Annotated in this window: 53 protein-coding genes, 6 tRNA genes and 1 pseudogene (2 of these 60 cut by a window edge); 27 read left to right on the plus strand and 33 right to left on the minus strand. The window is 26.1% G+C overall.

Annotation, left to right across the window (positions count from 1 at the left end; translation table 11 throughout):
• Positions 1-1,642 carry the 5' portion of a valine--tRNA ligase gene (locus tag BAKON_RS01865; protein ID WP_014499512.1) on the minus strand. The gene continues 1,226 nt to the left of window position 1, outside the view, so the window shows 1,642 of its 2,868 coding nt (coding positions 1-1,642); it begins with the start codon at positions 1,640-1,642; its stop codon lies off the left edge, out of view.
• Positions 1,643-1,735: 93 nt separating this feature from the next.
• Complete coding sequence (locus BAKON_RS01870; RefSeq protein ID WP_014499513.1) at positions 1,736-3,244, minus strand: leucyl aminopeptidase; 1,509 nt, start codon at positions 3,242-3,244, stop codon at positions 1,736-1,738.
• A 259-nt stretch (positions 3,245-3,503) separates the two neighbouring features.
• Between BAKON_RS01870 and argF the strand changes: the two genes are divergently transcribed.
• The 4 genes from argF to BAKON_RS01890 all read left to right on the plus strand — a co-directional run bounded on the left by argF (position 3,504) and on the right by BAKON_RS01890 (position 6,475).
• The gene (gene argF / locus BAKON_RS01875; RefSeq protein WP_014499514.1) at positions 3,504-4,520 is read left to right on the plus strand and encodes an ornithine carbamoyltransferase; all 1,017 of its coding nucleotides are present in this window, start codon (positions 3,504-3,506) and stop codon (positions 4,518-4,520) included.
• Between the two features lie 118 nt (positions 4,521-4,638).
• Positions 4,639-5,574: an aspartate carbamoyltransferase gene (gene pyrB / locus BAKON_RS01880; protein WP_014499515.1), complete on the plus strand. Its 936-nt coding sequence runs from the start codon at positions 4,639-4,641 to the stop codon at positions 5,572-5,574.
• Positions 5,575-5,578: 4 nt separating this feature from the next.
• A complete protein-coding gene (gene pyrI, locus BAKON_RS01885) occupies positions 5,579-6,043 on the plus strand; it encodes an aspartate carbamoyltransferase regulatory subunit (RefSeq protein ID WP_014499516.1) in 465 nt (154 codons plus the stop codon).
• A 45-nt stretch (positions 6,044-6,088) separates the two neighbouring features.
• A complete protein-coding gene (locus BAKON_RS01890; protein ID WP_014499517.1) occupies positions 6,089-6,475 on the plus strand; it encodes a Rid family detoxifying hydrolase in 387 nt (128 codons plus the stop codon).
• Positions 6,476-6,560: 85 nt separating this feature from the next.
• Here the strand turns inward: BAKON_RS01890 and BAKON_RS01895 are convergent, their stop codons facing one another.
• The 13 genes from BAKON_RS01895 to greA form a co-directional block, all read right to left on the minus strand.
• The gene (locus tag BAKON_RS01895) at positions 6,561-8,363 is read right to left on the minus strand and encodes a DEAD/DEAH family ATP-dependent RNA helicase (RefSeq protein WP_014499518.1); all 1,803 of its coding nucleotides are present in this window, start codon (positions 8,361-8,363) and stop codon (positions 6,561-6,563) included.
• Between the two features lie 374 nt (positions 8,364-8,737).
• The gene (pnp, locus tag BAKON_RS01900; protein WP_014499519.1) at positions 8,738-10,861 is read right to left on the minus strand and encodes a polyribonucleotide nucleotidyltransferase; all 2,124 of its coding nucleotides are present in this window, start codon (positions 10,859-10,861) and stop codon (positions 8,738-8,740) included.
• 188 nt (positions 10,862-11,049) lie between these two features.
• Positions 11,050-11,319 (minus strand): 30S ribosomal protein S15, encoded by a 270-nt coding sequence (gene rpsO, locus BAKON_RS01905; RefSeq protein WP_014499520.1) that lies wholly within the window; start codon positions 11,317-11,319, stop codon positions 11,050-11,052.
• Positions 11,320-11,422: 103 nt separating this feature from the next.
• Entirely contained in the window at positions 11,423-12,361 is a 939-nt protein-coding gene (truB, locus tag BAKON_RS01910; RefSeq protein ID WP_014499521.1) for a tRNA pseudouridine(55) synthase TruB, read from the minus strand.
• Between the two features lie 40 nt (positions 12,362-12,401).
• A complete protein-coding gene (rbfA, locus tag BAKON_RS01915; RefSeq protein ID WP_014499522.1) occupies positions 12,402-12,761 on the minus strand; it encodes a 30S ribosome-binding factor RbfA in 360 nt (119 codons plus the stop codon).
• A 46-nt stretch (positions 12,762-12,807) separates the two neighbouring features.
• The gene (gene infB / locus BAKON_RS01920) at positions 12,808-15,444 is read right to left on the minus strand and encodes a translation initiation factor IF-2 (RefSeq protein ID WP_014499523.1); all 2,637 of its coding nucleotides are present in this window, start codon (positions 15,442-15,444) and stop codon (positions 12,808-12,810) included.
• A gap of 16 nt (positions 15,445-15,460) precedes the next feature.
• Positions 15,461-16,951 (minus strand): transcription termination factor NusA, encoded by a 1,491-nt coding sequence (gene nusA / locus BAKON_RS01925; protein ID WP_014499524.1) that lies wholly within the window; start codon positions 16,949-16,951, stop codon positions 15,461-15,463.
• Positions 16,952-17,296: 345 nt separating this feature from the next.
• Positions 17,297-17,379 (minus strand) — tRNA-Leu (locus BAKON_RS01930).
• A gap of 47 nt (positions 17,380-17,426) precedes the next feature.
• Positions 17,427-17,756, minus strand: coding sequence for a preprotein translocase subunit SecG (secG, locus tag BAKON_RS01935; RefSeq protein WP_014499525.1), 330 nt, complete (start codon positions 17,754-17,756; stop codon positions 17,427-17,429).
• A 261-nt stretch (positions 17,757-18,017) separates the two neighbouring features.
• A complete protein-coding gene (gene glmM / locus BAKON_RS01940; RefSeq protein ID WP_014499526.1) occupies positions 18,018-19,352 on the minus strand; it encodes a phosphoglucosamine mutase in 1,335 nt (444 codons plus the stop codon).
• 226 nt (positions 19,353-19,578) lie between these two features.
• Entirely contained in the window at positions 19,579-21,414 is a 1,836-nt protein-coding gene (gene ftsH, locus BAKON_RS01945) for an ATP-dependent zinc metalloprotease FtsH (protein ID WP_014499527.1), read from the minus strand.
• 65 nt (positions 21,415-21,479) lie between these two features.
• The gene (gene rlmE / locus BAKON_RS01950; protein WP_014499528.1) at positions 21,480-22,100 is read right to left on the minus strand and encodes a 23S rRNA (uridine(2552)-2'-O)-methyltransferase RlmE; all 621 of its coding nucleotides are present in this window, start codon (positions 22,098-22,100) and stop codon (positions 21,480-21,482) included.
• Between the two features lie 74 nt (positions 22,101-22,174).
• Positions 22,175-22,651, minus strand: a complete 477-nt coding sequence (gene greA / locus BAKON_RS01955; RefSeq protein WP_226989531.1) for a transcription elongation factor GreA — start codon at positions 22,649-22,651, stop codon at positions 22,175-22,177.
• 532 nt (positions 22,652-23,183) lie between these two features.
• Between greA and BAKON_RS01960 the strand changes: the two genes are divergently transcribed.
• The 5 genes and pseudogenes from BAKON_RS01960 (at position 23,184) to cgtA (ending at position 26,503) form a co-directional block, all read left to right on the plus strand.
• Positions 23,184-23,432: a BolA family protein gene (locus BAKON_RS01960; RefSeq protein WP_014499530.1), complete on the plus strand. Its 249-nt coding sequence runs from the start codon at positions 23,184-23,186 to the stop codon at positions 23,430-23,432.
• A 22-nt stretch (positions 23,433-23,454) separates the two neighbouring features.
• Positions 23,455-24,710 (plus strand): annotated as a pseudogene (gene murA / locus BAKON_RS01965) (UDP-N-acetylglucosamine 1-carboxyvinyltransferase).
• Positions 24,711-24,758: 48 nt separating this feature from the next.
• Positions 24,759-25,085: a 50S ribosomal protein L21 gene (rplU, locus tag BAKON_RS01970; RefSeq protein ID WP_014499531.1), complete on the plus strand. Its 327-nt coding sequence runs from the start codon at positions 24,759-24,761 to the stop codon at positions 25,083-25,085.
• A gap of 4 nt (positions 25,086-25,089) precedes the next feature.
• On the plus strand, positions 25,090-25,344 hold the full coding sequence (rpmA, locus tag BAKON_RS01975; RefSeq protein WP_014499532.1) for a 50S ribosomal protein L27: 255 nt from the start codon (positions 25,090-25,092) through the stop codon (positions 25,342-25,344).
• A gap of 154 nt (positions 25,345-25,498) precedes the next feature.
• The gene (gene cgtA / locus BAKON_RS01980) at positions 25,499-26,503 is read left to right on the plus strand and encodes an Obg family GTPase CgtA (RefSeq protein ID WP_014499533.1); all 1,005 of its coding nucleotides are present in this window, start codon (positions 25,499-25,501) and stop codon (positions 26,501-26,503) included.
• A 67-nt stretch (positions 26,504-26,570) separates the two neighbouring features.
• Here the strand turns inward: cgtA and rpsI are convergent, their stop codons facing one another.
• On the minus strand, positions 26,571-26,963 hold the full coding sequence (gene rpsI, locus BAKON_RS01985) for a 30S ribosomal protein S9 (RefSeq protein WP_014499534.1): 393 nt from the start codon (positions 26,961-26,963) through the stop codon (positions 26,571-26,573).
• A gap of 21 nt (positions 26,964-26,984) precedes the next feature.
• Entirely contained in the window at positions 26,985-27,413 is a 429-nt protein-coding gene (rplM, locus tag BAKON_RS01990; RefSeq protein ID WP_014499535.1) for a 50S ribosomal protein L13, read from the minus strand.
• 254 nt (positions 27,414-27,667) lie between these two features.
• Between rplM and BAKON_RS01995 the strand changes: the two genes are divergently transcribed.
• The 6 genes from BAKON_RS01995 (at position 27,668) to rplS (ending at position 32,452) form a co-directional block, all read left to right on the plus strand.
• Positions 27,668-28,825 carry a chorismate mutase gene (locus BAKON_RS01995; RefSeq protein WP_014499536.1) on the plus strand — a complete coding sequence of 386 codons (1,158 nt, stop codon included), beginning with the start codon at positions 27,668-27,670 and terminating at the stop codon, positions 28,823-28,825.
• Positions 28,826-29,018: 193 nt separating this feature from the next.
• Positions 29,019-30,374, plus strand: a complete 1,356-nt coding sequence (gene ffh / locus BAKON_RS02000) for a signal recognition particle protein (protein WP_014499537.1) — start codon at positions 29,019-29,021, stop codon at positions 30,372-30,374.
• Positions 30,375-30,502: 128 nt separating this feature from the next.
• Complete coding sequence (gene rpsP, locus BAKON_RS02010; protein WP_014499538.1) at positions 30,503-30,760, plus strand: 30S ribosomal protein S16; 258 nt, start codon at positions 30,503-30,505, stop codon at positions 30,758-30,760.
• Entirely contained in the window at positions 30,754-31,284 is a 531-nt protein-coding gene (gene rimM, locus BAKON_RS02015; protein ID WP_014499539.1) for a ribosome maturation factor RimM, read from the plus strand. Before rpsP ends, rimM begins: the two co-directional genes overlap by 7 nt.
• A gap of 14 nt (positions 31,285-31,298) precedes the next feature.
• Entirely contained in the window at positions 31,299-32,009 is a 711-nt protein-coding gene (gene trmD, locus BAKON_RS02020) for a tRNA (guanosine(37)-N1)-methyltransferase TrmD (RefSeq protein ID WP_014499540.1), read from the plus strand.
• A 95-nt stretch (positions 32,010-32,104) separates the two neighbouring features.
• A complete protein-coding gene (gene rplS / locus BAKON_RS02025) occupies positions 32,105-32,452 on the plus strand; it encodes a 50S ribosomal protein L19 (RefSeq protein WP_014499541.1) in 348 nt (115 codons plus the stop codon).
• 83 nt (positions 32,453-32,535) lie between these two features.
• Here rplS and tldD read toward each other — a convergent pair whose 3' ends face one another.
• Positions 32,536-33,987, minus strand: a complete 1,452-nt coding sequence (tldD, locus tag BAKON_RS02030; protein WP_014499542.1) for a metalloprotease TldD — start codon at positions 33,985-33,987, stop codon at positions 32,536-32,538.
• A 125-nt stretch (positions 33,988-34,112) separates the two neighbouring features.
• Here tldD and aroQ point away from each other — a divergent pair, with 125 nt between their 5' ends.
• Positions 34,113-34,565 carry a type II 3-dehydroquinate dehydratase gene (gene aroQ / locus BAKON_RS02035; RefSeq protein ID WP_014499543.1) on the plus strand — a complete coding sequence of 151 codons (453 nt, stop codon included), beginning with the start codon at positions 34,113-34,115 and terminating at the stop codon, positions 34,563-34,565.
• A 144-nt stretch (positions 34,566-34,709) separates the two neighbouring features.
• Here the strand turns inward: aroQ and fis are convergent, their stop codons facing one another.
• Both fis and rluD read right to left on the minus strand, forming a co-directional pair.
• A complete protein-coding gene (gene fis, locus BAKON_RS02040) occupies positions 34,710-35,006 on the minus strand; it encodes a DNA-binding transcriptional regulator Fis (protein ID WP_014499544.1) in 297 nt (98 codons plus the stop codon).
• 164 nt (positions 35,007-35,170) lie between these two features.
• Positions 35,171-36,112 carry a 23S rRNA pseudouridine(1911/1915/1917) synthase RluD gene (gene rluD / locus BAKON_RS02045; RefSeq protein ID WP_050793195.1) on the minus strand — a complete coding sequence of 314 codons (942 nt, stop codon included), beginning with the start codon at positions 36,110-36,112 and terminating at the stop codon, positions 35,171-35,173.
• A 139-nt stretch (positions 36,113-36,251) separates the two neighbouring features.
• Between rluD and BAKON_RS02050 the strand changes: the two genes are divergently transcribed.
• From BAKON_RS02050 to gshA, 6 genes are all read left to right on the plus strand, one after another.
• A complete protein-coding gene (locus BAKON_RS02050; protein ID WP_014499546.1) occupies positions 36,252-36,995 on the plus strand; it encodes an outer membrane protein assembly factor BamD in 744 nt (247 codons plus the stop codon).
• 171 nt (positions 36,996-37,166) lie between these two features.
• Entirely contained in the window at positions 37,167-39,803 is a 2,637-nt protein-coding gene (gene alaS, locus BAKON_RS02055; protein ID WP_014499547.1) for an alanine--tRNA ligase, read from the plus strand.
• Between the two features lie 183 nt (positions 39,804-39,986).
• Entirely contained in the window at positions 39,987-40,172 is a 186-nt protein-coding gene (csrA, locus tag BAKON_RS02060) for a carbon storage regulator CsrA (RefSeq protein ID WP_014499548.1), read from the plus strand.
• Between the two features lie 157 nt (positions 40,173-40,329).
• Positions 40,330-40,418: transfer RNA gene (locus BAKON_RS02065), tRNA-Ser, on the plus strand.
• A 21-nt stretch (positions 40,419-40,439) separates the two neighbouring features.
• Positions 40,440-40,513, plus strand: a tRNA-Arg gene (locus tag BAKON_RS02070).
• Positions 40,514-40,628: 115 nt separating this feature from the next.
• A complete protein-coding gene (gene gshA / locus BAKON_RS02075; protein ID WP_014499549.1) occupies positions 40,629-42,185 on the plus strand; it encodes a glutamate--cysteine ligase in 1,557 nt (518 codons plus the stop codon).
• Positions 42,186-42,319: 134 nt separating this feature from the next.
• Here gshA and metK read toward each other — a convergent pair whose 3' ends face one another.
• Positions 42,320-43,459 (minus strand): methionine adenosyltransferase, encoded by a 1,140-nt coding sequence (metK, locus tag BAKON_RS02080; RefSeq protein WP_014499550.1) that lies wholly within the window; start codon positions 43,457-43,459, stop codon positions 42,320-42,322.
• 375 nt (positions 43,460-43,834) lie between these two features.
• Between metK and BAKON_RS02085 the strand changes: the two genes are divergently transcribed.
• Together BAKON_RS02085 and BAKON_RS02090 are read left to right on the plus strand one after the other, a co-directional pair.
• On the plus strand, positions 43,835-44,464 hold the full coding sequence (locus tag BAKON_RS02085; protein ID WP_079172772.1) for an endonuclease: 630 nt from the start codon (positions 43,835-43,837) through the stop codon (positions 44,462-44,464).
• Between the two features lie 12 nt (positions 44,465-44,476).
• Complete coding sequence (locus BAKON_RS02090; RefSeq protein WP_014499551.1) at positions 44,477-45,220, plus strand: 16S rRNA (uracil(1498)-N(3))-methyltransferase; 744 nt, start codon at positions 44,477-44,479, stop codon at positions 45,218-45,220.
• A gap of 57 nt (positions 45,221-45,277) precedes the next feature.
• Here the strand turns inward: BAKON_RS02090 and rpiA are convergent, their stop codons facing one another.
• The 4 genes from rpiA to BAKON_RS02110 form a co-directional block, all read right to left on the minus strand.
• On the minus strand, positions 45,278-45,946 hold the full coding sequence (gene rpiA, locus BAKON_RS02095) for a ribose-5-phosphate isomerase RpiA (protein ID WP_014499552.1): 669 nt from the start codon (positions 45,944-45,946) through the stop codon (positions 45,278-45,280).
• A gap of 191 nt (positions 45,947-46,137) precedes the next feature.
• A tRNA-Gln gene (locus tag BAKON_RS02100) sits at positions 46,138-46,212 on the minus strand.
• A 93-nt stretch (positions 46,213-46,305) separates the two neighbouring features.
• Positions 46,306-46,387 (minus strand) — tRNA-Leu (locus BAKON_RS02105).
• Positions 46,388-46,404: 17 nt separating this feature from the next.
• A tRNA-Met gene (locus BAKON_RS02110) sits at positions 46,405-46,481 on the minus strand.
• A gap of 100 nt (positions 46,482-46,581) precedes the next feature.
• On the opposite strand from BAKON_RS02110, the gene glnS reads away from it, so the two are divergent.
• The 3 genes from glnS to eno all read left to right on the plus strand — a co-directional run bounded on the left by glnS (position 46,582) and on the right by eno (position 51,441).
• Entirely contained in the window at positions 46,582-48,282 is a 1,701-nt protein-coding gene (gene glnS, locus BAKON_RS02115) for a glutamine--tRNA ligase (protein ID WP_014499553.1), read from the plus strand.
• A gap of 176 nt (positions 48,283-48,458) precedes the next feature.
• Positions 48,459-50,099 carry a CTP synthase gene (locus BAKON_RS02120; protein ID WP_014499554.1) on the plus strand — a complete coding sequence of 547 codons (1,641 nt, stop codon included), beginning with the start codon at positions 48,459-48,461 and terminating at the stop codon, positions 50,097-50,099.
• Positions 50,100-50,118: 19 nt separating this feature from the next.
• Complete coding sequence (gene eno, locus BAKON_RS02125; protein WP_014499555.1) at positions 50,119-51,441, plus strand: phosphopyruvate hydratase; 1,323 nt, start codon at positions 50,119-50,121, stop codon at positions 51,439-51,441.
• Positions 51,442-51,856: 415 nt separating this feature from the next.
• On the opposite strand, the gene BAKON_RS02130 is transcribed toward eno, so the two are convergent.
• From BAKON_RS02130 to cysG, 8 genes are all read right to left on the minus strand, one after another.
• Positions 51,857-52,717 carry a peptidoglycan DD-metalloendopeptidase family protein gene (locus tag BAKON_RS02130; protein ID WP_226989522.1) on the minus strand — a complete coding sequence of 287 codons (861 nt, stop codon included), beginning with the start codon at positions 52,715-52,717 and terminating at the stop codon, positions 51,857-51,859.
• A 235-nt stretch (positions 52,718-52,952) separates the two neighbouring features.
• Complete coding sequence (gene ispF / locus BAKON_RS02135) at positions 52,953-53,438, minus strand: 2-C-methyl-D-erythritol 2,4-cyclodiphosphate synthase (RefSeq protein ID WP_014499557.1); 486 nt, start codon at positions 53,436-53,438, stop codon at positions 52,953-52,955.
• Positions 53,439-53,461: 23 nt separating this feature from the next.
• Positions 53,462-54,169, minus strand: coding sequence for a 2-C-methyl-D-erythritol 4-phosphate cytidylyltransferase (ispD, locus tag BAKON_RS02140; RefSeq protein WP_014499558.1), 708 nt, complete (start codon positions 54,167-54,169; stop codon positions 53,462-53,464).
• Between the two features lie 32 nt (positions 54,170-54,201).
• Positions 54,202-54,441, minus strand: a complete 240-nt coding sequence (locus BAKON_RS02145) for a septum formation initiator family protein (RefSeq protein WP_014499559.1) — start codon at positions 54,439-54,441, stop codon at positions 54,202-54,204.
• Between the two features lie 62 nt (positions 54,442-54,503).
• Positions 54,504-55,124, minus strand: a complete 621-nt coding sequence (gene cysC, locus BAKON_RS02150; RefSeq protein ID WP_014499560.1) for an adenylyl-sulfate kinase — start codon at positions 55,122-55,124, stop codon at positions 54,504-54,506.
• A 1-nt stretch (position 55,125) separates the two neighbouring features.
• The gene (gene cysN, locus BAKON_RS02155) at positions 55,126-56,547 is read right to left on the minus strand and encodes a sulfate adenylyltransferase subunit CysN (RefSeq protein ID WP_014499561.1); all 1,422 of its coding nucleotides are present in this window, start codon (positions 56,545-56,547) and stop codon (positions 55,126-55,128) included.
• Between the two features lie 18 nt (positions 56,548-56,565).
• Positions 56,566-57,474: a sulfate adenylyltransferase subunit CysD gene (gene cysD / locus BAKON_RS02160; RefSeq protein ID WP_014499562.1), complete on the minus strand. Its 909-nt coding sequence runs from the start codon at positions 57,472-57,474 to the stop codon at positions 56,566-56,568.
• Between the two features lie 9 nt (positions 57,475-57,483).
• Positions 57,484-57,671, minus strand: partial view of a siroheme synthase CysG gene (gene cysG / locus BAKON_RS02165; RefSeq protein ID WP_014499563.1) — the 3' end only. 1,234 nt of this gene lie beyond the right edge of the window; 188 of the gene's 1,422 nt are visible here — the last part of the coding sequence; its start codon lies off the right edge, out of view; the stop codon is at positions 57,484-57,486.

Raw genomic sequence — 57,671 nt, forward strand, 5'->3', positions numbered from 1 at the left:
GAATTAATCCTGTAATATAAATATTTCTAAAAGGTACTTGAGGATTATTATCTACATCTTTAACAAAATACATTGTTAACATAATCATTCTAGCAATCCAAAAAAAAATAATATCAAAACCGCTTACTAAAACATTAGTAGGATGAAATAGTTTTAGAAATGTAGTTTTTTTAGGCCATCCTAATGAAGAAAAAGTCCATAATCCAGAAGAAAACCAAGTATCTAAAACATCATTTTCCTGTGTTAATGATATATTTTCTGATATAGAATATTTTTGACGTATTTCTTTTTCATTGTGTCCAACATAGACATTTTTTTTATTATCATACCATACTGGAATACGGTGTCCCCACCATAATTGACGAGAAATACACCAATCTTCGATATTGTTCATCCAAGATGAATACATACTTTCATACTGCTCAGGTATGAATTTAATTTTTTTATCTTTTACAGCATTTAGAGCTACTTTAGCTAATTTTGATGTCTTTAAATACCATTGATTTGTAAGTATTGGTTCAATAATAACACCACTTCTATCATTATAAGGAACAAGAATATTACAATCTTCAAACTTTTCTAAAAATCCTAATCTTTCAATTTCCTTAACAATTTCAATTCGTGCAGAAGAAATATCTAAATTTTGAAATTGGAGTGGAATAGATGTATTGTATTTATCAGATTTTTCACCTTGATAATCATAAACTTCAGAAATAGATTTAATTCGTCCATCAAAAGTAAAAATATTGATCATTGGTAATTTATGACGGATTGCTACTTTATAATCATTAAAATCATGTGCTGGAGTTATTTTTACACAACCAGTTCCTTTTTCTAAATCTGCGTATTTATCCCCGATAATAGGAATTATCCTATTAGTTAAAGGACACATAACAAATTTTCCAATACATTGATTATAATTATGATCTTCAGGATTTATAGCGATAGCTGTATCGCCTAATAAAGTTTCAGGTCTAGTTGTTGAAACTGTTAAATATTTTATTGTATTTTTTATAAAAACATCATTTTGAACAATTGGATATCGAATAAACCATTTTTTCCCCTTGATTAAACGATGCTCAACTTCTAAGTCTGAAATTACAGTTTCTAATTTTGAATCCCAGTGTACTAATCTTTTCTTCTGATAAATTAAATTATTTTTATAAAATAAAATAAAAGCTTCTCTAACGGCAATAGAAATATCAGGATCTAAAGTAAATTTTTCGTGTTCCCAATCAACAGATATACCTAAACGTCGCATTTGTTTTGTAATAATATTATTAGATTTATTTTTCCATATCCAAATTTTCTTGATAAAATCATCTCGATTATAATCTTTTTTAGTTTTTTTTTCTTCTAAAAATATTTGTCGTTCAACTAAAATTTGTGTTGCTATTCCTGCATGATCTGTACCCACTTGCCAAAAGGTATTCTTTCCCTGCATTCTGTGGTAACGAATTAATATATCCATGATTGTTTGTTGAAATGCATGTCCCATATGCAAACTTCCTGTAATATTAGGCGGCGGCATCATGATACAAAAAGTTGATTGTCTTAAATTATCAGGTTTAAAATACCCATTTTTTTCCCAAAAACTATATAGAGATTCTTCAATATTTTTAGGATTATAAGTTTTTTCCATTATATTTTGACTGTATTTTGATAAAAAGGCGATATTGCCATATTCTAGCGATAGTATTTCAATTAAAAATAAAATTATATTGATTTAATAGATTTAAGAATAAATGTAATTTGACTGATTTAATAAAAATTGACATAATAGTTCAACAGGACGCCCTGTCGCTTCTGCATTTTTTTCATGTTTCCAAGCAGTTCCAGCAATATCTAAATGTGCCCAATTATACTTTTTTGTAAAATTAGAAAGAAAACAAGCTGCAGTTATAGCACCTGCTTTACTTTTTCCTATATTAGATAAATCAGCAATATTAGAACTTAATTCTTTTGTATGTTCTGATAATAATGGTAAAGACCATATTTTATCATCTGTTTCTTGTGATGCGTGATGCAATTGATTAGCAAGATCTTTATTATTAGTAAAAAGACCACTGAATGACTCTCCTAATGCTGTGACACAAGCTCCAGTCAATGTAGCAATATCAATTACTATGTTTGGAGAAAAACGTTCTAAATATGTTAGTGAATCACATAAAACTAAACGACCTTCAGCATCAGTATTTAATATTTCGACTGTTTGACCTGACATTGTAGTCAAAACATCTCCAGGTCTAAAAGAATTACTGCCTAGCATATTTTCGCAACCAGATAAAATTCCAATTATTGTTAAAGGTAACTGTAATTCGGCAGCCATAATTAAAATACCATATACTGCTGCAGCACCACACATATCATACTTCATTTCATGCATACGACATGCGGGTTTGATAGATATCCCTCCAGAATCAAAAGTCAAACCTTTTCCTACAAAAGCGATTGTTTTATTATGAAGAACATTATTTCCAGAATATTTTATTACAGACATGAATGGTTTATTTTTTGCTCCGTCTCCAACTGCTATATAGGCATTCATTCCTAATTCTTTCATTTTTTTCATATCAATTACTTCTACTACAATATTATCTTTATATTTCTTAGCAAGTTTTTGAGCCTGATAAGATAAATATAGAGGATTGCAAACATTAGGTGGTAAATTACTTAAATTCTTTGAAGATGTGATTCCATAATCAATTGCTAATGCATGTTTTAAAGATGTTTTTGCTATAAATAAATCATTTTTTTTTGAAATATTTAATATAATAGAATCTATCTTTACATTTTTTATGTTTTTTGTATTTAAATTATTTATCTTAATAATTTCGTATAAAGATTCTTTTATAGAAAGAACCATTAATCTCACTATCCAATATATATTATTAATGTTTACTTCAGAAAAAGCATAAATAACATTTTTTATAGAAAGTTTTTTTAATATTTTTGTAGTGTTTTTTAAGATTTCTTTAAAATTTGATTTATTTATTTCATTCTTTTTTCCACAACCTACTAGTAATATTCTTTTTGAAGAGATTTCAGGGATTTTATACAACATAAGTGTTTCTCCTATTTTTCCCTGAATATCACCTAATTTTATTAAAGAAGTTATATAACCATTACTACATTTATCTAAATAAACAGCAGAATCAGAAAGTTCACATAGATCAAAAATAGAAACTACTATACAATCAGTTTTTTCTTGATCTAAAATACAATTTTTTATAAAAAAATCCATGATATATTCTCTATTTTAAATAGAATTAATTAATTTAATAAATGATAATTGATATTATTATGTTGATATAAATATAATAACGTTGTTTTTTATTCGTATTTCTATATATTAGAAAAAAGATTATTAAAAGTATAATATTTAGTTAATAAATAATTATGATATTTTTAAATATAATATAAAATATTATATACTATATAAACACTTTTTCTTCAATTTCTACTAATTAAAAATATATTTTATCTTACAATGAGACTTTAATATGAATAATCTTTATCAACGTGATTTTTTAAGACTATTAGATTTTACTTATTTAGAATTAAAAAATATCATTATATTAGCGCAAAAATTAAAAAAAAATAAGAAAAATAAAAAAGAAATCGCTCTTCTTAAGAAAAAAAATATCGCTTTAATTTTTGAAAAAGAATCGACTCGGACAAGATGCGCTTTTGAAGTCGCTGCATTTGATCAAGGAGCTAATGTTACATATCTTGGACCTGGTAGCACACATCTTGGAACAAAAGAGTCTATTGAAGATACTGCAAAAATACTCGGACGTTTATATGATGGTATTCAATATCGAGGGCATAATCATAGCACAATAGAAATATTAGCTAAACATTCAAAAGTGCCAGTATGGAATGGTTTAACTGAAAAATTTCATCCTACACAGCTACTTGCTGATCTTCTTACTATAAAAGAAATTTTTCCAGAAAAAAAATTTCATCAAATTAAATGTGCTTATGTTGGTGATGCACATAATAACATGGGAAATAGTTTATTAGAAGCTGCATTACTAGTTGGATTAGATTTACGTTTAGTTGCTCCTAAAGAGTGTTGGCCAGAAAAAGATCTATTTCATTTTTGTCAGGAACAAATAAAACAGAAAAAAGGAAGTATAACATGTACTGAAAATATTCATAAGGGAGTAAAGAATGTAGATTTTATCTATACTGATGTCTGGGTGTCTATGGGAGAACCCCAAGAAGCATGGGAAAAAAGGATTAAGTTATTAAGGTCTTATCAAGTAAATAGTTCTATGTTAGAAATGACTCATAATCCAAAAGTAAAAGTGTTACATTGTCTACCAGCTCTACATGATCAAAAAACCTATATGGGCAAATCTATATTAAAAAAATATAATTTTAAAAATGGTATGGAAATAACAGATGATATTTTTCAAAAATACCAAGAAGTTATTTTTGAACAAGCAGAAAATCGATTGCATACTATAAAAGCTATTCTTATATCTAGTTTATTAAATAAAATTACATTTTAAAAATGATTGTAATACATAACATAGCTATTTATAAAAAAACTCAAGATTTTTTAGTTTCTTTATACTGTTGAAAAGCATTTCATATTATCTTTTCTGCAAAAATCAAGGAAAATAAAATTTGAGAAATTCTCTATATCAAAAAAACATTATTTCAATTAATGATCTTCGACGTAACGAATTAGAATTAGTTTTAAATAAATCTGCAATGCTTAAAAAAAAACCACAACCTGATTTGTTAAAAAATAAAGTTATTGCTAGTTGTTTCTTCGAAGCATCAACTCGCACTCGCTTATCATTTGAAACTGCTATTTATCGATTAGGAGCTTCTATAGTAGGATTTTCTGATGGAAATAATATTTCTTTAGAAAAAAAAGGAGAAACTTTAGCAGATACTATTTCAGTAATCAGTTCTTATGTAGATGCAATTATTATCCGACATCCTCAAGAAGGATCTGCGCGTTTAGCAGTAGAATTTTCTAATAAAATACCAATATTCAACGCTGGAGATGGAGCAAATCAACATCCTACACAGACGCTTTTAGATTTATTCACTATACAAGAAACTCAAGACAGACTTACTCATTTAAATATAGCTATAGTCGGAGATCTTAAATATGGAAGAACAGTACATTCGTTAACACAAGCATTGGCTAAATTTAAAAATAATAAATTTTATTTTATTTCACCTGATGCTTTAAAAATGCCAAATTATATTAATAACATGCTTGATAAAAAAGAAATCTCCTGGAACAGACATAAAAATATTGAAGAAATAATTTCTGAAATAGATATTCTTTATATGACTCGTATTCAAAAAGAAAGATTAGATTCTACTGAATATGCAAATGCAAAATCAAAGCTTGTATTACATGCTAAAATTTTAAAACATGCACGTAGTAATCTTAAAATACTACATCCTCTTCCTCGTATAGATGAAATAGATCGAGATGTTGACTATACACCTTATGCCTGGTATTTTAAACAAGCAGCAAACGGAATCTATGCACGTCAGGCAATCTTATCTTTAGTATTAATAGAAAAACACACTATATAAAAATATGGAAATAAACAAACTTCAAGTAGAAGCCATTAAATCAGGTAGTGTCATTGATCATATTCCTGCACATATTGGTTTTAAATTATTATCTCTATTTAGATTTACTGAAACAGAAAAACGTATTACTATAGGTTTAAATTTACCTTCTAAAAAATTAGGAAAAAAAGATATTATAAAAATTGAAAATACTTTTTTAAGTGATGATCAAATTAATCAATTAGCAATTTACGCACCTCATGCTACCGTAAATTATATTGATGAATATAATCTAGTAGGAAAAGTTTTTCCAAATTTACCTGAAAAAATCGATAGAATTTTAATCTGTCCGAATAATAGTTGTGTTAGCAATCATAATCTTGTAACTTCTAGTTTTATTTTTAAACAAGATCAATTTTTTAATATGAACTTGAAATGTAAATATTGTGAAAAAGAATTTTCTAAAAATACAGTTTTATCATGCCAATAATTTTGGTAATATACATTAAGCTATTAAAAATATAAGCGATATTCTATGAATTACATAATAAATACTAAAGAAGCACCAAAACCTATCGGACCTTATTCACAAGCTATTGAAATCAATAACTTTATTATATTGTCAGGACAAATACCTATTGATGTCATGTCTAATCATATACCAGAAAATATTGCTGAACAAACATATCTTGTATTAAAAAATATAAAGTCAATTTTAATTCATGCTAAATTTCAAGTATCAAATATCATTAAAACTACAATTTTTACTACTAATCTAAAAAAAATTAATATTATCAATGAAATTTATACAAAATTTTTTATAGATAATAAATCAGAGTTCCCAACTAGATCCTGTGTTGAAGTTCAGGCACTACCTAAAAATGTAAAAATAGAAATTGAAGCAATAGCATTTAAAAAATGATATGATAAAGCAAATTAAGCTATTAAAGTATTTGTGCTAAATAAAATATATTTAATATGCCGCAAAGCGGCATAAAAACTAAAAATTAAACATTTCTACGACGGGAAAAAGACGGTTTAAGTTCATTTTTTTTAGACGTATGCGATTTATTTAAACTATTTTCAGAAATACGACGATTGCTATTTTTATCTCTATTAAACGTAGATCGATTCAATGTCTTAGTCTCATAATTTCTTGAATCTCTTAATAATTTCATATTAATTGGTTTATTTAAAATTCTAGTACGAATAAAGCTTTGTAATAAATCTTTAGATATTCCTTTAGGTAATTCAATTGTAGAATAAGAAGAAAAAAGTTTAATATTACCGATATTACGACTATGCATATTTCCTTCGTTAGCAATTGCTCCAACTATATGACGCACTTCAACTCCATCATTACGACCCACCTCAATACGATATAAATCAATATCTTTGTTATCACGACGTTCACGACGTGTCCGGATATTTCGAATATCTTCACGTCGACGATTATCTTTAAATGATAAATCTCGAGGTTGATGTTTTATTAAATCTGGTTTAATAATTAAAGAGCGTTCACCTTGAGCCATTTTTAATAGAGCAGCTGCTAAAGTTTTTATATCTAAATCATCTGTAGAATATAATTTATCTAATAAAGCACTATATTCATCTAAATCTCGACTTTCTAACTGTTGTTGTACTTTTTTTGCGAATTGTTCAAGACGTCTTTGACATAATAATTCTATTTTAGGCAATTGAACTTCTGGAATAGACTGTTTGATAGTACGCTCTATATTTCGTAATAAACGACGTTCACGATTTTCAACAAATAATAATGCCCGACCTGCCCGACCTGCCCGACCTGTTCGACCTATACGATGAACATAAGATTCTGAATCCATAGGAATATCATAATTAATAACGAAACTAATACGATCAACATCTAAACCACGTGCTGCAACATCTGTAGCAATTAAAATATCTAATCTACCATTTTTTAATCTTTCTAAAGTTTGTTCTCGTAATGCTTGATTCATATCTCCATTTAATGCTGCGCTATTATATCCATTACGCTCTAATGCTTCAGAAACTTCTAAAGTTGCATTTTTAGTTCTAACAAAAATAATTGTCGCAGAAAAATCTTCCACTTCTAAAAAACGAATTAATGCATCAGTTTTCCGACCATAAACCATCCAATAACTTTGTTTAATATCTGGACGTGTCGTTATATTAGACTGTATTTTTATCTCTTGTGGATTTTTCATGAATCGTTTAGAAATACGACGAATTGCTTCTGGCATTGTAGCTGAAAACAATGCAGTTTGATGTTCTTTAGGAATTTGTGCCATGATTGTTTCGACATCTTCTATAAATCCCATTCGTAACATTTCATCTGCTTCATCTAAAACTAATCCATGTAAATTGGATAGATTAAGTGTCCCTCTTTTTAGATGATCTAATAACCGACCTGGAGTTCCTACAACAATTTGAGGTCCTTGTCGCAATGCACGCAATTGAAGTTCATATCTTTGACCGCCATATAAGGGTAATACATGTATTCCAATCATATATTTAGAAAAATCTGAAAACGCTTCAGCTACTTGAACCGCTAATTCTCTTGTAGGAGCTAATACCAATATTTGAGGAGCTTTCAAATTAATGTTAAGATTATGTAATAGTGGTAAAGAAAAAGCAGCTGTTTTACCACTCCCAGTTTGTGCCATTCCTAATACATCACGTCCTTCTAAAAGTAAGGGAATACAAGATGCTTGAATAGGAGAAGGTTTAACATATCCCATTTCATTTAAAGATTGAATAATAAAAGGATTTAAACCAAGAAAAGAAAATGTGCTTTCAATATGAGTCATGCAGTAGATATGCCTTTTAAGTTACAACGGCCAGTCTACATAGCTCATTATGAAAATATGTATTTATTCTCATTGAAAAGTGTGAACCGGCTCAAATTAAATGATCTAAAAAATAGAATCATTGAATTTTTTAAGAATCAATAATAATATTTATTAGTTATTGCCAATGATTTTTTAAATATCAAAAAAACAACATTAGCAACTTATTGAAGTTTATTTTTTAAAAAATTATATATCTGTAATTATATAATCATTATATCAAAATAAAATGAATTAAGTTTTATACTATTTTTATTTATATGGTACTATTTGAAAAGATATAAATCTATATTTTATTTAAAAAATATAAATAATATTAAACTAAAATAATTATATCAGATAATGGTATTGTTTATTGATTTATTAGAAATAATAGAACTTTCTATTTCTTTAATACTTAATCTTAAACGACCTTGACGATCTATTTCCAAGACTTTTACAGATATCATTTGATCAATTTTTAAATGATTAGATACTTTATCTACTCTTTTATCAGAAATTTGCGAAATATGCACTAAGCCTTCTTTACCTAAACCAATTGAGACAAAAGCACCAAAATCGACAATACGAGTAACTTTTCCAGAATAAATACGACCTACTTCAATTTCGGCTGTAATTTCTTCAATTCTACGAATGGCATTCTTTGCTTTTTCTTCAATAGTAGATGATATTTTTACTGTTCCATCATCTTCAATTTCAATTATAGTTCCAGTTTCTTCAGTTAGCATACGAATAACAGAACCTCCTTTACCTATAACATCTTTAATTTTTTCAGGATTTATTTTTATGGTATGAATACGAGGCGCAAATTCAGAAATTTCGCTTCTAGATTTATTTAATGCTTGGTTCATTACATTTAAAATATGCAATCTAGCTAATCTTGCCTCATTTAAAGCTGCATGTATAATTTCATTGGTAATACCTTCTATTTTCATATCCATCTGCAAAGCTGTAATTCCTTCTTCTGTACCAGAAACTTTAAAATCCATATCGCCTAAATGATCTTCATCACCTAAAATATCTGAAAGCAAGACGTATTTATTTCCTTCTTTAACCAAACCCATTGCTATTCCAGCAACAGCAGATTTAATAGGTACTCCGGCATCCATTAAGGCTAAAGAAGCACCACAAACAGAAGCCATAGAAGAAGAACCATTAGATTCAGTAATTTCAGATACTACTCGAATAGTATAAGGAAAATTATCTAATGTAGGCATTACTGCTAAAAGACTTCTTTTAGCAAGACGACCATGACCTATTTCTCGTCTTTTCGGTGATCCAACCATTCCTATTTCCCCAACAGAATAAGGTGGAAAATTATAATGAAATAAAAAATTGTCTATTCTATCTCCTAACAATTCATCTAAGTTTTGTGCATCTCGAGATGTTCCTAATGTTACAGAAACTAAAGACTGAGTTTCGCCTCGGGTAAACAAAGCAGAACCATGTGTTCGAGGTAAAATACCAGTGCGAATATCTAAAGCACGAATCATATCTTTTTCACGTCCATCAATACGTATTTGATGGCTTAATATACGTTCACGCACAATTTTTTTTTCAATCGCTTGAAAAATATCTTCTATTTCTAATATATCTATATTTGAATTTTCTTCTAAAAATAATTTGATAATGTTTTCTTTAATATTATTTAATTTTTCAATTCTCTCCTGTTTATTAAAAATAAAATAAGCGTTACTTATATCTTTTTCAGACAAATTAATTATTTTTGATTCCAATGTTTTATTTGTTTCTGGATAAGATATTACCCAAGGTAACTTACTGGCTTCATTTGATAAAGAACGAATATTGTTAATTACTACTTGTTGTTGTTGATGACCAAATATTATAGCTCCAAGAATTTGTTCTTCACTTAGTATTTTAGACTCTGCTTCTACCATAAGAATAGCATTTTGTGTTCCTGAAACTACGAGATCTAAAGAACTATTTTTCATGTCATCACTAATGGGATTTAACATATATTGATTGTTAATATAACCCACTCTAGCAGCACCTACTGGACCATAAAATGGAATTCCTGATAAACTAAGTGCAGCAGATGCACCTATAATAGAAATTATATCAGGATTAATCTGTGGATTAACTGATACGACTGTAGCAATTATTTGAATTTCATTAAGAAAATTTTTTGGAAATAATGGTCGAATAGGTCTATCGATTAATCGAGCTGTTAATATTTCATTTTCACTTGGCCGACCTTCTCTTCTAAAAAAACCACCAGGTATACGACCTGCTGCATATGTTCGTTCTTGATAATTAATAGTAAGTGGAAAGAATTTCTGTCCTCCATGTATTTTTTTTTGTCCAACAACAGTTACAAAGACAGCAGTATCATCCATACTAGCCATAATAGCAGCCGTAGCCTGTCGAGCCATTACACCCGTTTCTAAAGTGATTGTATGTTGCCCATATTGAAATTTACGTACAATTGGATTCAGCAAAATAATATCCTTAACATGTAACTAATTTTTTAATAAAAATAAATTGCATTTTTGAAATTTTTAGTTAATAAAAAATAAATATTTAAATAAAATTGTAAAAAAAGGGCTAAAAAAGCCCTTTGGAAAAATATATTTTTTATTTTATATGAATATAAAATGTTTAATTATATAATTTTTATAAAAACTATTTATCGTCTTAAATGGAGATCTTCAATTAAAAAAGTATAACGAGATATATTTTTTTTCTTTAAATAATCTAATAATTTGCGACGTTTTGATACCATATTCAACAGACCTCTACGACTACAATGATCTTTTTTATGTTGAGAAAAATGTGTTTGAAGATGATTGATTTGATTCGTCAACAATACAACTTGTACTTCTGTTATTCCACTATTTTTTTCAGATTTACCATACTTTAAAATGATTTTTTTTGTATCTGTTAGAGATAAAGACATATAATTATACTCCATATATTTAAAACTATATTACATTAGTCCTAACTTAATTAAGTTTTTTTAAAATAATATCATGCTAATCTTAAATTTAATAGTGAATAACTTAATTAGTAAATCTAGAAACTAATCGATATGGAATTAATATTTTTTCTGCACTAATTTTTCCTAATCCAATAAATTTATCATTTTCTTTTTCTATTACACGTACTAAATTATTTTTTATATTAGAATGAAAATTCACTCTTTGTCCTAATTGAAAATTATATGATTTTTCAGGAGAAAGATATACCTTAGGCAAAAAAGATACAGGACTATCTATGGGCATTAATAAATTATCAATATTTTTAAAAAAATTAATATTATGAATATTTTTCATACTTAATAATTTATATAAATCAGAAATTTTTACTAATTGATCACAAAAATATGAGGCTACTTGTAAACGTCGTAAGAAAATAACATGAGCTCCACAGCCTAATTTTTCTCCTAAATCGTCAATAAGTGTGCGAATATATGTTCCCTTGGAACAGAGTATTTTAAATTCAATTAAATTTTTTTCTTGATGAATAGAATATATATCATATATTATTACTTTTCTTGTACTGCGTGTAACGTTAAATCCTTGGCGTGCATATTTATACAAGGGTATACCGTTGTATTTAATTGCAGAATACATTGAAGGAATTTGTTCAATTGAACCAGTCAATTCCTTTATAGACAAATCAAGTTTATAAGAAGTAAATAAAATAGGACGTTTTTTTATAATGATTCCATCAGAATCAGATGTAGATGTCTTTTCACCCAATTTAGCAATAACATGATATCGTTTATTAGATTCTGTTAAATAATGAGAAAATTTTGTACATTCTCCAAAACAAATCGGCAATATGCCTGTTGCTAACGGATCTAGAGTACCAACATAGCCTGCTTTTTTTGCATTAAAAATAATTTTAACTTTCTGTAAAGCATTATTGGAAGATATACCTTGCGGCTTGTCTAATAAAAGCAGTCCATGAATATTGCGTTTTTTGTAAAAAAACATCTATTTTTTCCTTTATTTTATTAATAAAAAATGTATCCCATTATTTTTTTGATAAACCTTCTAAAATAAAAGAAATTTTATTACCTTTGAAAAAAGAATCATCATGATAAAAAATAATATTAGGAATAATTCGCAACCTCATTATTTTACATAATAATTTACGAATATAACTAGCAGATTTATTTAAAATAATTAAATCTTTTTTTATATTTAATTGATTTTCACTTTCTAAAAAACTGACAAATACTTGAGCATGAGATAAATCTTTGGAAACTTGCACCTCAGAAACTGTTATTATTTTTTTAATACGTGGATCTTTGAGTCTATACTGTATAATTACAGCTATTTTTTTTTGTAATTCTTGAGCAATACGAATAGACCGATTAAATAATTTTTCCATAATTATATTACCAAATTAAATATTTTATAAAAATATATTTTATATTTTATAATATTCTCTTAATTTCTTTAACTTCAAAAACCTCTATAATATCTCCAATACGTATATCATTATAATTTTTTATACCAATACCACATTCTAATCCATTACGTATTTCATTTACATCTTCTTTAAAACGACGTAGTGACTCTAATTCACCTTCATATATCACTATATTATCTCTGAGTATATGAATAGGATTGCTGCGTTTAATTATTCCTTCTACAATCATACAACCAGCAATCAGACCGAATTTAGGAGATTTAAATATATTTCTTACTTCAGCTAAGCCAATAATATTTTCTTTATATTCAGGTGATAAAAGACCTGTCATAGCTGATTTGACTTCATCAAGTAAATCATAAATCACGGAATAATATCGAAGATCTACATGTTCTGAATTAATTATTTTTTTAGCAGAAGAATCTGCACGAACATTAAATCCTAAAATAATAGCGTTTGAAGCTACCGCTAAAGAAGCATCTGTTTCTGTAATACCTCCGATACCTGATCCTATTATTTTTATTTTTACCTCGTTAGTAGATAATTTAAATAAGGCTCCAGAAATAGCTTCTAAAGAACCTTGTATATCAGATTTAAGAATAATTTTTAATTCAGAAATATTATCTTTATTTATATTATCAAACATATTTTCTAAATTTGTTCTATTCTGATTAGATAATTTTATTTCACGTGATTTTTCTTTTCTATAAGATGCTACTTCTCTTGCCTTTTTTTCATCACGAACTACAGTGACTACATCACCTGAAAAAGGAACTTTGGACAGTCCTAAAATTTCTACTGGAACAGATGGCTCTGCACTTGAAACTTCTTGTCCGCTTGCATCACGCAAAGCTTTAATACGACCATATTCGAACCCACATAATATTATATCTCCCTTATTTAGTTTGCCTTTTTTTACTAATACAGTAGCTATTGGTCCTCGTCCCTTATCAAGAAAAGATTCTATAACAATGCCCTCTGCCATACCAGTAGGAACTGCTTTTAATTCTAACATTTCTGCTTGTAGTAAAATTGCATTCAATAATTTGCTGACACCTTTTCCTGTTTTTGCGGAAACAGATACAAATATATTCTCGCCACCCCATTCTTCTGAAAGAATGTTATATTTCATTAAATCATTTTTTACCTTATCAACATCAGAATCTATTTTATCAATTTTATTAATTGCTACTATTACTGGAACATTAGCTTCTTTTGCGTGCTGAATAGCTTCAATTGTTTGTGGCATAACTCCATCATCTGCTGCTACAACTAAAATAACAATATCAGTTACTTGAACTCCACGAGACCTCATTGCAGTAAAAGCTGAATGTCCAGGTGTGTCTAAAAAAGTAATGGAACCTAAATCAGTTTTTACGTGATAAGCACCAATGTTTTGTGTAATTCCACCAGCTTCACAAAAAGCTACTTTTGTCGAACGAATGTAATCTAACAATGATGTTTTTCCATGATCAACATGTCCCATAATAGTCACTATTGGGGCTCTAACGATAGCGATATCATTTCCTATATCACGATCTTTCATAATCATTTCTTCTAATGCATTTTCTCGATGTATAATAACTTTATGACCCATTTCTTCTGCAATTAATTGAGCTGTATCTTGATCAAGAACATGATTGATTGTTCCTATAATTCCCATATTCATCATATTTTTAATAACTTCGGAACTTTTAATAGCCATTTTGTTTGCTAAATCAGATACAGAAATTGTATTACTAATAATAACATCTCTATTGATAATAGACTCGGGTTTTTGAAAAACTTGTTGTAATAAAATAGGTTTATTTTTGTGTTTTCCATTTTTCTTATTACGATTAGAAATACGCATTTCTTCTTTATGATGTTTTCCATTATAGTAGTTTTTATTATTTTTCTTTTGACGATAATTATTTAAAACTCGACCATGATTTCTTTTATCTGTCTCTACTTCTCTATCATTATCATCTTCAGCCTGACGAGCGTGTAAAAATGTAGTTAAATGATAATCTTTCTTTTCTTCTTTATAAGACAGCCAATTTTCTGTGTTTTCTTTAGTTCTTTTTTTATCTTTTAAATCAAAAGAGTTAGATTCTATATGTTTCTTAAGTTTTTTATTTTTTTCATCTTTATTTAAAGTTTTTAGTTTATTTAATTTTTTTAAGTTTAAAGATTTAAGATTATTTTTTTCTGATCCTGATTTTTCAAAATTTTTTATATGTTTTTTTTCTATGTCATTAATTATTATCGTTTTTTTAAAATTTTTTTTATCTTTATTTTTTAAAGATAATGTTTTTTTTGTATTAGGTGTAACTGTTCTTGTAGTGTTTAATAAAACTTCATTTTCAATTTTATTCGTTTTTAAATAAGTTCTTTTTTTTCTAACTTCAACTTGTATAGATTTATTTTTTCCCCCAATAGTTGAAATACTTAAAGTACTGCGTACCTTTCTTTGCAAAATTAAAGTATCTAAAGGATATTTTTTTTTAGATTCTAACTGTTTTAACAACATATTTTTTTCAATTATATTAATATAACTATCTTTATTTTTTTTTATACCAATATCAGATAATGTTTTTATTAATTCATCAATTGATATTTTTATTTCATTAGATAAAAATTTTAAATTTATATCTGGCATACTATTTTTCCTATTATCAGACTTTACTACCAAACCAACAGATATTACGAGCAGTCATAATCAATAAACCTGCTTGTTCAGAATTTAAGTTTTTAATATCAGTTAAATCATCTATTCCTTGATCAGCTAATTCTTCTAAAGTAAATATATTTTTTTCAGCTAATTGTAAAGCTAGAAGTCTATTCATACCATTAATTTTTAATAAATCTTCTGTTGTTTTTCTTTCTTTAATTAAACTGCTTTTTTTATCTGATTCTATTAATAGTAATTTTCTTTTTGCACCTTCTCGTACTAATTTAGCTTCATCTTCAGTTAAATTATTAATTGCTAACAATTCATTAAATGGTATATAAGCTAATTCTTCGAGAGAAGAAAAACCTTCTTTTACTAAAATTTTAATAATCTTTTCATTTACGTTTAAATTTTTTTTAAAAGTATTAAAAGCAGCATGGGCTTCTTCTTGATGTTTAGAACGAAGATCTTCTATAGTCATTACATTCAATTCCCAACCGCTTATTTGAGATGCTAAACGAACATTTTGACCATTTCGACCAATAGCTTGTGCTAAATTATTTATATCAACTGCTATATCCATGGTATGACGGTCTTCATCTACTACAATAGAAGCTACATCAGCCGGCGCCATAGCATTTATAACAAATTGAGCAGGATTGTCATCCCATAAAATAATATCAATACGTTCTCCACACAATTCACTTGATACTGCTTGTACCCGAGCACCTCTCATACCCACACAAGCTCCTACAGGATCAATGCGTTTATCATTAGTCTTTACTGCAATTTTAGCTCGAGAACCTGGATCACGTGCTGCAGCTTTTATTTCAATAATTTCTTCTCCAATCTCAGGCACCTCTATTCGAAATAATTCAATAAGCATTTCAGTTTTTGAACGGCTGATAAACAATTGAGCACCACGAGCTTCTGGATACACCCCATATAAAATACCACGAATACGATCACCAGGACGAAAGTTTTCTCTGGGCAGCATACCTTCACGTAAAATTAATGCTTCAGCATTATTGCCCAAATCTAGCATTATATTATCTCGATTAATTTTTTTCACTATACCAGTAATTATTTGACCAATATATTTACGAAATTGTTCAACTAACATAGCACGTTCTGCTTCACGTACTTTCTGAACAATCACTTGTTTAGCAGTTTGTGTTGTTATTCTGTCAAAATTAACAGATTTAATTTTTTCTTCTATATAATCGTTAAGATAAACTTTTTCACTTTCAAAACATGCTGCTTCTAAAGTAATTTCTCTAGTGGGTTGAGTTACTATTTCTACCACCATCCAGCGTCGAAAAGTAGTAAAAATACCAGTTTTTCTATTGATACTTACTCTTATATCAATTTCTTGTTCATACTTCTTCTTAGTTGCTGTTGCTAACGCAATTTCTAAAGCTTCAAAAATTTTTTCGCGGGGGAGAGATTTTTCATTAGAAACAGCCTCAACAACAGCTAAGATTTCTTTATTCATCTTGGAGAACCTCAAAATAAAAATTTTTAAAATAAGTCATTACAACTTATTTTACATGTATTAATTACAAAAAAATTTAATTATGAAATTAGATAATTAATACACTAATCTTTATTAATCAAGAGTTTATATAATTAATTATGACTTAATATTTAAAGATCGATTAAGCTATATAATTTAAAATAAATATTCTAATAAAAAACCCCGAAAATTCGGGGTTTCAGGTGCTATCACCCTATGTATAAAGTTATTATTAACAATTTTTTGTATCTTCAATACTTTAATATATTATTAATTTCAAAATGAATAAAATTCGTTTTAAAATACTATTTAGTAATACTGTAATACCGAGAATGGGACTTGAACCCATACGCCTATTCGGCACTATCCCCTCAAGATAGCGTGTCTACCAATTTCACCATCTCGGCAAAAATTTACTATAACTATATATACATTTATAATAAAAATACGATAATTAATCTGGTATATCAGAATTTAATATTTTTTTATCTGAAGCATGTGTTTGTGTTATAATTTTTTTATTGTTATCTTCCCAAAAAATATCTGAATCAACTTTTCTATTATTAATATTACATAAAATAACGCTTATTACTAAAAAAAAACAAGAAAAAATTCTAATAATGTTTGTAATAAAACTATTCGTTCCAGGTCCATTAAAAAATTTAATATTATTGTTTGTATTTAAATGAACTGTATTATTTAGTCCCTTGCCTGGCTGTAATAAGATCAAAACAACTAAAGAAAAAGAAACAAAAATAAAAAAACATAGAAAAAAAAAATACATAAAATATTATTTCCTTTTTTATAAAATATTACTATTCATAATACGTTCGATTTATGGCTAGATATAATCTAAATTATTAAAATATTAAAAAGTTTTATTTTTTATAAATAATTTATATATAAACTTTTACATATAAATTATCTATTTGATTTAAAAATATGTTAGCAATATTCTATATATCATTACTATTTAATAATTCAAATAAATAAAATTCAGTTTTTAAAAACTTATCATAACTATCACATTTGTGAAATATATAAATTAAAGTGATTTAATAGTTTCTCTAATATCATGAGCTAATTTATAAACTTTTATATAATTTTTACCTTCAACCATGATTCTTAAACATTTTTCTGTACCAGATTTACGAATTAAAATACGACTATTTTTATCTAAAAAATCTTGATATTGAGAAATAATATTTTTTATTTTTAGATCTTGTTCTGAATTATTATACTCTTTTAAAAAAACATTAAGTAAGACTTGAGGAAACAATGTTATTTGATTTGATAAATTATATAAAGTCATATTATTATTAATCATAATTAATAAAACTTGCAAACTTGCTATAATTCCATCACCAGTAGAATGCTTATCTAATAAAATAATATGACCTGATTTTTCAGCTCCTAACATCCATTGATTTTCTTTGATTTTTTTACATACATTACGATCTCCTACATCCGCAGCATAAAAAGGAATGCCAAGTTTTTTTAAACCTAAAATCACACCCATATTAGTCATTTCAGTACCTACAACACCACCTTTTAATTTTTTTTCTTTTAAATATTCTTTTGCAATAATATAAATAATCTGATCTCCATCTACTTTATTTCCTAAATGATCTACCATAATAACACGATCTCCATCGCCATCAAATGCTAGACCAACATCAGCTTTTTCTAATAAAACCATTTTTTTTAATTTTAGAATATCAGTAGATCCTGAATTTTCATTTATATTTACTCCATTAGGATTAATAGATACTGCAATTACTTTTGCACCTAAATCTTGAAAAATTTTAGGAGCTATATTAAAAGTCGAACCATTAGCACAATCTAAAATAATAGTAAGTTTTGATAAATCTATATTTTTAGGGATAGTATTTTTACAAAAATTAATATATTGACTTTCTGGATCTATAATATTACTAGAACGACCAAAATTCATATAGTTTGAATAAGAAAAAATATGATTAGTTTGTTGTTCAATGGAAAATTCTATTTTTTTAGTTAATTTGCTTCCATTTTTATAAAAAATTTTTATTCCATTGTCATAAAAAAGATTATGAGAACCTGAAACAACAATTCCTGCAGAAGCATTTAAAGATTTAGTAAAATATGCAATTGCTGAAGTTGGTATACAATTAGCTAATAAAGTAGATACTCCTGTAGATAAAATACCAAATTCTAAAGCAGACTGTAACATAGATCCAGAAATACGTGTATCTCTCCCAATAATAATTTTTTTTGTTTTATTCTTTCCTAAAACTGTCCCAATAGACCATCCTAATTTTAATAAAAAATTTGGTGTAATTGGATTATCTCCTACTTTTCCACGTATACCATCTGTTCTAAAGTATTGCAAAAAAGTCATAATAATTTTATTCCTATATTATTTAAAAATAATTATATTTTGCAATAAATGATAATAAATTTGATTTTTTATTAAAAACAAGATGAAGTTATAGTAATTTTATCACTTCATCTTATTTTAAGATACATTAAATAAAGGAATGTTAAGCATTATAAAATTAATATTTTTTTAAAATAAAATTTTTGTAAAATAGATAAAAATACATTTATTTTCTAAATTAAAGAAATTATTTATTTATATCTGTCTCAATCCATCCCTTTGGTTTTCGTACTTCTTTTCTTTTCATTAAATCATCAATTTGAAATGCATCAATAGTCTCATATTTTATTAATGCATCTTTCATAGCATGCAGTATATCAATATTTTCATTTAAAATGTCTCGAGCTCGGCTATAATTAATTTCAATTAATAGTTTGACTTCTTCGTCAATAATTCTAGCTGTTTCATCAGACATATGTTTTGCTTTAGCTACTGAACGTCCTAAAAACACTTCTCCTTCTTCTTCAGCGTACAACAAAGGACCAAGTTTCTCTGAAAACCCCCATTGAGTTACCATATTTCGCGCTAAACTTGTAGCTATTTTAATATCATTACAAGCACCAGTGGAAACATTTTTAGAACCATAAATAATTTCTTCTGCTAAACGACCACCATACAAAGTAGATATTTGACTTTCTAACTTTTGACGACTCATACTGAGAGTATCTGATTCAGGTAAAAAAATAGTAACCCCCAGTGCTCGTCCCCTAGGAATAATAGTTACTTTATGCGCAGGATCATGTTCAGGTACCAATCTTCCAATAATAACATGACCAGCTTCATGATATGCTGTAGATTCTTTTTGGTAATCACTCATAACCATCGATCTTCGTTCAGAACCCATCATCATTTTATCTTTAGCTCTTTCAAATTCTAACATAGAGACTACACGATTATCTAATCTAGCTGCAAAAAGAGCAGCTTCATTAACTAAATTAGCTAAATCAGCACCCGAAAATCCTGGTGTACCGCGTGCAATAATCATAGGATCTACATCTTTAGATAAAGGAACTTTTCTCATATGTACTTGTAAAATTTGTTCTCGTCCACGAATATCTGGAAGTGCTACAATAACTTGACGATCAAAACGACCAGGACGTAAGAGAGCAGGGTCTAAAACATCAGGTCTATTAGTAGCAGCAATTAAAATAATACCTTCATTTCCGTCAAAACCATCCATTTCTACTAACATTTGATTAAGTGTTTGTTCTCTTTCATCATGTCCGCCACCTAATCCTGCACCTCTTTGACGTCCTACTGCATCAATTTCGTCAATAAAAATTATACATGGTGCAGATTTTCTTGAATGCTCAAACATATCTCTTACTCTAGAAGCACCTACTCCAACAAACATTTCAACAAAATCAGATCCAGAAATAGTAAAAAAGGGGACTTTAGCCTCTCCAGCAATTGCTTTTGCAAGTAATGTTTTTCCTGTTCCTGGTGGACCAACCATTAATATACCCTTAGGAATTTTACCTCCTAATTTTTGAAAACGACCAGGTTCTTTAAGATATTCTACCAATTCACTAACTTCTTCTTTTGCTTCATCACATCCTGCAACATCTGAAAAAGTGGTTTGAATTTGATCTTCTGATAGCATACGTGCTTTACTTTTACCAAATGACATTGCGCCTTTTCCACCACCCATTTGCATTTGACGCATAAAAAAAATCCAAACACCAATAAGTAATAACATTGGAAACCAAGATATAAGAATTGAAACAAGAAGACTCGGTTCTTCAGGCATTGATCCAATAATTTTAACTCTTTTTGTTAAAAGATTATCTAACAGTTTAGGGTCATTAATAGGAATATAGGTAGTATATTTGCTACTATCTTTTTTAGTAACACTAATCACACGTCCGTTAATATATGCTTCACGCACCTGATCTTGATTTACTTCTGATAAAAAAGTCGAGTAATCAACTCTATGATTATTTATATCATTAGTGTTGAAGTTTTGAAAAATAGACATTAATACAACTGTGATAACTAACCAGAAGATCAGGTTTTTAACCATGTCACTCAAAGGAACAACCTCTCATTGAATCTATATTTTAAAAACAACACAGACTATTATAATTTTTATCTGGTTGCTAGAATGAATATCTCTCGAGATCTTGTTCGAGAAGTTTTAGGTTTGCAAATTTTAATTTTTTTAAAAAATATTTTAATTTCTTCATACAATTCATTAAAACCCTCTCCCTGAAATGATTTTAACAAAAAAATACCATTATTAGATAAAATATGATTTGATATTTTTAACGCTAACTTAGATAAATTAATAATACGTGGCATATCGATAGAAAAATGTCCTGTTATATTCGGAGCCATATCTGACATCAATAAATGAAATTTAGTATTTTTTACAGAATTTAGCATTAAATTCAATATTTTTTTATCACGAAAATCTCCTTGAAAAATCTCTACGCCTGTTATTGGTCTAATAGGCAATACATCACAAGCTATGACACGTCCTTTTTTTCCTATTCTTTTAATCGCATATTGCGACCAACTTCCAGGAGCAGCACCTAAATCCATAACATTCATGCCAATTTTAAATAATTTGTTACTTTTATCTAATTGTTCTAACTTAAACCAAGCTCTTGAGCGTATATTGTTTGTTTGTGCTTCCTTGACATATGGATCTTTAAAATGTTCTAATAACCAACGATTAGAACTCTTTGTTTTTTTTTTATAAATCATATTTTCACTGCTTTAAAATCAATTTTTCAAGAAATATTTGATCAAATACCAATTAGATTAAATCATTTTTTAAACTACATATAATCTATTTTTAAAATCTTATATTCAACATCACCACCTGGTGTACATATAATTACAACATCGTTATTTTTTTTTCCAATAAGACCTCTTGCTATTGGAGAATTAATAGAAATTAAATTTTTTTTAAAATCAGATTCATCATCACCGACAATTTGATAAGTAAATTCTTCATTATTTTTTATATTTAGAATACTAACAGTAGCACCAAAAATTACTCGGTTATTATTAGATATTTTCGTTATATCTATAACTTGAGAGTTAGATAACTTTGACTCAATTTCTTTTATGCGTCCTTCACAAAAACTTTGCTCTTCACGAGCAGAATGGTATTCAGCATTTTCTTTTAAATCACCGTGTTCTCTAGCGTCTGCTATTGCAGAAATAATACGAGGACGTTCTATGCTTTTTAATTTTTCAAGTTCTTGACGAAGTTTTTCTGCTCCTCTTACAGTCATTGGAATCAGATTAATCATATGAACACTCCACTGTTTTTTTGTTTAATATTTTCAAAATAATTTTTAAAAAAATAAAAAATATTTTTTAAAATTAAAAAAAATGTTAAATTATAATTTTATATTTCATAATATTATATCTTTATAAAATTATTTAACTATTAAGATTGTTTTCCTATATTTCTTAAAGAAATTTTAAATATAAGATCATAAAACAGAATTTCATATTGATAAAATTTAATCAACTTTTATATATTAAAAAATATATTTAAAATATATAAAAAAAATTTAAACATTACATTTATATAATAAATTGTTTAAGAATATTTTTATTTAATATTTTTTTTAAAAAATATATATTTCAAGATGAAAATATATTCATCTATTTTAAAGTAAAAAATAAAATTTATCAAAATTTTAAATATTTAGTTATATATTTATATATTGATAATTAACTGATTCGCTATTTTTTTTAATTAATAAAATGGTATTGATTATTTTTTAAAATTTTAACAATACATCAAATATTCAATCAAAAGTACAATATAAAATGAACAATCAAGATATAACATCTTTGCTTATCAACAAATTAAATCTAGAAAAAGCTTATGTTACAGGGGACACTAATCATATTAAGATAATTGTCATAGGAAACCTTTTTAAAGATATGAGTCAAGTAAAAAGACAGCAAATAGTTTATACACCTTTAATAAAAATGATCACAGAAAAACATATTCACGCAGTATCTATCATGTCTTATACACCTGAAGAATGGAAAAAAAATAAAAAATTATATTAATACAATAGAGATTTGTTAATAAATGGATAAACTATACGTACAAGGAAATAAAAATTTAAATGGTAATGTTGTTATTTCAGGTTCTAAAAATGCAGCATTACCAATTTTATTTATGACTATATTAACAGGAGAAAAAATTCAAATTAGTAATATTCCTGATTTAACTGACATTAACATAGCCCTTAAATTACTAGTATATTTAGGAGTAAAAATAAAAAAAAAAAAGTATTGTATATTGATGCAAGCTCGATAAATGTTTTTTGTGCTCCATATCATTTAATCAAAAAAATTAGAGCATCTATCTGGATATTAGGTCCTCTTTTAGCACGTTTTGGTAAAGCTAAAATATTTTTACCCGGAGGATGTAAGATTGGAACAAGACCTGTAGATCTACATTTAAATGGTTTAATTCAATTAGGTGCGAAAATTAATTTAAAAGATGATTGTATTGATGCTTACGTTAAAGGTCGTCTACAGGGAAAATATATTTTGATGGAGAAAATTAGTGTTGGTGCCACTATCACTATTATGAGTGCTGCTACTTTAGCTAAAGGTTCCACAGTAATTGATAATGCAGCCTGCGAGCCAGAAATTGTTGATATTGCAAAATTTCTAAATGCTTTAGGTGCTAATATTATTGGTGCAGGCAGCAATAAAATATATATTAAAGGTGTGTTAAAATTAACCGGTGGTGAACATCGAGTGATTCCAGATAGAATTGAAACAGGAACTTTTTTGGTTGCTGCAGCAGCCTCGCAAGGCCATATTATTTGCCATAAAACTGAACCTAAACACTTAAAAAGTGTGTTGTTAAAACTAACTGAAGCTGGAGCTGAAGTTAAAACAGGAAAAGATTGGATTAAATTAGATATGAGAGGGAAAAGACCTAAATCTTTAAATATTTGCACTGCTCCTTATCCAGGTTTTCCAACGGATATGCAAGCTCAATTTGCTTTGTTAAATACTGTTGCTAAAGGCATAGGTACTATAACTGAAACTATCTTTGAAAATCGTTTTATTTACACATCCGAACTAATAAATATGGGTGCTAAAATAAAAATAAAAAATAATACTATTATATGTCATGGAATACCTAAATTAACATCTTCTAATGTTTTTTGTAGTGATTTAAGAGCTTCTGCAACATTAATATTAGCAGGTTGTATTGCTGTAGGTTTAACAATAGTAAATCATACTTATCATCTTACTAGAGGATACGAGTCATTTCCTAAAAAATTAAATCAATTAGGAGCAGACATTAAAAGTATATGGATATAATGAATTTTTTCAGAATCACAATAAATATTTAACAACTGGAGTTTTTTTATGTATGCAGTTTTTATAAGTGGTGGAAAACAATATCGAGCAATTAAAAACCAAGTTATTAGATTAGAAAAATTAAATGGTCCACTTGGTACAACTATAGAATTCAATAAAATTTTAATGATTTCAAATAAAGATTCTATAAGAGTTGGAACTCCTTTTATAACAGGAGGAATAATAAAAGCTCATATTCAAAATCACGGTCGTCTTAAAAAAATTAAAATTATTAAATTTAATCGCCGTAAACATTATAAAAAACAACAAGGTCACCGTCAGCATTTCACTGATGTAAAAATCATAGATATTAATAATATTGAAGGAGAAATATAAAGAAATGGCACATAAAAAAGCTGGTGGATCCACTAGAAATGGACGAGATTCTAATGCACAAAGGCTGGGTGTAAAATGTTTTGGTGGTCAATTAATTTCAGCAGGTAGTATAATTGTAAAACAACGTGGAACTAAATTTCATCCTGGTAAAAATGTAGGTTGTGGTAAAGATCATACAATTTTCGCTACTGTCAAAGGGAAGGTTGAATTTAAAAAAAAAGGATTAAAAAAAAGAACATACATAAATGTTATTAATTAAAAAATAAATCATTTATATATTCAAAACCCCTTTCTAGGGGTTCTATATTTTTATAAAAAATATGAATTATTAAAAAATTAATTAATAAAATAAACAGAATTATTAAATGTTAAAATATTTATTAATAAAAAAAATATTAAGAGTAATTAAAAAAATGAAATTCATTGATCAAACTATAATACAAGTTATCGCTGGTAATGGTGGAAATGGTTGTGTTAATTTTAGAAGAGAAAAATATATTCCTAAAGGAGGGCCTGATGGAGGAGATGGTGGTGATGGTGGAAATGTTTGGTTAGAAGCTGATAATAATTTAAATACTCTTATAGACCTCAGATTCAAAAAAAAATTTCAAGCTCAAAACGGACAGCATGGTTCAAGTAAAAAATGTTCTGGGAAAAAAGGAGATGATATTAAAATACATGTACCTATAGGAACAAAAGCAATAAACTATCAAACACGTGAAATAATAGGTGATTTAATTCAACATAAACAAAAAATACTAATTGCTAAGGGAGGTTGGCATGGACTAGGTAATGTTAGATTTAAATCTTCAACGAATCGCACTCCTAGACAAAGCACATTAGGTACTATCGGAGAAAAAAGAGACATACAATTAGAACTGATGTTAATTGCTGATGTAGGAACATTAGGAATGCCTAATGTTGGAAAGTCTACTTTTGTTACAAGTATATCTGGTGCTAAAACAAAAATTGCAGACTATCCATTTACAACATTAAATCCAATTTTAGGAAGTGTAAATATTCTAAATAACAAAAAATTTATTATAGCAGATATTCCAGGTATAATAAAAGGAGCTTCTAATGGTTCTGGATTAGGCATTCGTTTTCTAAAACATTTAGAAAGATGCAAACTATTACTTCATATCGTTGATTTAGTTCCTCAGAACAATTTTCATCCAGAACAAAATATAGCTATAGTATTAAATGAACTAAAAAAATATAGTTTAAAACTATATAACAAACCAAGATGGTTAATCTTCAATAAAATAGATTTACTAAATACAGAACAAACAAATCAAATAATTAATAAAATTAAACATAAATTTAAAATAAATGAAAAATACTACTTTATTTCTTCAATTAACAAAACTGGTATAAAAAAATTATGTTTTGATATAATTGAATATTTAAAAAAATAAAAAAGAACTCGGTTTATTAAAAAACCAAGTTCTTTTAAATTCAAAACGAATAATATCTTTTTTGGCTTTAACGTTTAGAAAATTGTGGGCGTTTTCTAGCTTTTCGAAAACCAACTTTTTTACGTTCAACTTGACGTGAATCACGTGTTACAAATCCCGCTTTTCTTAAATCTAAACGTAAAAATTGATTATATTTAATTAAAGCACGAGTAATACCTTGACGAATTGCACCTGCTTGACCAGAAATACCTCCGCCTTTCACTGTTATATAAATATTAAACTTATCTACCATATTAACTAATTCTAATGGTTGACGAACAATCATACAAGCAGTTTCACGACCAAAATATTCATTTAAAGAACGTTTATTTACAACGATTTCTCCATTACCAGATCTAAGAAACACTCTAGCAGAAGAGCTTTTACGACGACCAGTACCATAATTTTGAATTTTAATCATCTATTTTTGTATACCTTTATATCAAATATTCAATAATTTAGGACATTGTGCCATATGTTCATGATGTTCATCAGAAAAAACTTTTAATTTTTTAAACATAGAACGTCCTAAAGGACCTTTTGGCAACATACCTTTCACTGCAATTTCTATGACTCTTTCTGGATGACGAGAAATCATTTCTTCAAATCTAGATTGTTTTATACCACCCACATAGCCTGTATGATGGTAATAAATTTTACCAATCCTTTTATTTCCCGTAACTAATATTCTTGCGGCATTTACAACAATGATATAATCACCAGTATCAAGATGAGGAGTATATTCGACCTTATGTTTTCCTCTAAGACGAGATGATAATGCGCTTGCTAATCTACCTAATATTTTATTAGTTGCATCTACATAATACCAGTTTCTCTTAATATTACTTGATTTAACTGAAAAAGTTTTCATAATAAAATCCACTTAAATATAATTATTTATATAGAAAATAATACTATGATTAACATTAATAAGATATAGTAAACATATTTAACTAAAAACATATTTTAAAATATTTCACTTTATTATTTATAAAATTAACTTGATTTTATCTAGTATATTTTTATAAAAATTATATGTACGTTAACACATTCGTTATATAAAAAAATGTTAAAAATATTCCATTTTATATTTAGACATATTACATCTTTCATAGGTAATAAATTATGCCTACTAAAAACTCTCTACTACTTTTTCGTGAAGAGATTAATAACATTGATAAAAAAATAGTAAAATTATTAGCAGACAGAAAAAACTTAGTATTAAAAATAGCTCAATCTAAAATAGAAAATAATCAAGCAATACGAGATATAGAACGCGAAAAAAAAATGTTAGAAAAATTAATTATTTTAGGAAAAAAAAATCATTTAACCTCTGAGTATATAACTCGATTATTCCAGTTAATAATCGAAGAATCTGTCTTGACTCAAAAAAAAATATTACAAAAATTTTGCGATAATCATAAATTAACCCCTAGTAGTTTTTCATTTCTGGGTCCTAAAGGTTCTTACTCTCATATTGCTGCTTATGAATATGCAGATCGAAATTTTCAAAAATGTATTACAAACGAGTGTTCAACGTTTGAAGAAGTGATTCTATCAGTCGAAAACAATCAATCAGATTATGCTGTTTTACCGATTGAAAATACTTGTTCTGGTTCTATTAATGAAGTTTTAAATCTTTTAAAAAATACTAATTTATATATTGTTGGAGAGATTAATATTTTTATAAACCATTGTTTACTTGCGATCAAAAAAATTGCATTACACAAGATTAAAACAGTATATAGTCATCCTCAACCATTCCAACAATGTAGTAATTTTATTAAACAATTTCCAGAATGGACTATTAAATACACTAAAAGCACAGCGGATGCAATGAAGAAGATTACTAAATATAATGAAACAACTAATGCAGCATTGGGAAGTGAAATAGGAAGTAAAATTTACGGATTAAATATTTTAACTAAGAATTTGGCAAATAAAGAAAAAAATATTACAAGATTTATTGTATTACATCGAGAATCTAAAAAAATATCCGAAAAAATACCAACTAAAACAACATTAATGTTTAGTACAGGACAAGAATCAGGAGCTCTTGCTGCAGTACTATTAATATTACAAGAAAAAAAACTAATTATGAAAAAAATAACTTCTCAAACAGTCTATAAAAATCCATGGGAAGAAATGTTTTATATTGATATTCAAGTAAATTTATCATCATTATTAATGCAAGATGCTCTTAAAAAAATCAATAAAATTACTAAATTTATGAAAATTTTAGGATGTTATCCTAGTGAAAATATTGCTCCAATCATACCATAAAATTTTTAAAAATATGATTTGCAAATTAAAAAATTGATAAATAATGTATTTTAAATTGTCAAATACTTTTAAATGTTTTATTTTTATATTTTTTAAAAAATAATTAATTTTTTATTAACAAGCATGATACTTTAAACGTAATTATTATTACCGTCAATTAAGATATCAAGAAATTTAATGTGAGCAATAAATAATGTTTAAGAACTTAACTCAACGTCTTTCCAATAGTTTTAAAAAAATTATAAATAAGGGAAGACTTACAGAAGAAAACATTAAAGACACTATAAGAGAAGTTCGAAAAGCGTTATTAGAAGCAGATGTAACATTTTCAGTAATAAAAACATTTATAGAAAATGTTAAAAAAAAATCTATTGGTCATCAAATAAATAAAAGTTTAACTCCCGGACAAGAATTTATAAAAATAGTTAAACATGAATTAATATTTGCCATGGGTGAAAAAAATAATTCTTTAAATTTATCTATTGAACCACCAGCAGTTATATTAGTAGTAGGTTTACAAGGATCAGGAAAAACTACTAGTTTAGCAAAAATAGGAAAATGGATTAAAGATAAACATAAGAAAAAAATATTAATTACATCTACTGATATTTATCGTGCAGCTGCTATCAAACAACTTCAAATATTATCTAGACAAATTGAAATAGATTTTTTTATATCTCATGAAAACCAGAAACCAATAGAAATAACTAGACAAGCAATACAACATGCAAAATTAAAGTTATATGATGTTTTATTAATTGATACAGCAGGACGCTTACATATTGATAAAACAATGATGAACGAAATTCAGCAAATACAATATCTATCAAAACCTATTGAAACATTATTAATAGTAGATTCAATGATGGGTCAAGATGCTATAAATATGGCAAAAATATTTAATAACGATTTGTTGATATCTGGTATAGTTTTAACTAAAACAGATGGTGATTCTAGAAGCGGAATTGCTTTATCTATGCGTTATATAACTGGTAAACCTATTAAATTTATAGGAACAGGAGAAAAAATAACATCATTGGAACCATTTTATCCTGAAAGAATAGTTGATAGAATTTTAGGAATGAACGATATTATGTCTCTTATTGAAGACATTGAAGAAAAAGTAGATCAATCACAGATTAAAAAATTGACAAAAAAATTAAAAAAAGGTCATGATTTTAACTTAAATGACTTTTTAACACAAATCAAACAAATGAAAAAAATAGGAGGTTTAAATTATTTCATAGACAAATTTTCTATAAATCATCAATTATCTAATAATATATCATTATTAAACACTGATAAAAACACTTTAAACAAAGTAGAAGCCATGATATGTTCTATGACACCTAAAGAAAGAATAAAACCAATCATTATAAAAGGTTCAAGAAAACGTAGAATCGCCTTAGGCTCAGGTACACAAATACAAGATGTCAATAAATTATTAAAAAATTTTGATGATATACGTAGAATTATGAAGAAAATTAAAAGTAATGGAATATCAAAAATAATGCGTGGAATCAAAAATATATTACCTAAAAAATTTTAAAAAATTATATTCTAAAGATATAGATTTAGTAAATTTTTTAGTTTGGATTAAATATAAGAAGTATAATTTTATCATTCAATTTATTTTAAATAATTCTTTTAATTTTAAAACTCTTAGGAAGAAAAGATATGGTAAAAATTCGTTTATCTAGATATGGAACAAAAAAACGTCCGTTTTATAAGATGGTAGTAGCTGATAGTCGTTTTTCTAGAAATGGTCGTTTTATTGAACGTATAGGATACTTTAATCCTATTGCTAAAGGAAAATCTGAGAAACTAAAATTAGATTTAAAACGTATTAAATATTGGATTGATCAAGGAGCTCAAATGTCAGAAAGAACTAAAAAACTAATAAAATCAATAAACAAAAAAGAGGCTATATTATAAATATTAGTATTAACATACCAGTTAAACCATTATTGATAGGGAAAGTTGGAAAATCTTATGGAATATTAGGTTGGATAAATATTTTTTCTTTTACAGAAGAACAAGAAAAAATATTTAATTATCTTCCGTGGTTTTTTTTAAAAGAAAAAAAATGGACAAAAATTCAAATTAACAATTGGAAAAATCATAAAAACAATTTTGTTGTTCAAATAAAAAATATTTCCGATCGTTCAATTGTTAGAAAGTTCACAAATTCAGATATCATAATTAGTAAATACACATTACCCGTATTACAAAAAAATGATTACTATTGGAATGATATTATTGACTGTAAAGTATTCAATCTAGATCAGATTTATTTAGGAACAGTAATTAATTTAATGAGGATAAAAAATAACGATATTCTTATTTTAAAAAATGAGTCAAAAAAATTTAAAAAAAATATATTAATCCCATTTATTGAAAATCACATAATAAAAAATGTAAATATTAAAAATAAATTTATATTAGTTCAATGGAAATAAACTGTATATTCTAAATGAAAAAAAAAAATAATGATACTACAATATGGTTTAATATTATTACTATTTTTCCAGAAATGTTTCGTACAATTACTGATTATGGCATTATTGGACAAGCAGTTAAAAAAAAAATTATTAATATTAATTTTTTTAATCCAAGAAATTTTAGTAAAAATAAATACAAATCCATAGATGATCGTCCTTATGGAGGAGGACCAGGCATGTTGATGAGTGCCGAACCATTGTATCTAGCAATTCAACAAGCTAAGTCTATATCAAAAAATGCAATTGTTATTTATTTATCTCCTCAAGGGAAAGTATTTCAACAAAATAATATCAAACAATTAATTACAAGAAAAAAAATTATTTTTATATGTGGTCGATATGAAGGAATAGACCAACGGATTATTGATAATCAAGTAGATGAGGAATGGTCTATTGGGAGTTATATACTTACTGGAGGAGAATTAGCTGCCATGGTTATGATTGACTCTATCTCTCGATTAGTTCCGGGTGTTATTAAAACCAAAAAATCAATAGAAGAAGATTCTTTTTCTAATAATTTACTTGATTATCCTAGTTATACGCGACCTCAAATTATAAGAAAAATGTTAGTTCCTAAAGTGTTATTATCTGGAAACCATAATCAAATTCGTCTTTGGCGTTTAAAGCAATCACTTGGAAATACATGGATTAAACGTCCTGATCTTTTAAAAAAAAAACACTAACAAAGGAAGAAAAAATTCTGCTAGATGAATTCAAAAAAACAAATCAAAAAAAATAATTATTAATTTCTTTAAGTGTCTGAATTAAAGAGGAAATCATGCTCAATATAATTCAAAAAATAGAAAAAAAACAAATCAAAAAAAATATACCTGTTTTTAGACCTGGAGATACTGTAGAAGTTAAAGTATGGGTTATTGAAGGATCTAAAAAACGTCTACAATCTTTTGAAGGAATTGTGATAGCAATAAAAAATCGTGGTTTAAATTCATCTTTTACCGTCCGTAAAATTTCTAATGGAGAAGGTGTTGAACGGGTCTTTCAAACGCATTCTCATAGCATTAATGAAATTCTTATTAAAAGAAAAGGTTTAGTTAGAAAAGCAAAATTATATTACTTAAGAACCCTAACCGGAAAAGCAGCTCGTATTAAAGAAAGACTAAATTGATTTTAATATGCAGTCATGACATAATTCTTGACTGCATTATTTTTTATAATATATAAATCATAATAAATTTTTATTCAAGAAAATTACACAGTTCCACCTATAGTTAAACTTTCCAATTTCATAGATGGTTGACCTATTCCAACGGGAATGTTTTGACCATCTTTACCACAGACACCTATTCCTGGATCCATTTTTAAATCATCACCAACCATTGATATTTTTTGCATAACTTCTAAACCTGAACCTATTAGAGTTGTATTTTTGATTGGTGTAATAATTTTGCCTTTCTTTATCAAGTAAGCTTCTGAGGTAGAAAAAACAAATTTACCAGAAGTAATATCTACTTGACCTCCGGAAAAATTTACAGCATACACTCCATAATCAACACTTTTAATTATATCATTTATTTTAGATTTTCCAGATAACATATAAGTGTTAGTCATACGAGGCATAGGTAAACATGAATAAGATTCACGACGTCCGTTACCGGTAGATTCCATACCCATTAGACGTGCATTAAGTTTATCTTGCATATACTTTTTGAGTATTCCATTTTCAATTAAAACATTATATTGACCTGGAGTACCTTCATCATCTACATTTAATGATCCACGTTGATTTTTAAGTGTGCCATCATCAATAATAGTACATAATTTTGATGCAACTTTTTTCCCAATCATATTAGTGAATATTGAAGTTCCTCTTCTATTAAAATCTCCTTCTAAACCATGACCTATTGCTTCATGTAATAAAACACCTGGCCATCCAGATCCTAAAACTACTGGGAATGTTCCTGAAGGAGCTTCTTTTGAAGATAAATTCAATAAAGCTATGCGTACAGCTTCTCTAGACCAATAATCAATTCTAATTTCTTTTGAAAAATCATCTTGATTTAAGAAAAATTTATAATCAGTTCGACTGCCACCTCCACTCCGACCACGTTCTCTTTTTCCACTATCTTCTACTAAAACACTGATTGAAAATTGAACTGATGGTCTTATATCTGCTACTAAATTTCCATCAGTAGAAGCAATTAAAATTTTTTCATATGAACCTGTTAAAGTCGCATTTACTTCTGTTACACGATGATCAAGACTGCGTGCCACATGATCTGCTCTATAAAGAAGATCAATTTTTTCTCTAACAGAGAATGTTTCTAAAGGGTTAATGGCACTATAAAAAATTTGTGTTTGTTTTTTTGATAAAGTTCTTGTTTTTCCTGAACCTTTAATAAAAATTATACTGCGTGCTTTTTTAGTGCTAGCTCTTAAGGAATCTATTGATATTTGATCTGCATAGGCAAATCCTGTACTTTCACCTTTAATAGCTCTGACTCCAATTCCTTCATCAGAATGGTAATTTCCTTCTTTTATAATTCCATTTTCTAGTGACCAAGATTCGTGAAAATGAGATTGAAAATAAAGATCTCCATAATCTAACTTATATGCACAAAGTTCTTCTAAAGCAGTTAAAATATCTTGATGATTTATTTTATTTGCATCTAACAAAGATTCAGTAACTAATTCAAATGTCATTTAAACTCACTTAATTTATGATATTATCATAAATATCTATTATAAAAGATAAAAAAATATGATTTAATATTTTTAAAAAATTATATTTTAGCGTATTTAGTATACAATCATTTAAAGAGATTAATATGAAGAAAAATATAAATATATTATTAATAAATGGACCTAATTTAAATCTTTTAGGAACAAGAGAAACAAAAATTTATGGTAATGTTACTTTGACTGATTTATTAAAAAGTCTAGAAATAAAAGCAAAAAAACTTAATGTGTCTTTAGATCATATACAATCTAATGCAGAACATGTACTGATTGATAAAATCCACTCTTCAAGAACGAAAATTAATTATATAATTATTAATCCAGCAGCATTCACTCATACTAGTATAGCTATTAGAGACGCGTTAATTGCAGTCGATATTCCTTTTATTGAAGTTCATATTTCAAACATTTATTCCAGAGAAAATTTTCGTTCTCATTCATGGTTATCTGATATTTCTAAAGGTGTAATCTGCGGACTAGGTCTAGATGGTTACCATTGGGCGTTAGAGACAATAGCTAAAAGATTAATTAATTTAAAATAATGAAATTTATAAAAGTATGATTCGATTTATTAAAAATAGAAAAATTTTATACGATAATTAAAATATAATTTTGCACTCTCTTAAATGTTTTTTTAAAATAGAAAGTGCAATTAAAAAAGAGTTTAAAAAAAATTTTTAAAATAATTAATTCATATTATATTTTTTTAATTTTTTTCTCAATGTGCTACGATTTATTCCCATCATTAAAGCAGCACGTGTTTGATTTCCTCTAGTATATTGCATTACCATGTCTAAAAGTGGTTCCTCTAATTCAGCTAAAGCTAATTCATACAAATTATTTATATATTTTCCATTTAAATTTAGCAAATAATCTTTTAAAGATTTTTTAACTAATTCACGTAAAGGCTTTTTTATATTTTTATCTTTATTATGTGTATCAGGAAAAACTAAAAATTCTGTATTTATTTTTTTTTCTAGCATGATACTGTCAACTCTTAATTTTTTATATTATATATATCATTTAAAAGAATTATACTTAAAAACATTTTTTTATCTATTTAATAATATATTTAAATTTTTTATATAATAAATAATATGTTTTATTAAAAATAAATACAATAAATAAAAAAATTTTGTTGTGTATTTTATATTTTTAAAATAAGTTCTTGCATATCTTGCGGAAGAGGTATTGTCCAAGACATTAAATTTTTAGTAATAGGATGATAAAAAGAAAGCCGGCTAGCATGTAATGCTTGACGAGGAAATTTATATATTGTATTCATGTTTTTATTTTTTATATAATCTAATTGAATATTAGATCCGCCATAACATGGATCCCCAACTAATGGGTATTTAATATATAACATATGTACACGGATTTGGTGCGTACGTCCAGTTTCTAATCGTATTCCTATATGTGTATAAAATTTAAAACGATTAATTATTTTATAATGTGTTACTGATTTCTTTCCTGAATGATGCACCATCATACACGTTTTTTTATAACGATGACGCATTATAGGCTCATTTACAGTACCACCTGAAATCATTCTTCCTTTGACAATTCCTTCATATTCTCGAATAATTTTTCTTTTTTTCAATAATCCTAATAGATAATTATAAGAAAAAATAGTTTTTGCAATAACCATTAATCCACTTGTAAATTTATCCAAACGATGAACTATACCTGCACGAGGTAAATCTTGAATATTTTTATAATGATATAATAAACCATTTAAAATTGTTCCTTGTTTATTACCTGAACCTGGATGAACAACCAAACCAGAAGGTTTATTAATTACCAATATATCATTATCCTCATAAACAATATTTAAAAAAATATTTTCAGGTTTGTTGAATAATATATCTTCGTAAAAAGGACGAATGGTAAGAATCTCTCCGCCTAATATTTTTTTATCAGGTTGGTTTACAACAGTTTTATTGACTAACACCCGATTCATAATAATTAAACGTTTTAAGTAAGAACGAGAATATTCTTTAAATAATTCAGACAATACTAGATCTAATCTTTTTCCTAATAATGAGCAACATGATACGACAGCAGTTAATTCTATTTTTTTCAATATAATTATCCTGTAATTAAGAAATATTTTGATAATTTTAAAACTGGATCTTTAATGTTTATAGAATATAATATTCTATATAATTCCAAACATAAATATTTTTAACAAAAAATTTTATTAATTTAAACTTGAATACAAAATAATGAAAAAAAAAAACAGTATTATATTTATTTTTATGATTTTATTTTTAAACTTAACTGTGCACTCCGAATCTTTAAAAAATAATAATTTTATAGAAACATATATTCTTTATAAAGAATCTAATAAAGAATTAAAAAATGAGCATTTTGATAATGCAATATATATGTTAGAAAAAATAAAAAAAAACAATATTGCTAATTTTGATAATGACAAAGTTCAAATACATTTAATTTATGCTTATTATAAAAATTTAAATTTTAATATAGCTCAAAAAAATATAGAAGAATTTATGAGATGTTATCCAAATCATCCAAATACAGATTATGTTAGATATATAAAATGTTTAATTAGCATGTCTTTAGACAAAAACATACTTTTGAAAATTTTACCTATAAATTATCATAAAAATGATATTAATTATTCAATAAACGCGTTTTTTCAATTAAACAATTTTATTCATCAATATCCTCAAAGTCTCTATCTTATTAATGCTAAAAAAAAATTAATATGTCTGAAATATCATTTATCTGAATACGATCTGGCAATATTAAAATTTTATTTTTCTCATAAAGAATATATAGCAGTTATAAATAGAGGAGAAGAAATACTTCAAAAATATTCAGAAACACCAGCTGCACGACAAGCCCTTATATACATAGAAAAATCTTATAAAGCATTAAAAATATTTGATACAGCAAAAAAGATATCAAAAATAATTTTATTAAATCAAATTAAAGAAACTTAAAATTCAAAAAGAAAAATTAATTTTAAATATAAAATTATTGATTGATAAAATACTCTAAAATACTTTTTTTAAATATTTTTTTAATGATTATAAATACAAAAAATATAATAAATTTACTTTCAGAATACCTTGTACAATTAATATTGATTTTTATATTAACAAGAAAAAAAAATGAAAAAAACAACAAATACAATACGTCAAGATTTTTTAAGATTTTTTAAAGAAAAAAAACATGTAATTGTTCCAAGTAGTTCTTTAGTTCCACATAATGATTCTACATTATTATTTACTAATGCAGGAATGAATCAATTTAAAGAAATCTTTTTAGGTCAAAAAAAAAGCGATTATCCATGTGTAGCTACTGTTCAAAGATGTTTAAGAACTGGAGGAAAACACAATGATTTAGAAAACGTAGGATATACTTCAAAACATCATACATTTTTTGAAATGCTTGGTAATTTTAGTTTTGGAGATTATTTCAAACAAGAAGCAATTGAATATGCCTGGGAATTATTAACATCCAAAAAATGGTTTAATATACCAAAAAATAAATTATGGATTTCAGTATATCAAGATGACGATGAAACATATAACATATGGCATAAAATTATAAAAATCCCTTCCGAACGCATTATAAGAATAGGTGATAAAAATAACACTAAATATGAATCTGAAAATTTTTGGCAAATGGGTGATAGTGGACCATGTGGTCCTTGTACTGAAATATTTTATGATTATGGAAACGAAATTATAAATAATCCATTAGAATTTTTAGAAAATAAAAAAAATCGTTTTATTGAAATCTGGAATATTGTTTTCATAGAATTCAATCGAATTTCAAAAACAAAAATTATTTCTCTAGAAAACAAATCTATAGATACAGGTATGGGATTAGAAAGAATATCTGCTGTTTTACAAAACGTTTTTTCTAATTATAATATTGATATATTTCAAGAATTAATTAAAGCTATATCTAAATTGAGTACTATAAATAATTCTAATGCTATTTCCTTACAAGTTATAGCAGATCATATTAGATCTTGTGCATATATTATCGCAGATAATATCACCCCATCAAATGAACATAGAGGTTATGTTTTAAGAAGAATTATTAGAAGAGCATTAAGACATGGGCATAAAATTGGAATTAAAAAACATTTTTTTTATAAATTAGTATCGAATGTAATTCAGGCTATGGGAAATAGCGCTGATATATTAAAAGAAAACCAAGAAAAAATAGAAAAAATTTTAAAAATAGAAGAAATACAATTTTCTTATACCCTGGATAAAGGTTTAAAAATATTAAATTATGAAATACAAAAAATACATAATAATATACTTCCAGGTAAAATTGCATTTTATCTTTATGATACCTTTGGATTTCCAATTGATTTAACAGCAGATGTTTGTCGTGAAAAAAATATAAAAATAGATTACACTAACTACAAAATAGAAAAAGAAAAACAAAAAAAACAATCAAATATTAATAAAACATTCCATAAAAATTATAATGATAATATCGTTCTAAACGATACTTGTTTTTTTGAAGGTTATACAAAAAACACAATACAATCATCTGTAAAATATATTTTCGTAAATAATCAATCCGTTGCTACTATTACAAAAGATGAAAATGGAATTATTTTTCTTGATAAAACGCCGTTTTATGGTGAGTCAGGAGGACAAATAGGTGATATAGGTCAATTATATAATCAACAATCATCTTTTATAGTAGAAAATACAAAAAAATATGGAAAAATGATAGGACATATTGGAAAATTAATTTCAGGAAAGATTACAGTTAATGATCCAATTTATAGTCAAATTGATAAAAATCACAGACATTTTATTCAATTGAATCATTCCGCAACACATTTATTACACGCTGCATTACGAAAAATTTTAGGAAATAATGTTAGTCAAAAAGGATCTTTAGTAACTAATAAATATTTAAGATTTGATTTTTCTTATTTTGCGCCAATAGAAATGTCTCAAATACAGAAAATTGAACATGTTGTTAACATGAAAATTCGAAATAATATTAAAATTGAAACTGAAGAATTAAGTTTAGAAGAAGCTAAAAAGAAAAAAGCGATGGCTTTTTTTGATAATCAATACAGTTCTATTGTACGAGTTGTATTTATAAACAATTTTTCAATTGAGCTTTGTGGTGGTACACATGCTGAAAGAACTGGCGATATTGGATTATTTAAAATTATTTCTCAATCAAGTATAGCATCAGGAATTAAAAGAATTGAAGCTGTAACGGGGAAGAAAGCTATAGATTATTTACATGAAAAAGATAATTATATAAAGGATATATCTCTTATACTAAATTGTAATAATTTCGATATTAAAGAAAAAGCCAAAAAACTTACAATAACGATAAAAAATCTAGAAGAAAAAATAATTCAAATACAAAAAAAAGAAAATGTACAATATATAAAAAAATTGCTTAAAAATGTAACTGATATACAAGGAACAAAATTTTTATCAAATATTTTTTATGATCACGAACATAAACTATTAAGAATAATAGTTGATCAATTAAAACAAGAGCTAAAAAACACAATTATTATCTTAATAAATATTATTAATAATCGCTTTACTATCATTATCGGAGTTACAAAAAATCTATTTAAAAATATAACAGCAATAAAAATCATGGATATGATTAAAAACGAAACAAATGGAAAGGGAGGAGGAAAAAAAGAAATTGCTGAAGGAGGAGGTATTTATACAAAACAACTACTGACTATTTTAAATAATATAAAACCATGGATCAATACACAGTTGAATAAAAAATAAAAATAATAAGTATTTTTAATGTATATTTTGTATATTAAAGAAATAAAATATTGAAAAATTATTAGTAAAAAATCATTAAAAATATGTAATTAAGATGTCTTATGGTCTACGTTTAACCCTGTATTATTCATGACGCCAGGAAATAGAGAGACTGAACTCTTTTAATCTTTCAAGGAACAAAGAATGCTTATTCTAACTCGTCGAGTCGGCGAAACGTTAATAATTGGCGATGAGATAACTGTAACAGTACTAGGAGTTAAAGGTAACCAAGTTCGTATTGGTGTAAATGCCCCTAAAGAAGTTTCGGTACATCGTGAAGAAATATATCAACGTATTCAAGCTGAGAAAAAACAACACAAAAATTACTAATCAATACTGCATCTTACTATTCTTAAGTAAGATGTAGTTTTTATACGTAATTTTAAAACACGTACAATAGATGTTCCTAATATAAAAAATATGATTGACTTATATAAAAAAAAAAGTAAAATAAAATCAATAAAAATTAAAAAAATTTTTATAATCAGGTGAGATGGCCGAGAGGCTGAAGGCGCTCCCCTGCTAAGGGAGTATGCAGAAAAATCTGCATCGAGGGTTCGAATCCCTCTCTCACCGTCATTATTTAATTTTTTAACTGCATCCGTAGCTCAGTTGGATAGAGTACTCGGCTACGAACCGAGCGGTCGGAGGTTCGAATCCTTCCGGATGCAAGAAATAAAAAATACAAAGCAATCTCTTAAAAAATACTAAAACAGTATTTATAAAAATAATACATATAAAATATTTTTTCAGAAATATTTTAATATTTTAGATTAGGAAACAACATTGATACAAGATATCTCGAAAAAAATTGCTTGGTTAAAAGCAAATCCAAAAATGTTAAAAGGTATTTTTCGAGGAATTGAACGTGAAACTTTAAGAATTCAAAAAAATGGAAATTTCTCTAAAAAAACACATCCATATTTAATTGGATCAGCCTTAACTCACAGATGGATCACTACTGATTTTTCAGAAAATTTATTAGAATTTATTACACCAACTAGTGATAATATAGATTATTTATTGTCATTTTTAACAGATTTGCATTCTTTTACAGCATCAAAAATCAAAAATGAATATATGTGGCCTTTTAGTATGCCTTATTTTTCTAATGATAAAACACATATTCAAATCGCTCAATATGGAAGCTCTAATCTTGGGAAAATGAAAACCACTTATAGAATAGGACTAAAGAATCGCTATGGTGATCTTATAAATACTATTTCAGGAGTACATTATAACTTTTCATTACCTACATTTTTTTGGAAAAATTGGACAGAAAATAAAAAAAAAGAGAATAATTCTGATTATATTTCTGCAGGATATTTAAATTTAATTAGAAATTACTATAGATTTGGTTGGATTATTCCTTATCTATTTGGATCATCACCTGCAATATCACCAAATTTTTTAAAAAAAACAAAAACAAAATATAAATTTAAAAAAAATAAAGAAGACATATTTTATTTACCATGGTCTACTTCATTAAGACTAAGTGATATTGGATATACTAATACTAAAATTTTAGATCTAAATATCATGTTTAATGATTTCCATCAATATATAGAATCGTTGAAAAACGCTTTAGAAACACCATCAAAAAAATTTATAAATATAGGGTTAAGAGATATAGATGGTAATTTTAAGCAATTAAATACTAATATTTTACAAATAGAAAATGAACTTTATACTCAAATTAGACCTAAAAGAACAACAAAAAATGGTGAATCACTCGTAGAAGCTTTAAAAAATAGAGGTATTGAATACATTGAAATACGTTCTTTAGATATTAATCCATTTTCACCTATAGGTATAAGTAAAAATCAAATACTTTTATTAGATTTATTTTTAATTTGGTGTGCTTTAATCGAATCACCTAAAGTTGATAAAACAGATTTTTTATTAATTACTAAAAATTGGGAAAAAATAATTTATGAAGGAAGGAAACCCAATCAAAAAATTTATATTAATAATAAATATGAAACAAAAACATTAATTGAAATAAGTGACATTATATTTAAAGATTTAAATGAAATAGCATTAGTACTTGATGGTAATTCAAAAAATTTTTTATATCAAACAGTATGTGAAGAAATAAAATTATTTTTTCATAATCCAGAATTAACTTATTCTGCTCAATGCTTAAATTTTTTAACTAAAACAGGTATAAAAAAAACAGGTTTATGTTTAGCTCGTCAATATCATAAAGAATTTATAAGAAAAAATAAATTAAATTTAAACAAAAGTATTTTAGAAAAAGAAACTATACGCTCTCATCAAAAACAAATACAAATCGAAAAAGAAGATTTTTTATCTTTTGAAGAATATATAAAAAAAAAATAATTCTCCCATGCTATTGAACATGGGAAACACATAAAAAAAACTAATATATTCTTTCATGCTAAATATACTTTTCTATTTTATAAAAAATATTTTTAAAACATCTCATCTTTAAAAGATGAAATTTATTAAAAATTCTATTGCAACAATTCATTTACTTTATCAATTTTTTCCCATGGAAATTCATCTCTTCCAAAATGCCCATAAACAGCGGTTTTTAAGTAAATAGGACGAAGAAGATCGAGCATCTTGATTAATCCATATGGACGTAAATCAAAAACGTTACGTACTAAAGAAATCAAAGAACTATTGCTTATTTTTCCTGTTCCAAAAGTATCTATCATAATGGAAATTGGTTCTGATATTCCAATAGCATATGAAAGTTGAATCTCACAACGATCAGACCAACCAGCAGCGACAATATTTTTAGCTACGTATCTAGCTGCATATGCTGCAGAACGATCTACTTTTGAAGGGTCTTTTCCAGAAAAAGCACCACCACCATGTCTAGACATACCACCATAAGTATCAACAATAATTTTACGACCTGTTAAACCACAATCACCCATAGGACCACCTATAACAAATCTACCCGTGGGATTGACAAAAAACTTTGTTTTCTTTGTTAACCATTTATTCGGTAACACTGGTTTAATAATTTCCTCCATTACTGCTTCTTTTAAAATTTTTTGATCAATGTTTTCTTGATGTTGTGTAGAAAAAACCACAGTATCTATTCCGATTACATTCCCATTATTATATTTAAATGTAACTTGACTTTTAGCATCAGGTCTTAGCCAAGGCAAAATGTTTTTTTTTCTTAATTCAGATTGTTTTTTCATCAAAAGATGAGCATAAGTAATCGGTGCTGGCATTAAAAATTCAGTTTCATTAGTAGCATAACCAAATATAATCCCTTGATCTCCAGCTCCTTGTTGTAAAGGATCAAGACGATCGACACCTTGATTTATGTCTGGTGATTGTTTGCCAATCGCACTTAAAACCGCACAAGAATTAGCATCAAATCCTGTATCGGAATCAATATAACCAATATTCTTAATAGTATTTCGAGTAATTTCTTCAACATCTACCCATGCAGTTGTTGTAATTTCTCCGCCAATTAAAACCATCCCTGTTTTAACATAAGTTTCGCAGGCAACACGTGCTTTGACGTCTTGTTTAAGTATTTCATCAAGCAAAGCATCAGAAATTTGATCAGCAATCTTATCTGGATGACCTTCTGAAACTGATTCAGATGTAAAAAGATATTCAGTCATATTTTATCTACCTTATTTTAAAAACATTTTATCTCTATATTTTTAAGAAATTTAAAATTTTTCAGTATACAAAAATTAAATATAAGATATATTAAAATGTGTATTATTTTAAATTTATAATGAAATATTACTTTATTATAATATTTTTTAAAATAAAAAATTATAACTAGATATGTATTGTTAAAATATAAAATATAGTATATTTTTAAAAAAAGAAAAACTAACGATATGTTTTTATATTTTTAAATAAACATATTATAAATATTATCTTTTGAAAACAGAAAAAATAAAAATGATAAAAAAAATATTTGTTATTATAATTAGTATGTTTTTTTTTTATCTTTTCATAAAAAAAATCATGTCAAAAAAAATACTATAAAAAATTTCTATCAAGCAAAACTTGTGTCCATTAAAATTCATCAAAATGTACCAGGTTCTTTTTACTGTGGATGTAAAATTATTTGGCAACAAAAAAAAGGAGTTCCTAATCTATATTCTTGTGGATATAAAATACGAAAAAATAAAAATCGCGCAACAAGAATTGAATGGGAACATGTTGTTCCAGCATGGCAATTCGGACATCAAAAAAAATGCTGGAAAAAAGGAGGTCGGAAAAAATGTATTTTAGACAAAAAATATCAATATATTGAATCTGATCTTCATAATTTACAACCCGCTATTGGAGAAATAAATGCAGATCGTTCTAATTTTATGTATGGTCAATTAAATAATAAAATTTCACAGTATGGAAGATGTCATATGAAAATAGACTTTCAAAAAAAGATAGCGGAACCACCTGAAAGAGCTCGAGGCGCTGTAGCTAGAACTTATTTTTACATGAGCAAAAAATATAATATTATTTTATCCAAAAAAGAAAAAAAAATATTTAAAATATGGGATAAAAATTTTCCTGTAACAAAATGGGAATGTGAAAGAGAGAAAAAAATATTTAAAATACAAGGTAATCACAATAATTATATTTATAAAAAATGTTATAAAAAATAAAAAAGAAGAAATATGAATAAGAATATTCCACGTATATATATCAAAGATAAGTTAAATCTTAATACAATTTATTTTTTATCAAAAGAGAATGCACATTATATTAAAGATGTTTTGAGAATGAAAATACGAGATGTATTAGAGGTATTCAACAATACTAACTATATTTTTTTTGCTGAAATAACATGTATTTCTAAGAAAAAAATTGAAATTAGAACTTTTAATAAACAACTAAAGAATATTGAATCTCCACTGCATATTCATTTAGGACAAGTTATTTCTAAAAATGAAAAAATGGATTTTACTATTCAAAAATCAATTGAAATCGGTGTTAATATTATTACGCCATTATTTTTTAATAATAGTTATTTTGAAAAAAAAAAAATAAGCATATTTAATAAAATAACACGTTGGGAAAAAATAGCAATTTCTGCATGTCAACAGTGCCATCGTAATGTTATTCCAAAAATTAATACTCCTAAAAATATTTTTTCATGGTGTCAAGAAAATGAAAAAAATGATGTAAAAATTATTTTTCATCCTCAATCTATATTAACAATTAATAATTTAAAAAAATCTATAAAAAATATTAGAATCATTATTGGTTCTGAAAAAGGTTTTTCAAACCATGAGATTAAAAAAATTATTCAATATGGATTTATTTCGATCAGATTAGGACCTAGAATTTTAAGAACAGAAACAGCCGCTCTTGCTGCTATTACTGCATTACAAATAAAATTTGGCGATTTAACAAAATGATATATCTTGACTATTTTAATTTTTTATAATAACTATATCTTAAAAAAACTTATTAATTTATTTTTCTTTTTTAATGGTTTTTATTCCTTTTTGCGTTCCAATTAAAACAACATCAGCACTTCTAGCAGCAAATAAACCTACTGTAACTACTCCCGGTAATGAATTAATTTTTTTTTCCATTGATACAGGATCTGTAATAGATAAATTATATACATCTATAATGATGTTACCATTATCTGTGATAACATTTTTTCGATATTTTGGTATCCCTCCAATTTTTATCATTTCCTGGAAAATATAAGAAAGAGCCATCGGGATAATTTCAATAGGTAATGGAAATTTTCCAAGAATATCTACTTTTTTTGATTTATCAATAATACAAACAAATTTTTTTGCCATTGTTGCAATAATCTTTTCTCTGGTTAAAGCTCCTCCTCCACCTTTAATCATCTCCATACGATGATTTATTTCATCGGCACTATCGACATAAATAGCAATTGAACTAAAACTTTTTAAGTTAAATACTTCTATGCCTTGTTTTTTTAATAATAGAGTAGAAGAATTAGAACTAGATACTGCTCCATATATTAAATTTTTTATTGTACTTAAAGCTTCAATAAAATAAACAATTGTTGTACCAGTTCCTACCCCAATAATAGTACCGGGATAGATATAATCTAACGCTGCCCATGCTGCTTTTTTTTTTAGTTTGTTTAAATTAATCATATAAAAAAAATTATTTTATTTTAAATAAAAATTCTAAAATAGAAAAATAGTAGATGTTTGATCCAGTTTAATTATTATCTAATATAATATTATATAAAATTAATAGTTTTAAAATAAAAGATTTTTATTCTTTTATTTCATATAAAATTATTTTCATTGAGAAATCAAAATAAAAAGATAGTTTTTTAGAGTGGCTGGGGTACCTGGATTCGAACCAGGGATGCCGGTATCAAAAACCGGTGCCTTAACCGCTTGGCTATACCCCATTCTTATAATATATAAAAATTTTTTTTGTGTAATTTTTTGAAGATTACATTGCAAGTATTTTAATTTTCTAGTATATCAGTATAACAGTAATATACGGGAGGCGAGATTTGAACTCGCATACCTTTCGGCGCCAGAACCTAAATCTGGTGCGTCTACCAATTTCGCCACTCCCGCTATAATATAATATAAGATGGTAGCTACGACGGGAATCGAACCCATGACCCCAGCGTTATGAGTGCTGTGCTCTAACCGACTGAGCTACGTAGCCTAATAAAAATATTTTTATATAATAAAAATATATTTTATAATATATAAATTGAATAATCAACAAAAATTATTTTAATTAAAAAATTAATATTAGGAATATAATGAACACTAAAATAAAAAATAATAATTTTATTTATCAAATTATTAATGAAGATTTTAATAAAAATAAAGATCTATCTTTTTACACTCGTTTTCCACCTGAGCCAAATGGATATCTTCATATTGGTCATGCAAAATCAATATGTTTAAATTTTGAACTCGCAAATATATATAAGGGACGATGTAATCTTCGATTTGATGATACAAATCCAATGAAAGAAAACATCAAATATATTAATTCTATCAAATATGATATTCATTGGTTAGGTTATAAATGGTATGGTAATATTCGTTATTCTTCTGAATATTTTTTAAAACTATATCAATATGCACAAGAACTAATTGAAAAAGGTTTAGCTTATGTAGATCAATTAACAAAAGAACAAATACGTGAATATAGAGGAACTTTAAATACTCCTGGTAAAAACAGTCCCTATAGAAATAGAACTATTGAAGAAAATAGACAACTTTTCAATAAAATGAAAAAAGGAGAATTTTCTGAAGGAGAAGCATGTTTACGTGCTAAAATAGATATGAAATCTTCTTTTATGGTTATGCGAGATCCTGTTTTATATCGAATTATTTTTACTGAACATCATCAAACTCAAAAAAAATGGTGCATATATCCCATGTATGATTTTGCGCATTGTCTTTCGGATTCAATTGAAGGTATTACTCATTCGTTATGTACATTAGAATTTCAAGATAATAAACGTTTATATAACTGGATTTTAAAAAATACTAGTGTTAAACACTATCCTAAACAATATGAATTTTCTCGACTAAATCTAGAATTTTCAATTCTATCTAAAAGAAAGATAAAAATACTTATCGATAAAAATATAATAAAAGAATGGAACGATCCTCGAATACCTACACTATCTGGTTTGCGAAGAAAAGGATATACACCATCGTCTATTAAATTATTTTGTCAAAAAATCGGTGTAACTAAACAAAATAATTTAATAGAGTTATCTATGCTAGAACATTGTATTCGAAAAGAATTGAATCAGACTGCTATACGTACAATGGCTGTTTTAGAGCCAATTAAAGTTTTTTTATATAATCTAGATCAAAATCATGAAGAAAAATTTATAGTTCCAAATCACCCTAATAATCCTGCAATGGGAACTCATAAAATTATTTTTACTAATACCTTATATATTGAACGCTCAGATTTTAAAGAAAAATATGATAAAAAATATAAAAGATTAAAAATTGGAGAGAAAATACGATTAAGATATTCTTATATAATTAAAGCTGAAAAAATAGAAAAAGATCAATATAATAATATTATTAATATAATATGTTTTTGTTATTTGAATACTTTAGGTAAAAAACCAAAAAACAAAAAAAATCCTCCAGTCATACACTGGATTTCAGAAAAAAATACGTTTCCAGCAGAATTTAGATTATACAATCCATTATTTAATATAAAAAATCCAGAACAACAAAAAAATTTTTTATTTCATATAAATTCAGAATCATTAATCATAAAATACGGCTTTATAGAAAAAAAAATAGCACAAAAAATACAAAAAAATAATGATATAGAATCATTCTTTCAATTTGAAAGAATTGGTTATTTTTGTCTAGATAACATAGACTCTAAAAAAGATCATTTAGTATTTAATCGCACTGTTAACTTACGCGATACATGGAACTTGAAAAAAATTGGAACAAAAAACATTACTAATAATTAGTATAAGTATATAATCTTAAAGATATATTATAAACTAAAATACAATTAAGTAAAAAGAGATAATATATTATTACAAAGATCATTATATTAATAAATATATTTTATAATTACATATCATAATAAAATACTTTAAATTAAACACTTATTCATTTTAACTCATATTTTTATATTTAGAGCATGACTAAAAATTATATTTTTATTACTGGTGGCGTAGTCTCGTCTTTAGGAAAAGGTATTGCAGCTGCTTCATTAGGAGCAATACTAAAAGCACGAAACTTAAAAATAACAATTATCAAACTAGATCCATATATTAATGTGGATCCTGGAACAATAAGTCCCATTCAACACGGGGAAGTATTTGTTACTGAAGATGGTTCTGAAACAGATTTAGACCTAGGTCACTACGAACGTTTTATTCATACTAAAATGACATTTTTAAATAATTTTACTACAGGTGGAGTTTATTCTCAAGTTTTAAAGAAAGAAAGAAGAGGTGATTATTTAGGAGCTACTATTCAAGTAATACCTCATATTACTAATGCTATTAAAGAAAGAATTATTTTATGTTCAAAAAACAGTAATATTATTCTTGTAGAAATAGGTGGAACTGTTGGAGATATTGAATCTCTTCCTTTTTTAGAAGCAATTCGTCAAATGGCAGTTGATATTGGACGTAGAAATGTTATATATATACATTTAACACTTGTACCTTATATTGCTACTGCAGGTGAAATAAAAACAAAACCTACTCAACATTCAGTTAAACAATTACTTTCAATAGGAATACAGCCAGATATTCTAATCTGTCGTTCTGAAAAAACAGTCCCTCTCAATGAAAGAAAAAAAATTGCATTATTTTGTAATGTACCAGTAAATGCTGTTATATCTCTAAAAGATGTTAATTCAATATATAAAATACCAAAATTATTAAAAAATCAAAAACTAGATAATTATATTTGTGAGTATTTTAAATTAAATGTTCCAGAAGCTAACTTAAAAGAATGGCAGGAAGTAATTGATGCAGAAAAAAATTTTAATAAAACTATTATAATTGGAATTATTGGAAAATACGTTGAATTACCTGATGCATATAAATCAGTTATGGAAGCTCTTAAACATGCAGGTTTTAAAAATCAAATAAAAGTTAATATACAATTAATTAATTCTCAAGATATAGAAAAAACAGATTTTAAAATATTAAAAAATCTTAATGGTATTTTAATACCTGGAGGTTTTGGCGACCGCGGTATTGCAGGAAAATTATTATCCATACAATATGCACGAGAAAATAATATTCCATATTTTGGTATTTGTTTAGGAATGCAAATAGCAATTATAGAATTTGCACAAAATGTTGTGGGAATTAAAGAAGCAAATTCAACAGAATTTGATCCTCAATGTAAATATCCCATTATTGATTTAATAAAAAACTCGCATAATACTATATCTAAAGATTATAATAAAAAAGAAACTAATATTAGTTTAGGTGGTACTATGAGATTAGGTAGTCAACCTTGTAAATTAAAACTAAATAGTTTATCTCAGAAACTATATAATAAAAAAATTATTATAGAAAGACATAGACATCGATATGAAGTAAATAATCTTCTCTTAAAAAAAATAGAAGAAGCAGGATTACAGGTAACAGGACGTTCCAATAATAATAATAATATAGTAGAAATTATAGAACTATCTAATCATCCATGGTTTTTAGCCTGTCAATTTCATCCTGAATTTACTTCTACACCACGTGATGGACATCCATTGTTTATAGATTTTATTAAATCAGCAGGAAAACACAAAAAAAAATTTATATAAAAATATATTAAGGTTAAATATGTCGAAAATTATAAAAGTGATAGCTCGTGAAATAATAGATTCTCGAGGGAACCCTACTGTAGAATCTGAAGTACATTTAGAAGGCGGGTTCGTTGGAATGGCTGCCTCTCCTTCTGGTGCTTCTACAGGTTCTTTAGAAGCTTTAGAATTAAGAGATCAAGATAAAAATAGATTTACGGGGAAAGGGGTAAAAAAAGCAGTTTCATTAATTAATGAAAAAATATCTAGTGTATTAAAAAATAAAAATGCTAAAAACCAAAATGATATTGATCATATTATGATTAATTTAGATGGAACAATCAATAAATCAAAATTAGGTGCAAATGCAATTTTATCCGTATCTTTAGCTGTAGCAAAAGCAGCTGCTGCGTCTAAAGGAATGCCTTTATATCAACATATTGCAGAAATTAACAATACACCAGGCATTTTTTCTATGCCACTACCAATGATTAATATTATTAATGGTGGAAAACATGCTAATAACAATATTGATATTCAAGAATTTATGATTCAACCAATTAGTGCAAAAACAATAAAAGAAGCTATTCGTATGGGATGTGAAATATTTCATGCATTAGGTCAATTATTAAAAGAAAAAGGAATGAGCACGACAGTAGGAGATGAAGGAGGATATGCACCAAACTTAAAATCTAATGAAGAAGCTTTGAATATCATTCAAGATGCGATATATCGAACTAAATACAAATTAGGACGAGATATACGATTAGCAATAGATTGTGCTGCATCAGAATTATATGATAAAAATAAAAAACAATATCAACTAAAAGGTGAAAATATCTACTTTTCTTCAGAAGAATTTACCCATTATTTAGAGAAATTATCTAAAAAATATCCTATAGTTTCAATTGAAGACGGACAAGATGAATCTGATTGGGAAGGATTTCTATATCAAACAAAAATATTAGGTCGTAAAATGCAACTAGTAGGAGACGATTTATTTGTTACGAATGCAAATATTTTAAAAAAGGGAATAGAAAAAGGTATTGCAAATTCTATATTAATTAAGCTAAACCAAATTGGTACATTGACTGAAACTCTTGAAGCCATAAAAATAGCAAAAAAAGCAAACTATAGCGTTATTATTTCTCATCGTTCAGGTGAAACAGAAGATGCTTCTATAGCAGATTTATCTGTAGGAACTGCATCAGGGCAAATTAAAACTGGCTCTATGAGTCGTTCTGATAGAACTGCAAAGTATAATCAATTAATTAGAATTGAAGAAAATTTAGGTAAAAAGAATGCACCTTTCTATGGTTTAAAAGAAATTAAATCAGCATCTAGTTTTACATATAAAAAATAAAATCTTAAAAAGAATCAGGTATTTTAAAAACATGCCTGCTTCTTATTTAATAAGAATTTTTAAAAATAGAAAATTTTAAATAAAAATATCATTTTTTTATTTTATTTAAAAGACATCTAGTTTTATATAAATAAATTATTTTTAAAATACTAATCTGTTAATTTGAAATTTTACTAGTAATATTTTGATAAAATTTATAATCTAAAATAGTCTCTAATACGCTTAAATATTAATAAAAAATAATATAATACCTATCTATTTTCCTACTTTATACTTTAGTTTTATAAAAAAAATAAAAATTATTACTATGTAATTTTCTATATTCACATTGTTTAACAAAATAAAATTAAATATTATAGTTTTGAGATTGATAAAATATATACGATTTAATTTAAATCATAAAAATCTAAAAAAATTAGATATGTATATTGATTTTAGGTAAAACATTTAATGGATTTATAGAACTTCCCAAATAACGTATTTCAAAATAAAGTCGTGCCAGATTAGTATCTGATGAAGTTCCCATTGTAGCAATTTGCTGTTTTTTATATACTTTATCTTTTTCTTTCACCAAAACTAAATCATTAAAAGCATAAATACTAAGATAATTTTTATTGTGTCTGATAATAATTAATCGACCGTATTTTTTAAATAAATCAGTAATAAAAATAACTTCTCCTGCAGCTGCAGCTAAAACTGGTTGTCCTTTAAAACCAGCAATCTCTATGTTTTTATCACTAAATTTGTTATTATAAAAATATTTAATATTTATATTGTTTACAGGCCAAGACCAATTATTAGAAAAATTATAAGATTTTAAATTTGTAAAATTATTATTCTTTTTTAATTGTAAGCCACAAAAAAAACATATTTTAGTCGATTTTATATTGTTTTTTAAAAAATTTATGGTATTCAGCGGTGTTTTAAAAATGAATTCACAAGAGATATCTTTTCGAATAGTATTGTTTTTTGAATTAATAATAGAACAATCATGTTTATTTGTACTAATCAAAAAATCTCCCATCCATATTTTTTGACCTATAAATATTTTATAAGGTTTTTTAATAGAATTAAATTTAGATAGCTCATAATAATTGTAACCAGAATTCTTAGCAATAGAATAAAGAGTGTCTTTTGATTTTACAATATAAAATATTTTAAATCTATTTTTTTGGAAAAAACCAATAAAATGATCGTTACTAATAATAATCTTTTCTTTTTCTGATGAAAACATTTTTTTAGATTTTAAAAATGAAAAACATTCTTTTTTCTTCAAAAATACAAAATCTTTTATATATTTCTTATTAAAATAAAAACTCGAATAATACTTCTTATTATTAGAAAAACTAAATGCAAAATCACTAAAAACAAATAATAAAAATATTAAATATAATAATTTAAATAAAAAATTTTTTAATTTCATTAACTTTTATCCAATTAACTTAACAAAAAACAAATTTTTTACATGATATTTTTATATATTTAAAAAATTAAAAAAATATCTTATCTATTTAAATATATTTTTTATTTTTTATTAACATGACAATTGCATGACAAGCGATTCCTTCTCTTCTTCCAATACATCCTATTTTTTTAGAACTAGTAGATTTAATACTGATATTATTAATTTGAGTATCAAGATCTAATGATAAATTTGATCTCATAAAAAATACATAAGGTGAAATTTGCGGATATTCTGCAATAATTGTAATATCTATATTAGATATATCATAATTCATTAATTTAATTTTTTTCCAAATTTTTTTTAATAATATTCTACTATCAATATTTTTATATATTTTATTATCACTTGGAAAGAAGGTTCCAATATCGCCCATTGCAGTAGCGCCTAATAATGCATCTATTACAGAATGTATTAATAAATCACCATTAGAATGAGCAACTAGACCTTGATCATAAGGAATTAAAACACCACCAATTATTAATGGTTTTGTACTTCCAAAAGAATGAAGATCAAAACCATATCCAATTCTCATAAAAATATCCTTTTTTTTTTAATCTAAAAATTCCGATCTTTTAAATATAAGTTCGCAAGAACAAGATCTTCAGGCCAAGTAATTTTAATATTTCTGCCACTTCCTAAAACGAGCAATGGATTGTATCCACAATATTCTAATGCTGATGCTTCATCTGTTATACTGATTTTATCTTTAATAATTTTTTTTAAACAGTGTTTTAGTAAATTTATTTGAAATAATTGGGGAGTTAAAGCATGCCATAAATTCTTTCTATTTACAGTATATAATGCTTTTTCTTGTGTCAAATTGCTGTACTTAATAGTATCAGATACAGGTCTCGCTAAAAGAGCTCCTACTGGATTTTTTTTAATAATAGATATTAATTTTTCTAAATCTTTATAACTTAAACATGGACGGACAGCATCATGAACTATAACCCAATCTACATTTTTTACCGCTATCAATCCTGATAAAACTGAATTTATTCTGTTTTTACCACCAACCACTGAAATAATACGAATATTAGATGATATAGATAATTTATGAAAATAATTATCTTTTTTATTCAAGCTTACAATGATACGCACTATATTAGGATGCAATAATAATGTTGTTAAAGTATGCTCGAGAATAGTACGATTTTGAATTTTCATATATTGTTTAGGTAAATCTATTTTCATTCTACTACCTATTCCAGCAGCAGGTACAACAGCTATAATTTTTGGTTTAAATAAATTAACCAAGATCATTTTATGTCCAAAATAATATTATAAAAAATTTTTTATCTGAAATAATTTATATAAACATCACATTTTCTTTTATCACAATCGATATGATTATTGAAATTTTTTATTTCTAAGGTTATTTGATTATTACGCATGTCAAGGTATTCATTGTTTTTTTTTTGTATTAAAACTTTTTTGTATATTTTAATGTAATCTAAAATGCCATTTTTCCCCAACCAAAGAGAAAATTGCAACCAACATAATAAAAACAATAAAAACATTTTTAATATCTTCATATTTCACTCTAAATGATTGATTTTATATATATAAAAATAGAATTTTTTTATATTAAATATACTTAATCAATATTCATATAAGATATTATATTATGTTTACATAAGATTTTTATTAATTTTATCGAGTTATTTTCTAGAGAATCTGTACCATTTAAAATCATATCAGGTCTTTTTGGGATTTCATATATAGACTGAATGCCAGTAAAGTCAGATATTTTTCCAGCTTGAGCTTTTTTATATAATTTTTTAGGATCTCGAGATTCACAAATACTTATTGGTGTATCAATAAATATTTCTAAAAAATTTTTCTTTCCCAACATTTTAGAAATCATTTCTCTTTGATATCTATAAGGAGAAATAACTGATACTAATATTATCATGCCAGCATCTAACATAATTTTTACTACTTCTCCAATACGTCTGATATTTTCTTCACGATGAATCTTACTAAAACCTAAATCAGAACATAGACCAGATCTAATATTATCTCCATCTAATAAATAACTATTGATTCCATTCTTAAATAATATTTTTTCTAAAAAATTAGCAATAGTTGATTTTCCTGAACCTGACAATCCAGTAAACCATAATGCAATTGATTTATGACCATTTTTTTTTTCGCGTTTCAGACGTGTAATTGAATGTTGATGCCAAATAATATTGCTTTTAAAATCATTATCCATTTTAATCAGAAACCTTTTTTATTAACATTTTTGGTATGTTCCAATGTGGAAAATATCTAGAAATTAAATCATAAAATTCTAATTCAAAATCTTTTTTATTATCAGAGAATGTTTTTTCTTTTTTTTCTAAACTATTTACAACCATTCCCGCACCTACTGTAATATTCGTTAAAAGATCAATAAAAATCATATTTCCTGTCATTCTATTTTTACTGTAATCATCAAAAATCATAGGTTTGCTAAAAAGAACTTTTACTCGACCAATACTATTTAATCCAAGAGAATTAGTTTTTACTTTTTTTAAAGTATTAATATCTACCTTAAATAAAATTTCTTTTATATACACCCGTATTTTTTTGCTAGACAACTTGATATTATATGATTGTTCTACTAATAACACATTATCTGTCATCCAAACAATATCAATAATACATTCTTGAGAAGGTTGTAAAAAAGAATCAATATTTACAAAAAAATCTCCACGATTAATATCTATTTCATCTTTTAAGACTATTGTAATTGATTGACCAATTTCTGCTTTTTGTAAATCTTTATCAAAAGTAACAATACGAGCAACATGAGACTGTATATTCTCAGGCAATATTTTAATAGGTTGTCCAACATGAATTGTACCAGAAAGTAATATTCCAGAATATCCACGAAAATCTGAATTGGGACGATTTATATATTGTACTGGAAATCTAATTTCTTCTGAACTAGTATTGTTTTTAATTTCTATTTCTTCTAAAAATTCCAGTAATGTTAAATCTTGATACCAAGGCATAAAATTTTTTTTAAAAACAATATTTTCACCAAGTAATGCAGATATAGGAATAAAAATAATATTTAAATCATTAGGAAGTTTTTTGGAAAAGAGCAAAAAACTTTTCTTGATATTTATAAATATCTCTTCTTTGTAGTTTACCAAATCCATTTTATTAATAGCAACAATTAAATACTTGATACCAAGTAAAGTAGAAATAAAACTGTGTCGATAAGTTTGTTCTGATAATCCTTTTCTTGCATCAACTAGCAAAATAGACAAATCGCATGTAGAAGCTCCTGTCACCATATTACGGGTGTATTGTTCATGACCAGGTGTATCTGCAATAATAAATTTTCTTTTATTAGTAGAAAAATAACGGTAGGCTACGTCGATTGTAATTCCTTGCTCACGTTCAGATTGAAGTCCATCGACTACTAGTGCAAGATCTATTTTATTCCCTTGTGTTCCATGACGTTTACTATCACTTTTTAAAGAAACTAATTGATCATCATAAATTTGTTTAGTATCATGTAACAAACGACCAATTAATGTGCTTTTCCCATCATCTACACTCCCACAGGTTAAAAACTTTAATAAAGTTTTTTCTTGTTGTAAATTAAACCATCCATTAAAATTGTCTTTTATATTAATATTCATTTTTTTGTATTTCTCTTTTTAAAAATAGCCTTGTCTTTTTTTAAATTCCATTGAACTTTTTTGATCATAATCAATAGCTCGACCAGTTCGTTCACTTGTTTTAACTATTAGTGTTTCTTTAATTATATCTTCAATATTTTTAGCTTCTGATTCGACTGCGTGAGTTAAAGGCCAACAACCCAATGTACGAAATCTAATCATTTTTTCTTCTATTACTTCGTCAGAACGAACTTTAATACGGTCGTCATTGATCATAATTAATACTCCATTCCTCTCTAATACTGGACGCATAGCAGCAAAATAAAGAGGAACAATTTCAATTTTTTCTAAAAAAATATATTGCCAAACATCTAATTCAGTCCAATTTGAAAGTGGAAAAACGCGAATATTTTCTCCTTTATTAATTTGACCATTATAGTTCCACCATAATTCAGGACGTTGTTTTTTTGGATCCCATTGATGAAATGAATCACGAAAAGAATAAATACGTTCTTTAGAACGTGATTTTTCTTCATCTCGTCTAGCTCCACCGAAGGCAGCATCAAAATTATATTTATTTATAGCTTCTTTTAATCCCTCTGTTTTCATCACATCAGTATATTTACTACCTCCATGTTCAAAAGGATTTAAACCTAATAACTTTCCTTGTGAATGAGAATGCACGATTAATTCTACTTTTGAAGTACTGGCAATATAATCTCTAAAGACATACATTTCTTTAAATTTCCATCCAGTATCTATATGTAATAAAGGAAATGGTATTGATCCAGGATAAAAAGATTTTTTTGCTAAATGCAACATAACTGAAGAATCTTTTCCAATAGAATACAACATTACAGGATTTTGAAATTCTGCAATTACTTCTCTCATAATATAAATACTTTCTGATTCTAATTGTCGTAAATGAGATGTATTTTTTTTAAACATGATCTTTCCTTAAATTAATTTTACTGTAGAAAACGTATTATGAAGGTTATTTAATACATTTTCATTTTGAAACCATGCTAATTTTTTGTGTAAACGAACTACATTCCCAATGATTAATAAAGATGGAGTTATAGAATCTTGCATTATTTTTTCTATTTCACTTAAATGTCCTATAATAACTTTCTGATGAACAGTCG

This window comes from Buchnera aphidicola str. Ak (Acyrthosiphon kondoi), assembly GCF_000225445.1.
Taxonomy (GTDB): domain Bacteria; phylum Pseudomonadota; class Gammaproteobacteria; order Enterobacterales; family Enterobacteriaceae; genus Buchnera; species Buchnera aphidicola_A.

Excerpts from the sequence above, each read along its gene's own strand:
- BAKON_RS01870 (WP_014499513.1), bottom strand. The coding sequence starts at position 3,244 with ATGGATTTTTTTATAAAAAATTGTATTTTAGATCAAGAAAAAACTGAT.
- argF (WP_014499514.1), top strand. The coding sequence starts at position 3,504 with ATGAATAATCTTTATCAACGTGATTTTTTAAGACTATTAGATTTTACT.
- pyrI (WP_014499516.1), top strand. The coding sequence starts at position 5,579 with ATGGAAATAAACAAACTTCAAGTAGAAGCCATTAAATCAGGTAGTGTC.
- BAKON_RS01890 (WP_014499517.1), top strand. The coding sequence starts at position 6,089 with ATGAATTACATAATAAATACTAAAGAAGCACCAAAACCTATCGGACCT.
- BAKON_RS01895 (WP_014499518.1), bottom strand. The coding sequence starts at position 8,363 with ATGACTCATATTGAAAGCACATTTTCTTTTCTTGGTTTAAATCCTTTT.
- rpsO (WP_014499520.1), bottom strand. The coding sequence starts at position 11,319 with ATGTCTTTATCTCTAACAGATACAAAAAAAATCATTTTAAAGTATGGT.
- truB (WP_014499521.1), bottom strand. The coding sequence starts at position 12,361 with ATGTTTTTTTACAAAAAACGCAATATTCATGGACTGCTTTTATTAGAC.
- rbfA (WP_014499522.1), bottom strand. The coding sequence starts at position 12,761 with ATGGAAAAATTATTTAATCGGTCTATTCGTATTGCTCAAGAATTACAA.
- infB (WP_014499523.1), bottom strand. The coding sequence starts at position 15,444 with ATGCCAGATATAAATTTAAAATTTTTATCTAATGAAATAAAAATATCA.
- nusA (WP_014499524.1), bottom strand. The coding sequence starts at position 16,951 with ATGAATAAAGAAATCTTAGCTGTTGTTGAGGCTGTTTCTAATGAAAAA.
- secG (WP_014499525.1), bottom strand. The coding sequence starts at position 17,756 with ATGTATTTTTTTTTTCTATGTTTTTTTATTTTTGTTTCTTTTTCTTTA.
- glmM (WP_014499526.1), bottom strand. The coding sequence starts at position 19,352 with ATGACTTTTTTGCAATACTTTAGAACAGATGGTATACGTGGAAAAGTA.
- ftsH (WP_014499527.1), bottom strand. The coding sequence starts at position 21,414 with ATGGTTAAAAACCTGATCTTCTGGTTAGTTATCACAGTTGTATTAATG.
- rlmE (WP_014499528.1), bottom strand. The coding sequence starts at position 22,100 with ATGATTTATAAAAAAAAAACAAAGAGTTCTAATCGTTGGTTATTAGAA.
- BAKON_RS01960 (WP_014499530.1), top strand. The coding sequence starts at position 23,184 with ATGAACAATCAAGATATAACATCTTTGCTTATCAACAAATTAAATCTA.
- rplU (WP_014499531.1), top strand. The coding sequence starts at position 24,759 with ATGTATGCAGTTTTTATAAGTGGTGGAAAACAATATCGAGCAATTAAA.
- rpmA (WP_014499532.1), top strand. The coding sequence starts at position 25,090 with ATGGCACATAAAAAAGCTGGTGGATCCACTAGAAATGGACGAGATTCT.
- cgtA (WP_014499533.1), top strand. The coding sequence starts at position 25,499 with ATGAAATTCATTGATCAAACTATAATACAAGTTATCGCTGGTAATGGT.
- rpsI (WP_014499534.1), bottom strand. The coding sequence starts at position 26,963 with ATGATTAAAATTCAAAATTATGGTACTGGTCGTCGTAAAAGCTCTTCT.
- rplM (WP_014499535.1), bottom strand. The coding sequence starts at position 27,413 with ATGAAAACTTTTTCAGTTAAATCAAGTAATATTAAGAGAAACTGGTAT.
- BAKON_RS01995 (WP_014499536.1), top strand. The coding sequence starts at position 27,668 with ATGCCTACTAAAAACTCTCTACTACTTTTTCGTGAAGAGATTAATAAC.
- ffh (WP_014499537.1), top strand. The coding sequence starts at position 29,019 with ATGTTTAAGAACTTAACTCAACGTCTTTCCAATAGTTTTAAAAAAATT.
- rpsP (WP_014499538.1), top strand. The coding sequence starts at position 30,503 with ATGGTAAAAATTCGTTTATCTAGATATGGAACAAAAAAACGTCCGTTT.
- trmD (WP_014499540.1), top strand. The coding sequence starts at position 31,299 with ATGAAAAAAAAAAATAATGATACTACAATATGGTTTAATATTATTACT.
- rplS (WP_014499541.1), top strand. The coding sequence starts at position 32,105 with ATGCTCAATATAATTCAAAAAATAGAAAAAAAACAAATCAAAAAAAAT.
- tldD (WP_014499542.1), bottom strand. The coding sequence starts at position 33,987 with ATGACATTTGAATTAGTTACTGAATCTTTGTTAGATGCAAATAAAATA.
- aroQ (WP_014499543.1), top strand. The coding sequence starts at position 34,113 with ATGAAGAAAAATATAAATATATTATTAATAAATGGACCTAATTTAAAT.
- fis (WP_014499544.1), bottom strand. The coding sequence starts at position 35,006 with ATGCTAGAAAAAAAAATAAATACAGAATTTTTAGTTTTTCCTGATACA.
- BAKON_RS02050 (WP_014499546.1), top strand. The coding sequence starts at position 36,252 with ATGAAAAAAAAAAACAGTATTATATTTATTTTTATGATTTTATTTTTA.
- alaS (WP_014499547.1), top strand. The coding sequence starts at position 37,167 with ATGAAAAAAACAACAAATACAATACGTCAAGATTTTTTAAGATTTTTT.
- csrA (WP_014499548.1), top strand. The coding sequence starts at position 39,987 with ATGCTTATTCTAACTCGTCGAGTCGGCGAAACGTTAATAATTGGCGAT.
- metK (WP_014499550.1), bottom strand. The coding sequence starts at position 43,459 with ATGACTGAATATCTTTTTACATCTGAATCAGTTTCAGAAGGTCATCCA.
- BAKON_RS02090 (WP_014499551.1), top strand. The coding sequence starts at position 44,477 with ATGAATAAGAATATTCCACGTATATATATCAAAGATAAGTTAAATCTT.
- rpiA (WP_014499552.1), bottom strand. The coding sequence starts at position 45,946 with ATGATTAATTTAAACAAACTAAAAAAAAAAGCAGCATGGGCAGCGTTA.
- glnS (WP_014499553.1), top strand. The coding sequence starts at position 46,582 with ATGAACACTAAAATAAAAAATAATAATTTTATTTATCAAATTATTAAT.
- BAKON_RS02120 (WP_014499554.1), top strand. The coding sequence starts at position 48,459 with ATGACTAAAAATTATATTTTTATTACTGGTGGCGTAGTCTCGTCTTTA.
- eno (WP_014499555.1), top strand. The coding sequence starts at position 50,119 with ATGTCGAAAATTATAAAAGTGATAGCTCGTGAAATAATAGATTCTCGA.
- ispF (WP_014499557.1), bottom strand. The coding sequence starts at position 53,438 with ATGAGAATTGGATATGGTTTTGATCTTCATTCTTTTGGAAGTACAAAA.
- ispD (WP_014499558.1), bottom strand. The coding sequence starts at position 54,169 with ATGATCTTGGTTAATTTATTTAAACCAAAAATTATAGCTGTTGTACCT.
- BAKON_RS02145 (WP_014499559.1), bottom strand. The coding sequence starts at position 54,441 with ATGAAGATATTAAAAATGTTTTTATTGTTTTTATTATGTTGGTTGCAA.
- cysC (WP_014499560.1), bottom strand. The coding sequence starts at position 55,124 with ATGGATAATGATTTTAAAAGCAATATTATTTGGCATCAACATTCAATT.
- cysN (WP_014499561.1), bottom strand. The coding sequence starts at position 56,547 with ATGAATATTAATATAAAAGACAATTTTAATGGATGGTTTAATTTACAA.
- cysD (WP_014499562.1), bottom strand. The coding sequence starts at position 57,474 with ATGTTTAAAAAAAATACATCTCATTTACGACAATTAGAATCAGAAAGT.